The organism is Thermotoga sp. Mc24, assembly GCF_000784835.1.
Lineage (GTDB): Bacteria > Thermotogota > Thermotogae > Thermotogales > Thermotogaceae > Thermotoga.
On record NZ_JSFH01000005.1, the window covers coordinates 1 to 53,474 of the forward strand.

The following is a 53,474-nucleotide window of genomic DNA, read 5'->3' on the forward strand; positions in this document are numbered from 1 at the left end:
AGTACTCACTGATGCTGATGGAAATCAAGTACAGCGCTATGAACAAAAAGATAGACGTTACAACAGGAGTCAGCACCCACCACCAGTATCCCAGTAGAAGGGCCTGGTAGTTTATCGACCACTGAAGCATGGTGCCGAGTGTGGGTATGTCCAGGTTCGACACACCCAGTATCGCGAGTGTGATTTCCATTCCAATAGCCCAGGACATGTTACCTATGAGAGTGGCGAATATGAGCGGTATCAGAAACGGTAAATACTCTTTGAAAACGATCGAAAGGGCTTTTGATCCAGAGAGAAGAGCGGTGTAGGTGAAATCCCTTTCCCTCAAACTCAAAACCTGAGACCTGATCACCCTCGCATCCCATGCCCAGCCAAAGACTCCAAGGAGAAGCCCAAGTGTGGGTAAATTTAAACGTCCTTTTACTATTGTAGCAATAAGAACAATGATGATAAAAAGTGGTATAACCAAGAAGGAGTCGCTGAGAAATGTCAAAACTCTATCTGCGGCTCCTCCTTTGTATCCGGCTATCATACCAACGATCATGGCTATGACTCTCGATACAAGTCCCGCGATCAGTGACATGACAAGTGAGTTTCTCACAGCGAAAGTGAGTTTCCAGAAAATGTCCTGTCCCATCGAGTTGGTTCCAAGTATGTGAGGCCAATGGGGTGGAAGATCCCTCGGGACCTGATTCCACAGGTACGGGTTGTACGGTGAAAAGAAAGACAGGATAGAGAGTGTCAAAAGTACCAGAAGAACTATGAAGCCGAATCTGAAACGTGTATCTCTCAACAGATCTTTCAACACCTGCATTTTTTCCACTCCTTTTTCATCTGTATCTCACCCTTGGATCGAATAGTGGGTAGAGAAGATCTATCAAAAGAATACTGGTTGTGATCAAAAGAATGGAGAGTGTACTCACTCCCATCAAAAGGTTGTAGTCACCTGTAAAAATGGCGTTGTAGAGAAGTGTTCCAATGCCAGGATAGGAGAACACGATCTCCGTGATCAAAGCACCTCCAAAGATCTGTCCCAGAGAGAGAGCAAGACCCGTTATCTGTGGTAACATAGCGTTTCTTATGACATATCTTCGAACGATTCTTCTTTCTTCTATTCCTCCCATCTTTGCGTATTTCACATAGTCCTCTGATTTCACACTCTGAACCACGAGTTTCATGGCTTGGAACCAAACAAATATTCCTATTAAAAGTAAAGAAAGCGCGGGAAGAAAAGCGTGTTTTAGGAGTATCAGCAGGTTTTCCCAGCTGAAGGTGAATTTCATTCCTATTGCAAAACCTCCGCCGATTGGAAAGATGGGAAGTATATACGCAAGGAGGATCAAAAGTCCGAGTGCGAGGATGTAGTACGGCATCGGTCTTATCACCATCGCAATACCATCGAGAATCTTCACCCATTTTCTGTCAGAGAAGTATCCTGCGAGTCCTCCAAGAATGTTTCCTATGATCCAGGAAATGACAGTCGTTACAAACAAGAGCCAGGCAGTCCAGGGCAGTGATTGTCTTATTAATTTCATCACAGGAGTTGGAAACTGAAAGTATGAAGGACCAAAATCGCCTTTTAAAAGTCTTTTCCAGAAGTTGACGTACTGATCCCACAGGCTTCCTTTCAGCCCATAAAGTTCTTTCAAGGTTTCTGTCATCTCTTCTATCGCCTTTGGATCCATGTACGTTCCTTGTGTCACAAGACGACTTATGAACTGTTGAACTGGATCTGTTGGTAGGAATCTCGGAATGAAGAAAATCATAGTAATTCCTACCCAGATGACAAGAAAATAAGTTATCAATCTCGGAAGCAGGTATCTTCTTACAAAACTCAAGGTATCTGCCCTCCTTTTCTCTTTAAAGGACCGGGGGTGTTCCCCCCGGCCCCCTGTTTGAAAGTATTTTACATCATTTTCTACCGGTTGGTTTCAGGAACGGAAGCATGTACTTGAAGTTCGGCCAATGTGTATACGGTTGTGCGTACATGTTCTCCGCTGTTGGATAATTTGTCCAATAATATTCATCGTATACTACCACACCAGGATAGTTAAACGTCGGGATTGTTGGCATTTCTTTGACAAGAAGTTTCAAGCCCTCCACTCCGAGTTCAATGAGTTTCTTTGTGTCTCCCCAGGCCGTCTTCTGTATTTCGTCTATGATCTTGTCCATTTCGGGATTGGTCCATCTTGCGTAGTTACCCCACGGCGCATCTTCACCTAGAGGAACAAGGTATTTGGAATGGAACGGCTCAAGCGTTCTGAACAGATCAGGATGTCCTCCCCATGGCTCTGCTGCTGGCCAATCTGTAGATACTTCAAATTCTCCTTGTGGATGGAGAGTACCACCTAGTTCTGTCGGCTGAACAACTACGTCTATACCAAACTTTTTCCAGGCTTGAGAAGCTGCAAAAGCGTTCCTTTCGGCAGGTCCAGCAGGATTCATACCTGTATTGATAGTGATCTTCCAGAGTTCACCATTTGGTAGATGCCATTTTCCGTCTTTGTCTCTATAGAATCCGTTCTTTTCCAGAAGCTTTTCTGCAACATCGGGGGCATACTTCCACCAACCAGGTCCGAAGATCCTCTTGATCAGCTCGGGATTATCTGGGACAGGGTATCCTCTCTTTCTTGCGTACTCTGCCAGCCTGAATCCAGCCTCGGGATCGTATGGCTTGAACTTTTCGCCGTTTCCAAGATCAAGCTCGAAGTTCTTCAGCCAGTCTTCAAGTTTTGTGAAGTACCAGTTGTAGTATGCGGTTGTGAGAGGAATGTGAATTGGGCTCAACGTTACTGCTCCGTCAAATGCGTTAGCAGCGTATTCAACGATATCAATTGCAAGAACAAGAGCCCATCTCACTTCAGGATTGTTGAAGGGTTCTTTGGCAGTGTTGAAGTGGAGACCTGTCACACACGGGTCTATGTTGACAGTCCACGGAAAGTTTTTCCTCCAGGCTCTGGCTGTCTTAACCCTGTTGAGAACCGCTTTGAGAGCTTCAAGTGACATATCTGAAATGTCAAGCTGATGCTGTGCCATCGCAAGAACTCTCTTTTCTGGAGCACTATGGAAAATCATCAATACATATTTTGGCTGCGGCATTCCGTAAAGCATACCAGTTGGTGTTCTATCCCAGTCTTCTCTTCTCTGCCAGAGCGTCCAGTATCCTCCTGGATCGTAACTGTGAAGAACGTAGGGCCCTGTTCCAACAGGTGGATTGAAATCGAATGTGAGAGGATCTTCCACCTTTTCAAACACGTGCTTTGGAAGCGGTCTCAGAGCGCCCCATCTGTCGAGGAAATAAGTGTGGAACCTGGAGTTTGGTTCTTCGAGTTTTATCAGGACTGTGTAGTCATCAACCTTCACTATTTCTTTTACTTGCTGCATTTGGGCATGGTAACCAAATCCTTCGGTGTTCTTTGCAAGTTCAATAGTGTAGATGAGGTCGTCCGCTGTGAACGGTACACCATCGCTCCAGTAAACACCTTTCCTGAGTTTGATGGTAACTTCTGTGAAGTCAGAGTTGTACTTCGGAGGTTCTGCGGCGAGTGCATTGATAATTTCTCCTGTAGCGTACTCAACACACCACAGAGGTTCAAGGAGCAGGTTTTGAATACCCCTGTCGTTCCAAACCCAAGTGGCCCAGATGTTGAAGTTTCCAGCGTTTGCTGCCCTTCCCGTAAGATATTGAGCTATGAGTGTTTCGTTTCTGGGAATACCTGGTGGCAACTGCTGTGCAAAGAACAGACTGAACATGGAAATGACGAACAAAACTACAAGAAACTTCTTCATGAAAACTCACCTCCCTTGATTGTATGTTATATTTTTTCCTTTCGGGAAATATTTTAATGTAAATCTCCGAGAAAATCAAGGTGCGTTTTTTTGGGATAATGGAGGTTATCTGCACTTGTAAAAGATTATTTCAAAATATTGTCGTTTTTCTTCTTTTTTCTCTTTTTTCCTTTCTGGTATTATATTTTCGTTAAATCATAGAGAAGGAGGTTTCATGTTATGAAAATATTACCTTCTGTGTTGATCCTTTTGTTGGGATGTGTTCCGGTTTTCAGCTCTCAAAATGTATCTCTGAGAGAGCTCGCAGAAAAGCTGAACATCTATATTGGTTTTGCCGCAATCAACAATTTCTGGTCTCTTTCCGACGCAGAAAAGTACATGGAAGTTGCGAGAAGAGAATTCAACATCCTGACCCCTGAGAACCAGATGAAGTGGGATACGATCCATCCAGAAAGAAACAGATACAATTTCACTCCCGCTGAAAAACACGTTGAGTTTGCAGAAGAAAACAACATGATCGTGCATGGACACACTCTTGTCTGGCACAACCAGCTTCCTGGATGGATCACTGGTAGAGAATGGACAAAGGAAGAACTTCTGAGCGTTCTTGAAGACCACATAAAAACGGTGGTGTCTCATTTCAAAGGTAGAGTGAAGATCTGGGATGTGGTGAACGAAGCGGTGAGCGATTCTGGAACCTACAGGGAAAGCGTGTGGTACAAGACGATCGGTCCTGAATACATTGAAAAAGCGTTCAGATGGGCAAAAGAAGCCGATCCAGATGCGATTCTCATCTACAACGACTACAGCATAGAAGAAATAAACGCGAAATCGAACTTCGTCTACAACATGATAAAAGAGTTGAAAGAAAAGGGAGTGCCTGTAGATGGGATAGGATTTCAGATGCACATAGACTACAGAGGGTTCAATTATGACAGTTTCAGAAGGAATTTGGAGAGGTTTGCGGAACTCGGTCTTCAAATATACATCACAGAGATGGATGTGAGAATTCCTCTCAGTGGTTCGGAAGATTATTACTTGAAAAAACAGGCCGAAATTTGTGCGAAGATCTTCGATATATGCTTGGACAACCCTGCGGTTAAAGCGATCCAGTTTTGGGGATTCACAGACAAATACTCCTGGGTTCCCGGCTTTTTCAAAGGGTACGGAAAAGCGTTGCTCTTCGATGAGAATTACAACCCCAAGCCTTGTTATTACGCAATAAAAGAGGTGCTGGAGAAAAAGATAGAAGAAAGAAAATGAGGGGGCGATGCCCCCTTATTTTCAGCAGTATCTCTTTTTCATTTTGTCGATGGCTTCCCAGAGGCCGAGAATGTAGGTTGCACCGAGTGCCCTGTCGTAGAGTCCATAGCCGGGACGTGCCTTTTCACCCCAGATCAGCCTTCCATGATCAGGACGTATGTACCCTTCGTAGTCTATGTCATGAAACGCTTTCATCACTTCAAAGAGATCGTGAGAACCGCAGAAGGAAGGATGTGCAGTTTCGTAGAAACTCTTCTCACCGGTGAACTTCAGGTTTCTCACGTGTGCAAAGTGGATCCTGCCCATCTTTCCGAAATATCTGATCATCTCAGGTATGTTGTTCTCAGGATTTGCTCCGAGTGATCCCATGCAGAACGTTATTCCGTTGTAGGGGCTGTCAACAGCTTTCAACATTCTCTCTATGTTTTCCTTGTTTGTTATAATCCTTGGCAGGCCAAAAATACTCCATGGTGGATCATCCGGGTGTATTGCGAGTTTCACATCGCATTCTTCACAAACGGGGATAACTCTTTCGAGAAAATAAACCAGGTTTTCGAAGAGTTTTTCTTCATCTACGTTCTTGTAGAGTTCGAAGGTTTCTCTCAGTTTCTCCAGTCTGTCCCATTCCCATCCTGGGAGGACGAAACCCTGAGAGCCCTCTTTCACTCGTTTTATGAGTTCGTCTGGTGTTACCCCTTCGATGAGACGGTGATCGTACTCCATCGTTTCAGAACCATCCGGGAGTTTTTTGTGTAGATCCGTTCTCATCCAGTCGAATACGGGCATGAAGTTGTAGCAGACTACCTTCACACCGGCCTTTGCCAGGTTTCTGATCGTTTCCTTGTAGTTCTCTATATACCTGTCCCTTGTGGGAAGACCCAGTTTTATGTCTTCGTGGACGTTCACACTCTCGATAACTTCGAGTTTCAATCCCGCTTTTTCAACGGTTTCTTTCAGCTTCATTATTTCCTCAAGTGGCCAGACTTCTCCCACAGGTATGTCAAACAAAGCCCCTACGACTCCTTCTACTCCTGGGATCTGACGTATTTGTTCCAGTGTCACGGTATCGTGTTTTTCACCATACCATCTGAAGACAAGCTTCATTCATTTTCCCTCCCAACGACTTCTTCGAGTGTTTTCCTCACAGCTCGTGGCCCTGTGATCATTTTCTTGAACAGTTCTTCTATTTTTTCTCCAAGTCCTACTTCGTACAGGTTCACTCTGAAAAGCTGCTGGCTGGAAAGGATTGGTTTCAGATGATCATCCGTGGATTCGGGATCGCCGAATTTTATCTTTGAAACGTAAGACCTCAGGTTCTCAAGAAGGGGATCTGGACTGAGCTGCATTTCTTTTCCTTCATCGTCTATTCCCATGAGGTATCTGCACCATCCCGCTATCACAAGTGGTATGTATTTCAGATTCCTTGGATCCAGATCTGGTCTTTCGTGGTATGCCTTTATAGTTTCGCCGAACCTGATAGGCATCTTTTGAGAGGTATCCGTTGCTATTCTCTGCGGTGTGTCTGGCAGATACGGATTGGGAAGTCTGATGTTTATCACTTCGTTCAAGAATTCTCTTGGATTTATGATACCAGGATCTACCACAACTTTTATTCCCTCTTCTCCCACACCTTCTACAAGTTTTTTCAGGAGGGGGTCTTTCATTTCGTCTGCGATCTTTTTGTATCCCAGAAGGCAACCGAAGATGGCCAGCGCTGTGTGAAGAGGATTGAGACAGGTTGTCACCTTCATTCTTTCTGCCTTCTCAACAGTTTCTCTGTCTGTCAGAAAAACGTTCCTATCTGCTCCTTCGAGTTTTGGCCGGCCGTTCGGAAAGCTGTCTTCTATCACCAGATACTGAGCCCATTCCATGTTTACGAAAGGAGCGATGTGGGTCCTCTTGGATGTCACAAAGATTTCCATTCCCCCTATTCCAAGTTTTTCTAAGTGCTCTTTTATGAATTCTGAAGGACCCGGTACAATCTTGTCTATCATACTCCATGGGAAAGCAACGTCTTTTTCCAGATAATCAATGAAATCTTTTTCCACCAGACCGTTTTTAACCCACTCCTCGGAAATTCTTTTCACAGAGCTGTAGAGTTTTTCGCCATTTCTTGAGAAATTATCGAGGCTGAGAAGAGCGATAGGAAGTCTTCCTGCTTTGAATCTTTCGTAAAGAAGTGCAGCCACTTTTCCCATCGATGTTTGGGGTGAGACAGGACCGTTTTTCATGTCCTCCATCACCTGAGGAAAGAGGTTCCCGGCCTGATCTTCTATGTTGTAGCCTTTTTCTGTGATGGTGAGAGAAGCGAGCTGAAGAGAAGGATTTCTAAAGATTTCTTTTGCTCTTTCCCAGTCTGGATGCGAAGGATCTCCCTTGAGAGCTTCCATCACGCTCGCTATGATTCTCTTTTCAAAATCTCCGTCGGGTTTTATTGTGACCGCTATCGATAAATTGTCGTACGGTTTGTAAACTTTGTCTATGACTTCGTAGTCGAAGAGTTCTATCACATTTATACCAGTGTCTTCCTTACCCTCTTCGAGGAGATTCTGAAGCACTGCCGCAACGAATCCCCTGAATATGTTTCCACCACCGAAATGAACCCATTTCGGTTGTTCTTTTGTATTTTTCTCTACTTCGTCGAGATCGAAATACGGAGGCCTGACACCTATCTTTTCCCAAGCTGCTCTATCTTTTATCGTTTCCCTGTTGAGACGCACGTTTTCACCTCCTTATCTTTCCACTCGACCGGAGGTAGCACCAGATGCGAGTTTCTCTATCTCTTCTACGCTAAGTACCGCGAAATCCCCAGGTATCGTGTGCTTGAGACAGGAAGCGGCTGCTGCGAATTCGGCTTTCTTCTGCGGGTCAAATTCCATCAAACTTCCGTAGATGAGAGCCCCTGCAAAGCTGTCTCCGGCTCCCACTCTGTCCACGATATGTATTTCATATCTGTTCGAGAAATGGGGCTGACCATTTTCAAAAACCATGACAGACCAGTAATTCACAGTTGCGGATATGCTTTCTCTGAGAGTGATACCAACCGTCTTGAAGTTGTACTTCTTATTGACTTCTTCTGCTATCTTCGCGTACGATTCTCTGTTCAGTTTTCCTGTCTTAAGATCGAGACCTTCAACCGAGATACCAAGGACTTTTTCTATGTCTTCTTCGTTTGCAATCAGAACATCCACGTATTCCATGAATGGAATCATCACCTTCTGTGCCTCTTCTTTTGTCCAGAGTCTTGCTCTGTAGTTGAGATCACAGCTCACCGTCACACCTTTTTCTCTGGCGACTTTCAAGGCGTCTTCAAGGATGAAAGGGAGTTCTTTTCCAAGGGAAGGAGTAATTCCTGAGAAGTGGAACCATCTGGCACCATCCAAAATTTTCTCCCAGTCGAAGTCTTCCCTTTTTGCCTCAGAAATGGCAGAGTGTGCTCTGTCGTAGACAACTTTACTCGGTCTCTGAGAAGCCCCTATTTCGAGGAAGTAAATACCTATTCGATTTCCACCTCTTGCTATGTAGTCTGTCTTCACACCGAACTTTCTGAGATGTCCTGCTGCAGCGTCCCCCAGCGGGTTGTTTGGTAGTTTTGTCACAAAGTACGCATCGAGTCCCATCTGAGCAAGAAAAGCCGCTACGTTCGCTTCTGCTCCGCCGTAGGTGACGTCGAAGCTGTCTGTCTGGAAGATCCTCTTATGGTCTGGTGGTGAGAGTCTCAACATGATCTCTCCAAAAGTTACCACCTTCATTCTGTGCACCCCCTGATCTTTTCTACGAGCGCTTTTGCTTTTTCTCTCACCTCGTCTGGTGTTCCTTTCACAAGAGCACTTCCAACACCAACAGCGAGGACTCCGGCTTTGAACCACTCACACACGTTGTCCAGATTCACGCCTCCAGTGGGCACGAATTTCACATTGGGGAACGGTCCTTTCATCGCTTTTACAAACTGAGGTCCCACCACTTCTCCAGGGAAGAGTTTCAAAATCGTGTGACCGAGTTTCATGGCTTTTACAAGTTCGGTGGGTGTCATCACACCGGGCATGTAGAAGACACCTTTTTCTTTGCAGAATTGAGAGATTTCTTCGTCAAGGTGTGGACTGACGATGAACTCTGCTCCACTTTCTACAGCTTTTCTGCACTGTTCGACACTCGTCACTGTACCTGCACCTATTATGGCACCTTTTTCCTTGAGGAACGAGAGTTCTTTGATGACTGTGTCAGCGTCTGGAACAGTGAAGGTGATTTCGATGAGGTGAACTCCTCCTTCAAAAACAGCCAACGCCTTTTCTTTCGCTTCTTCCACACTGTTTGCCCTCAGCACGGCTACAATCTTGTGTTTTTTGAAGAGCTCTTCCATCTTCATCCCTCCTGATATGTGATGTTTAATAATGTTTCGAAAAAACCAAAAATCATAGATCTACGGATTTCAATATCCAAGTTTTCTGGATATTTCTTCTGCCTTTTCTTTGAGTACATCGGAGTATTCTTCTATTTTTTCCTCTGTGAACTTTCGTGCAACCCCGGAAATACTCACTCCAGCCACCGGATATCCGTTGTGATCAAATATAGGAACTCCCACACACATGATACCTATTTCGTTTTCTTCGTTGTCTACGGCGTATCCTCGCTTTCTAATTTTTTCAAGCTCTCTCTTCAGTACTCTGGGATTCGTGATGGTGTTTGGGGTTTTTGGTTTTAGTTCCACAATTTTCAGGTATTCCTTCAATTCTTTTTCGGGAACGAAGGCGAGAATGGATTTACCAGAGGCTGTGGAGTAAAGGTCGACTTTCATACCAAGTCTTGAGACCATAGGAATGCTCTGCTCACCCTCCACCTTGTCTATGTAAACTCCCTCGAAGCCATCTTTCAAAATCAGGTGTACTGTTTCCCCCGTTCTTTTCATGATATCCACGAGATGGTCGTGAGCTATATCCCTAATGTTGAAGCGCCTCAGAACGAATGAACCGTACTCTATCAATTTGTACCCCGGTACGTATCTCTTGTCTTTTTTTCTGAGAACAAACCCTTTCTCTTCGAGAACGATCATGTATTTGTATGCGTTTGAAACGCTCATATTGAACTTTTCGGCTATTTCAGAAACACTTACATCGCCAGGATTCTTTACGATGAAATCCAGTATTTCAAAGGCTTTTTTGAGGGTATTCAAATTATCTGCCTCCCTGATTTTCTTCTTTGTCTACAATCAATTATAATAATACCATGAAGATTTTCTTTTTGAGAAAACCATTTTCAAATGGAGGTGGATGTATGTTTCTTGGAGAGGATTACCTTCTGACAAACAGAGCAGCTGTGCGATTGTTCAATGAGGTCAAGGATCTTCCCATTGTGGATCCACACAACCATCTGGATGCGAAAGACATCGTTGAGAACAAACCCTGGAACGATATCTGGGAAGTAGAGGGGGCAACAGATCATTATGTGTGGGAACTCATGAGACGCTGTGGTGTTTCAGAAGAGTACATAACCGGGTCGAGAAGTAACAAAGAGAAGTGGCTTGCACTCGCAAAGGTGTTTCCAAGATTTGTGGGAAATCCAACCTACGAGTGGATACACCTTGATCTCTGGAGAAGGTTCAACATAAAGAAGGTAATTTCAGAAGAGACGGCAGAAGAGATATGGGAAGAAACGAAAAAGAAGCTTCCTGAGATGACACCTCAGAAACTTCTCAGAGACATGAAGGTGGAGATCCTTTGCACGACAGATGATCCTGTTTCCACTCTGGAACATCACAGGAAGGCAAAAGAAGTGGTGGAAGGTGTTACCATCCTTCCCACCTGGAGGCCGGACAGAGCAATGAACGTGGACAAAGAGGGATGGAAAGAGTACGTGGAGAAGATGGGGGAGCGTTACGGTGAAGATACCTCCACGCTGGAGGGTTTCCTGAGTGCGCTCTGGAAATCCCACGAACATTTCAAGGAGCATGGTTGTGTGGCGAGTGACCATGCTCTCCTGGAGCCATCGGTGTACTATGTGGATGAAAACAGAGCAAGGGCAGTTCATGAAAAAGCCTTCAGTGGGGAGAAACTCACTCAGGATGAAATAAACGATTACAAGGCTTTCATGATGATTCAGTTTGGGAAAATGAACCAGGAAACGAACTGGGTGACACAGCTTCACATCGGTGCTTTGAGAGATTACAGAGACAGTCTTTTCAAAACACTCGGACCGGACTCAGGAGGAGATATTTCGACGAACTTTCTGAGAATTGCAGAAGGGCTGAGGTACTTTCTGAACGAGTTCGACGGAAAGCTCAAGATCGTTCTCTATGTACTCGATCCCACGCATCTTCCAACGATAGCCACCATTGCACGTGCTTTCCCAAATGTTTATGTCGGTGCTCCATGGTGGTTCAACGACAGTCCATTCGGCATGGAGATGCACCTGAAATACCTCGCTTCAGTCGATCTTCTGTACAACCTTGCGGGGATGGTCACAGATTCCAGAAAACTTCTCTCCTTCGGTTCCAGAACGGAGATGTTCAGGAGGGTTCTTTCGAATGTGGTGGGAGAGATGGTTGAAAAAGGGCAGATTCCCATCAAGGAAGCGAAGGAACTCGTGAAGCACGTTAGTTACGATGGCCCGAAGTCTCTCTTCTTTAGATGAGGGGGGAAATTATGAAAAAAATTTTCAATTACGTTTTGGCCTATCTCTTTCTTGCAGTGACAAGTGTTCTTGGATTTTACGTGATATTCATAGAAGGTAGAAGATTCTTCTTCACCTTGCTTGGACTCACAAGTGCTCGTTTACAAACCATAAACGCTGTGGACAAATTCGTTGTGATAGTTTTGGGCATCGCGTTCCTTGGATTTTTCATATTCAGTGAGAGTTACTTCAGGAAAAAAGTGGAAAGTAGTATGAAGGATCTTCTAAGGGCGGTTCTCACAGTTTCAGGAATCCTCATGTTTGTTTGGGCAGGGTTTCAGGCTCCATTTTTCTTCTCGGTCGGTTATAAGTTGGGATTACCGGAAATCATCAGTTACCTTCTGAAACTCATCGGTGGATCTCTTCTTATTTTCGTTTCCTCCAGATATTTGAAAAATGAGTATCTACACAGTGTATGAAGAATAACCCCCCGCACGAGCGGGGGGTTAATCCATCACTTCACCAATCTCAGATTTCCGAACTTTGAAGGATCTTGCCAGCTGTTGTTTGTGGGATCGCTCCAGGAGATGATACCGACCCTCTGGCCCTTCTCGTTCGCATCGTTCACCTGGACGTTGAAACCTATCACCGTGTTCGGTGTTGGCTTGATCGTCTTCCACTTGATCGCTGCCTCAACTATGTATCCTCCTTCGATCAGCTTCACCGCCGTCACAAACCTTGCAGCACTTCCTCCCGTTCCAAACGTCTGCTCGTTCATGTAGTTCACCCTGAACTGCGCATCGTCGTCTTCGTAGTATCCTGTCTTGTGGTTGTTCTCATCCACGAAGATCTCCACGGAATCCTGCTCCCACGGGTTGCTGTTGTCTTTGTTCAGAACGGGGTCTTTCACGATCGCAAGTACGTACAGGTAGTTCTCGTCCCAAAGCATTCTCACTTTTGCTGTCGCATTCTTGTCAAGCGATCCCATAGCCACCGCTTTCGTCTCTATCTCCTCTGTCGTGTTCCAGATCTCATCGATCTCTCCATCGATGACCGGTGTTCCGTATTTTGCTGTCGCTACCATTATTCCTTCGAGCTTCAGTGTTCCGTAGTTCATCGTGTTCGTCTTCTGGCTGTTCGTCGTGTCGCTCCAGCTGTACCACTTGCCGTCGTCTATCACTGAAGCGTCGAATCCTATGTGGCTGTCTTTCTTGAACTCTACATCCGGCAGTGTGATCGACATCTCGAAGCTGTATCTTCTAAAGCCAGGCCCAACGAATTTCTTCACCTGTACGTCTTCTCTGTTGACTTCTGTCTTCCAGTTCGTCCACAGTACTACGTAGGTGTCGTCAGGCTGCAAATAGGGTGTTCTTTCGTTGTTCGGATTGATAAAGATGGCCACTCCATCTTCTGCCGGTTTCTTCGTTTTGTCCTGTACCTCTCCGTAGATGTAGATCGTGCTGTCCTTCCACACCGCCCTGATCGTCGCCTTCACGTTCCCTTCTTCGTCGAGGATTTCTATCGGCTTCGACATCATGTACGAGTCGTCCATCATTCCCACTACCACAGCCTCGCCTTCGGAGATCCTGCTTTCTTTTGGAAGAGATGGCAGCACTTCAGGTGCCACTATCGCCCAGTAGGCGAGTTTCGCCTGGTGATCTTTGTCGAAGATGAGCGGCCAATCGTTTCTCCTTGTTGCTATCCAGGAGTAGTCATCCTTGAGGCCCCAGAACGTGACGTTCGTGATCACGTTGCTGTACTTTTTGAAGATCTCAAAGAGCTGCATCATCTTGTGAGCCTGCTCGATGAGTGCTGTCCTCGGGGCCTCCGGGTAGTTGGAGTTGGAATCTCTGTAGACGCTCATATCGAGTTCCGTGATATGAATTTCGATACCTGGTATGGTGCTGAACTTTTTGATGGCCTCTTCGATCTGCTTGATGTCCGTTGCAAGACTGATGTGACACTGCATCCCTATCCCATCGATGAGCCCCTTCTCTTTGAGATCCTTCACAAGATTGTAGATGATATCTCTCTTTTTGGGTTCGAACGTGTTGTAGTCGTTGTAGAAGAGTTTTGCATCCGGATCTGCTTCTCTTGCGAATTTGAAGGCGAGTTCTATGTAGTCAGGTCCCATGATCTGGTACCACGTGGATCTTCTCATCCCATCCGGTTGATTCGGATCGACCGCTTCGTTCACCACGTCCCATGCGTAGACCTTTCCTTTGAAGTGTCCGACAACGGTGTGGATGTATTCTTTGAGTCTTTCTGTCATGGCCTCTTTTGAGAGGAGGTTTCCGTTTTCGTCTTTGAAGAACCAGTCGGGTGTCTGGTTGTGCCACACCAGTGTGTGACCTCTTATAACCATGCCGTTTTCCTCGACGAACTGAATGTATTTGTCTGCTGTTTCAAACCTGAACTTCAGCTTACCGTTTTCGATGCCCGCGAGCAGGCTCTCTGGTTTCATCTCGTTTTCTGCGGTGATGCTGTTGAAGTGTTTCGTGATGAGTTCTATGTCCTTCGGGTTGAGGAAGACCTTGGACGGCAGTGCAACTCCGACTTTGAAGTAGTCTTTTAGTACTTCTTTCAGAGCAGGTATCTCTTTTTCAGGTTCCATTTCAATCTTTATCTCTGCGGAAGTTGTATCCACTATCTTCACGTCGTCTACGTAGAACTCGAGAGTTGGATTTTGAGATTCGAAGTAAAGCGTGAGATCTTCCACGGTAACTCCGGCCGGGATTGTGTACGTTCCAGAAAGCTGCACCCACTGACCAGATGGTACAGTGGCTGATTTTATCCATTCGTACTGTGTGCTCGCGTCGGATGAGTACTTTCTCTGCATTGTCATGATGATCGTCTGATCTTGACCGGAGTTCTGATAGACCCAGGCTTCAAAAGCGTAGGTTTTTCCTGTTTTCAGGATTCCTTTCAAGTTGATCTGGGCACCCTGCCAGCCCTTCTGCCTGTTGGAGATAAAGAGCGAACTCTTACCTGAATGTGCCACTTCAGATGAAGCTTCGATGTTCACGTCTCCTCTGGGCTGCCAGTCTCCAACACCGTTTTCAAAGGATGTTTCGTAGATGACCTTTGGGCCCGATTCTTTTGGAGCAAGTACCTGAACCTTGTCAAGGTAGAAATTGAAATTCGTGTTTTTAGACGCTACAATGATGAGAGAATATTTTGCGGGTGTGCCTTCGAACGTGGGTGAGAACGGTACTAAGATCTCTTTCCAGTGATCTGATACGACAACCTTGTCGAGTATGACGTCGTACCTCTCTCCCTTCTCATCTTCTGTTCTCGCGACTACGTTGAACAGCTGTGGAGCATCAGAAGATTGATAGACCTGGAAGGAAAGAAGGTAATCTGCTCCGGATTTTACCTTTCCGGTCAGGTCGATTTCTACCCCATCCCATGGGGAGGTTCTGTTCTCGACCTTTAGAGAGTACTCACCATCTGCTGCTACATCCTGAGAAGCTGTGAGAACAACGTCTTTTCCAAATGGGACCACACCTTCTGTTGTTCCTTCAAAACTCAAAGCAAGAACTGTTTCGAGAGAAAAATCTCCCTTAGAGGAGGCTTCTTTCCCGAAACTCAGAACACCCGATGCTGCCAGTACGACACCGAGAAAACCCGCTAAAATCCCCACCAGTACGGCGGTTGAAACATCCAGAAGACCCCGTCTCTTCCTGACTTGCATAGATTCACACACCTCCCTGCATAAAATTAACCAACCTTCTTTTGGGAAATTATATCACCCTAAAGTTATTTTTTGTAAAGAAAAAATTGGGCTTCTTCGATAAGAAATTATACCATTATTGTGAAAGGAACTTTCAAATTAGAAAAACGAAGATATTCTGCAATAATTTCTGCTATTCGAAGTTAATGTGGTGTAATCGCCGTTAATGGTGCTTGATTTCTTTTGATGTGATAGTGTAGAATTCATTCCAAGAAGGAACGATGTAACCCGCGATTGTAACTTCTGATTTCGAAAACAATTTTCGAGGAGGTGTACTGGGTGCTCGCTTATATAGCAAAACGAGTTCTCTACGCCATTCCTTTGTTGTTCGTTATCTCTATTGTTTCTTTCATCATCATCGAACTTCCTCCAGGAGACTATCTCACCACATATGTTATGACGCTCAGGCAAAGTGGAGAGACCATCGATCAGGCGGCTCTGGAAGTTCTGAAGAAAAGGTATGGTCTGGACAAACCAGTGATAGTCCGATACTTTTACTGGATCGGCAACATCATTACGAAAGGTGACTTCGGATACTCTTTCATGTGGGAAAAACCTGTCAGTGATTTGTTGAATCAGAGAGTCTGGTGGACAATACTGATATCCATTCTTTCAACGGTTTTTGCGTGGGTTTTCGGATTTTTGATAGGTGTGTATTCAGGTACGCATCAGTATTCTATTGGTGATTATGTTTTCACTGTTCTTGGTTATATAGGACTCGCCACACCTAATTTCCTCCTCGCTCTGATTCTTTTGTGGTTCATGTTTGTAACGACCGGTGTTAGCTTGGGTGGGCTCTTTTCTCCAGAATATGCCGTTGCTCCCTGGTCGTGGGCCAAATTTGTTGATCTCTTGAGGCACATCTGGATTCCTGTTGTTGTTTTGGGAACGGGAAGCATGGCCGGTCTCATAAGGGTTTTGAGAGCGAATCTCCTTGATGAAATAAACAAGCCTTATGTGGTTGCAGCGAGAGCAAGAGGGGTACCTGAGAGGGAGCTCGTCTGGAAATACCCGTTGAGAGTTGCCGTCATTCCTTTTGCTTCCACTGCTGGATGGGCACTTCCTCAGATAGTCTCGGGAGCAGTTGTAACGGGTATCGTTTTGAACCTTCCCACGGTTGGTACGCTTCTTCTTGACGCACTCACTTCCCAGGATATGTACCTTGCAGGGAGTCTCGTTTTGATACTGAGTGTCTTCACGATCATAGGAACTCTCATATCCGACATCTTACTTGCCTGGCTCGATCCCAGAATAAGATTCGAATGAGGTGATAGGTGTGTGGAAGAGGAAGAAGATGGACAAAACAGAAGAACTGTATCTTGCTTCAGAATGGAAGTTGATGTGGTGGAGGTTCAAGAAAAACAAACTCGCAGTTGTTGGAATGGTGATCCTCGGAATACTCTACATTCTTGGTATTTTCTGCGAATTCTTCTCACCGTACGATCCGAATAAGATCTTTTCAAAGTACGTGTACGCTCCTCCACAGAAGATTCACTTCTTCCACGAAGGAAAATTCATCGGACCCTTCGTCTACGGCTACAAGATAGAAAGAGATCCAGAGACGTTCAGAAGGATCTACAAAGAAGATAAGACGAAGATATACAAAATAAAGTTCTTTGTTCACGGTGACAAATACAAACTCTGGAACACATGGGAATCCGACGTTCATTTTTTTGGAGTAGAAGAAGGTACTATCTTCCTTTTTGGAACTGACAGACTCGGAAGGGATGTCTTTTCCAGAATCCTTTACGGTGCCAGGATCTCCACCACAATAGGACTGGTAGGTGTTTTTCTCAGCATGGTTCTTGGGATCATCATAGGGGGCATATCTGGATACTACGGAGGAAAGATCGATAACTTCATCCAGAGAACTATAGAGTTTCTGATCAGTATTCCAACCATTCCTCTCTGGATGGCACTGGCTGCGGCGCTTCCAAGGTACTGGTCACAGATAAAGGTGTACTTTGCCATCACCGTGATCCTCTCATTGATAGGCTGGACAGGGCTTGCGAGAGTCGTGAGAAGTAAATTTCTCTCGCTCAAAGACGAAGACTTCGTTGTAGCTGCAAGGCTTGCTGGAGCTTCGGAATGGAGGATCATTTTCAAACACATGCTTCCATCTCTGACGAGTCATCTCATAGCGTCCGCTACACTTGCTATTCCCGGGATGATACTCGGTGAGACTGGCCTCAGCTTTCTGGGACTGGGACTCAGACCACCTGCGATCAGCTGGGGTGTTCTTCTACAGGAAGCACAGAACATAAGAACTGTCGCTCTCTATCCATGGCTTCTGATACCTGGTCTCTTTGTGATCGTCACTGTCCTCTGCTTCAACTTCGTCGGTGATGGTCTGAGAGACGCCGCTGACCCATACAAGACATGAAGGGAGGAGAGTCATGGAAAAGGTTCTTGAAATAAGAGATTTAAGAGTTTATTTCGATCTCACTGAAGGAACAGTAAAAGCGGTTGATGGTGTTTCGTTTGATATTCGAAGGGGAGAAATACTGGGTCTTGTCGGTGAAAGTGGTTGTGGTAAGAGTGTAACGGCACAGTCTATCCTGAGAATTCTTCCAGGAAGTGCCCGTATAGTTAGCGGGGAGATCGTGTTTTACAGGAACGGAAAGACTTTGGATCTCGCAAAACTCGATCCCGAAGGTGAAGAAATGAGAGATATAAGAGGGAAGGATATATCGATGATTTTTCAGGAACCGATGGCCTCTTTTTCTCCTGTGTACACAGTTGGTGCGCAGATGATAGAAGCGATATTACTTCACGAGAAAGTTTCCAAGGAAGAAGCACGGAAGCGTGTTGTAGAGATGCTCAAAAAGGTGAAGATTCCGAACGCCGAGAAGGTAGTGGATATGTATCCTTTTGAACTCTCCGGTGGAATGCTTCAAAGATGTATGATCGCAATGGCTATGTCTCTGAATCCCACGTTGCTTTTAGCGGATGAACCCACGACTGCTCTGGATGTGACTATACAGGCACAAATTCTTTATCTAATGAAGGAACTTCAAAAGGAGTACCATTCTTCGATCCTTCTGATCACGCACGATATGGGGGTTGTGGCCCAGATGGCAGACAGAGTGGCTGTGATGTACCTCGGAAACATTGTGGAGACAGCGGAGGTCTTTGAACTTTTCAAGAATCCACTCCATCCTTACACACAGGCTTTGCTCAGGTCCATACCGAAGATTGGAATAAGGAAGACAAGACTCGATACCATAAAGGGCATGGTTCCAGATCCGTACAATCTTCCAAAGGGTTGCAGGTTCCACAACAGATGTGAGAAGTTCATGAAAGGATTGTGTGATGTGAAAGAACCTCCCGAGATTGAGGTAACACCCAGTCACAAAGTAAAGTGTTTTCTTTATGGAGGGGAAAAGAAATGAAATTATTAGAAGTGAAAGGACTGAAGAAGTACTTCCCGCTGACAAAGGGTTTTTTCAAGAAAGTGGTAGGTTACGTCAGAGCAGTGGACGATGTCAGTTTCGATATAAAACAGGGTGAAACTCTTGCACTGGTGGGAGAGAGTGGCTGTGGAAAAACAACCACCGCCAAAAGCATACTCAGAGCGATAGATCCCACAGATGGAGATGTCATTCTTCATGTGGATGGAAAAGACGTGAACATAGCGAAGCTCCCCAGAGATGAGCTGAAACCCTACAGAAGGTATATGCAGATGATCTTTCAGAATCCTTATACCTCTCTCAATCCAAGAATGAAGGTCAAGGAGATCGTTGGTGAACCGCTTTTGGTGAATGGTATAGCGAAAGGAAAAGAACTGGAAGATCGAGTGGCAGAGCTTTTGAAGGCGGTTGGATTGAGACCGGAGTATATGATAAGGTATCCGCACGCTTTCTCTGGCGGACAGAGACAGAGAATCGTTATAGCAAGAGCAATCGCTCTGAGGCCAAAACTGGTGGTGTGTGATGAACCGACATCTGCGCTGGATGTTTCTATAAGAGCACAGATACTGAACCTTCTGATGGATCTTCAGGAAGAGTTTTCTCTCACCTATCTCTTTATCACACACGACCTGAGCGTTGTGGAACACATATCTGATAGAGTTGCGGTGATGTACTTAGGAAAGATCGTGGAGCTTGCCAGCACCGAGGAGATATTCGAAAATCCAAAGCATCCATACACGGAGACGCTTTTGAGGTCCGTTCCAAAGCCTGATCCGGATTTGAGGGAAGAACTCGTTCCAATAGAAGGGGAGGTTCCAAATCCGGCGAATCCTCCATCAGGATGTTACTTCCATCCAAGATGCCCTTATACAAAAAGTATCTGTAAGGAAGAGTATCCCGAGTTCAGAAATCTTAGAACGGAAGACAAACCACATTACGTGGCCTGTCATTTCGCCGAAAGTTTGAAATTGAGAGGCGTGAAAATCACTTTGTGAGGGGGTGTTAGTTGTGAGAAGGTTGTTTGTCTTGTTGTCACTTGTGCTCTTGGTTGTTTTTGTTCTTGCTGCCAACGACACATGGGTCTTTTACGCAACACCGGAGGAGTACTACAAGGTTACAGGAAAAAAGATTACTGAGTACCACGAATCACCGATGCTTGCCAAACTCGTCAAAGAAGGAAAACTTCCACCCGTTGAGCAGAGGCTCCCGGAGGAACCGCTCGTGGTTCAGCCTGTTGAGAAAGTTGGACAGTTCGGTGGTACCTGGAGAAGGGTCTGGAAAGGGCCTTCTGACAGGTGGGGCATTTCCAAGCTCATCGAAGTGAAACTCGCGTTCTGGGACAAAGAGGGTGGAGAGCTCGTTCCGGGGCTCGCAAAGAGCTGGGAAGTTCTGGAAAACGGAAGGGTATACATCTTCCATTTGAGAAAGGGTGTGAAGTGGTCTGATGGAGCACCGTACACGGCCCACGATATTGTGTTCTGGGTTAATGACATCGTAGGAAACGACGATATCACACCTTCGAAACCCGACTGGTACAACATTGGCGTGAAAGTCGAGGCGCTCGACGACTACACGGTGAAGTTTGAATTCAGCAAGCCTTACGGATTGTTCCTTCTGAAAGTTCCATACGGTGGATTTACCGGAGCACCAGCACACTATCTGAAACAGTTCCATCCAAAGTACACACCGATGGAAGAAATAGAGAAGAAGATGGTAAAGGGCGTGCACAACACCTGGGTGGACCTCTTCAACGATAAAAACGACTTCCTTGAAAACACCGAGCTTCCAACACTCTCACCGTGGAAGCCTATCACCGATCCAACGGAGCAGTTCTACATACTCGAGAGGAACCCGTACTTCTGGGCGGTTGATATCGAAGGTAACCAGCTTCCGTACATCGATTATGTGCGGCACGAATACGTCAAGAACGACGAAGTCATACTCCTGAAGGCGATCTCCGGTGAAATCGATATGCAGTGGAGACACATCGGGGGACTGGGAGCGGGAGCAGGAAACTTCACACTGCTCATGGAGAACGCCCAGAGTGGAGGATACAGGGTGCTGAAATGGATCGCTGCGAACGGTTCTGCCAGCAGAATCTCACTGAACTACGCTCACTCCGACGAGGTGATGAGGAAAGTCTTCAACGATGTGAGGTTCAGACAGGCTCTTTCACTCGCTGTCAACAGGGAAGAAATCAACGAGATCCTCTTCAACGGTCTCGCTGAGCCGAGGCAGGCATCTCTCGTGAGTGGATCCCCGTACTTCGATTCCGAATGGGAAAAAGCGTACGCAGAGTACGATCCAGACAGGGCGAACAAACTTCTCGATGAGATGGGATTGAAGTGGGATAACAAGCACGAGTACAGACTCTTACCGGATGGTAGACCGCTCCGATTCACAATCACCGTGACCGGACAGTTCCATGTTGACGTCTGGACGATGGTAAAAGAATACTGGAAGCAAATAGGTGTCTGGGTAGAAATCGAGAACGTTGAAAGGTCTCTCTTCTACGAAAGAGCCGATGCTGGTGACTTCGATGCGATGGTGTGGAACATGGATAGGGCCGCTCAACCACTCTCTTCACCGATGGTTATCTTCCCGGGTTCCGAGGACATAGCAGACTTCTGGTACATAGGATGGAGTGACTGGATCTCGTACTACATCGACAAGAACATAAGAGGCGTGGAACCCGAAGAAGTACCCGAAGGATCTGAACCACCAGAAGTAGTCTACAGACTTGTCGATCTGTACTACCAGATAGCCTCCACGCCGAATCCCGATAAAATCAAAGAGCTCATGGCAGAAGCGACGAAGATCCATAGAGAAAATCTCTGGATGATAGGAACCGTCGGAGAGGACCTTTCGCCTGCCATAGCGAAGAACAACTTCAGAAACGTACCGGAATTCCTCGTAACGGACGATGTGTTGAGAACGCCTCTGAATGCCATGCCGATGCAGTTCTTCATCGAACAGAAATGAATCAGAGCCCCCGGCAAACGCCGGGGGTTTCAAAACTTTCAAGGAGGGAGATGCTGTGGACTACAGGATGTGCTGGCTGGAGTACAGAGGTCTACCAGCTGACGTTGCCAAAAAACTCAAAGACTGGTTTTCAAGTGTTTCCATTCTGGAACCCGGTTCCTCAGTTTTGAAAGATGAGATCAGAAGGTTTTCTGAAAGATCGATTGGTATCACTCCCGGATTTTATTCCAGACCTCTGAAGAAAGAAAAATACATCATGGTGGGGTGTTTGGAATCCCTTCCCATCAAGTTCGATGAGAATCTTGGTGAGGAAGGTTTCATACTGAAAACGATCGAGTGGAACGGTTCGAAAGTCCTGATTGTAACTGGCGAGACGGAGAAGTCGCTTGTTTACGGGATTTTTGATTTGATGAAGAGAATAAGACTCGGCGAGGATATTGAAAAGATGAACGTCCTGGAGAAGCCGAAAGCGAAATTTCGTATGCTTAACCACTGGGACAATCTCGATGGAACGATCGAGAGAGGATACGCAGGGAGCTCCATTTTTTTCAAAGACAACAGAATTATCATAAATCAGAGGACGAAAGACTACGCCAGACTTTTAGCCTCAATAGGTATAAACGGTGTTGTTGTAAACAATGTGAACGTCAAAAAGCGAGAAGTTTATTTGATAGATTCTATCTATCTTGAAAAATTGAAGAAATTGGCCGATATCTTCAGAGAGTATGGAATTAAGATCTATCTAAGTATAAACTTCGCTTCTCCTGTTTATTTAGGGGGACTGGATACAGCCGATCCTCTCGACGAAAGAGTGGCTCGCTGGTGGAGAGAAAAAGCGAAGGAAATATACGATTATATTCCGGATTTTGGAGGATTTCTTGTCAAGGCCGATTCTGAGTTCAATCCTGGACCGTACATGTTTGGAAGAACGCACGCAGAAGGTGCAAACATGCTTGCAAGGGCATTGGCACCGTTCGGAGGAGTAGTAATATGGAGAGCTTTCGTTTACAACTGCCTTCAAGACTGGAGAGATTACAAGACGGACAGAGCAAAGGCGGCCTATGACAACTTCAAACCTCTTGACGGGCAGTTCGATGACAACGTGATCATTCAAATAAAGTATGGTCCTATGGATTTTCAGGTGAGAGAACCTGTCAACCCGCTTTTCGGGGGGATGGAGAAGACAAATCAAATCCTTGAGCTTCAAATCACGCAGGAATACACAGGTCAGCAGATTCATCTGTGCTTTTTAGGAACCCTCTGGAAGGAGATACTGGAATTCGACACGTTTGCTAAGGGTGAGGGTTCTTACGTGAAGAGAATCGTGGATGGAACTCTCTTTGATCGCAAAAACAATGGTTTTGCCGGAGTATCAAATGTTGGCGACAGTGTTAACTGGACGGGTCACGATCTTGCTCAGGCGAATCTCTATGCGTTCGGAAGACTCTCGTGGAATCCCGATGAAGAAATCGAAAGGGTAGTTGAAGAATGGATAAAACTCACTTTCGGTGATGATGAAAAGGTTCTGAAAAATGTTTCATACATGTTGATGAAATCCCACAGAACGTATGAGAAATACACCACTCCGTTCGGGCTTGGATGGATGGTAAATCCCGGTCACCACTACGGTCCAAATCCGGAGGGATACGAATATTCGAAATGGGGCACTTACCACAGAGCCAACTGGGAAGCGATCGGTGTCGATAGAACTTCCAAAGGCACTGGTTACACCCTTCAATACCATTCACCGTGGAAGGAGATATACGATGATATCAACACGTGTCCTGAGGATCTTCTTCTTTTCTTCCACAGGGTGCGATATGATCATCGTTTGAAATCCGGGAAAACACTTCTCCAGACGATGTACGATCTCCACTTTGAAGGAGTTGAGGAAGTAGAAGAATTCATAAAAAAATGGGAGGAACTGAAAGACAGGGTACCATCGGATATTTTTGAGAGAGTGAAAGAGCGTCTTCACATGCAACTCGAGCACGCGAAGGAGTGGTGTGATGTAATCAACACGTACTTTTACAGGAGAACAGGTATCCCTGATGAAAGGGGAAGAAAGATATATCCATGATCAGGTTGCTCCACCTTGTTGATGTATGATTTCCCATCCGAAATTGTCTATGTAGAAATCGAGTGTGGCAGGTTCCGAAGCACATACACCGAGTAGGTATTTTTCGATGTTGTCAAGATCAGGGACGGTCGTGGTACCTTCCACGGTCGTCCATTCATTTTTCTTCAAAAGAGCCGTGGCTATCGGTGTGAGTGAGGTGCTGTCGCTGGTTTCTTCATAGATGTTCATAGTGACAGTCGCCTGGTCTTCTCTGGTTTGAAGTATGTCGATATAAAACTTAACGATGTCTCCTTTGAAAGCTTTTCCTTCAAGGAGCTTCTTTAGATCGAACCACACGCTGATGAAACCGGTGACATCTGTTGAAGCAGGAGAAACGTAGAGAACAGTTCCGTGTTGATCGGCATCGGGTAAACTATTATCTACTACAGTAGTGATCGTTGATTCCGAAGATTCTTCCGGGTCAACAAACGTCATTAGTGTTTCCTCCGAAATCTCTCCGGTACCTGGTGGTGTTTGAAAACTCGTGGTCAACATACATCCAGCAAGGATAAGACTGAACAGAACAGTGGAAACCCAAAGAACTTTCATTACAATCCCCCCTTCTTTGAAATCACCTCGTTTTCCAGTACCCTAAAAAGAATATATGAGAGCCCCTCAAGGATTATGTCTTTCTTTTTGTAAAGATCTTCATGGTCGGCGTCGAAAACGAGCGCATTTCCTCCGTATGAGGCACTTTTGTACGGTACCATTCCATCCGTCTCTTCGAAATCATCTTTCATTGTGGAAATGCTACTTGCGAGAAGTTTCAAACCGATCAATCCCAGTGTGTCCCATGCAGATGTTGTCATGATGTTCAGAAGAATTCCTGGAATACTTTCTACACTGTTGAGGGAAACAGTTCCGACAAGATTCACAAAGGGAATTGTTGAGAAATCCAGTGGTTTTCTCTTCCAGAGAAGGTATTTGTAACCCGGGGCGTACGTTGCACTGAACCCCGCATAGGATATTAGAAGAGCTGCCCTGAGATTTTCTGCAGTCTTTTTGTCTATGAGGAACTCTTCTTCATATCGATCCGGATCAGTGAACAGAACGTTGGCAAGCGGACTTCCTAAATGAGGTGTTCCCGCAAAGATTATCCCTTTCACGTTTTCAGGGTGCTTGGCAGCGATATGTTCCGCTATTATTCCTCCCATGCTGTGTGCAAAGATGATGATGTTTTCCATGTTTTTTGTGAAATCGATGAATCTTTCGGCTGACTTTTCCGGATCTGCAAGAAGAGTTGGGTAGATGAACAGGTAGACGTTTATTCTCAGTCTTTCTCCTATTTCCTCGAACACCTTCTCAATCTCTTTCTTGTACTCGGTCATCTCACCCGTGTATTCCCTTGGATCCATTCCGTGTATCACTACGAGATTGAGAGAAGAACCTTCTTTGTATATTTCGACGAGTTTTTCCTCTGGTTTTTGCCATTTTATCACCTTTCCAATGACCGTGGCGTTGGTTTCGAGAAGGGGAGGGTTGTATGGATCGACGGTTCCGTCGTACACCATCCTGAATATACACCAGTCTCCAGCGTAGTACTCCACCACATCGTAGAGTGTGGGTGTGGATTCCAGAATGATGTTGAAGCCAAACATTGATACACCAAGAAGAACGATCGCAACCAGAAAGAACCTCATTCTGATCTCATCCTTTTCTTGAATATCATGAAAAGTGCCACCAATCCCGTTAGAAAGAGGGTGTAATGTCCCGCTGACAAGGTGATTCTTTCTTCTTCAAGAATGGGTCTCAAAAACCCTGTCAGGTACTCAAGAAAACTCATTCCAGCGAAGAACAAAACGATGATACTTCCAACGAACAGGTGCGCATGGTACTTTTCTTTAGAGATCTCGAATTGTCCAGCAAGAAAAACAAGCGAGACGACTCCCAGGAAGATGCCGAACAGAAGATCGATCTTCATGTAAAGGATACCAGAAATCAGGGTTAATATGAACATCAAAACGTTCATATGAGCATCACCACCAGTTTTCCGGTATAAAGTATGATCAGGGACAATACGTACGCAACTGCAAAGGAGTACCCTATTGAGAAAAGGGTCCACTTCAAACTTCCCGTTTCAGAATATATGGTTGCGATAGTTGCGAAACACGGTATGTACGCCATGACGAAGATGAGAAACGCTATGGCTGACACAGGGTCCATTTCCGCAGACAGAGCTTCCTTTGCACCCAAGAATGTTTCTTCCTCGAATCCATAGAGCATCGACATAGTCGAGACGACCACTTCCTTCGCTACAGCCCCGTAGAAGAGCGATGTCACTATCTTCCAGGAGTATCCGAAGGGCTTGAAGATCCACTCCAAGGATTTTCCTATCATCGCGGAGAAGCTGTTCTCAATGTCTCCGCCTGATGGGAAATAACTCAAAACCCAGATAAGAATGGCAGAAACGAATATGATCGTTCCGGCTTTTTTCAGAAAGTGCTTTCCCCTGTTCCAGGTGTAGATGTACAGATTCTTGAATGTGGGCATTCTGTACCTCGGCAGTTCCAGAATGAGTGGTGAAGTCCTTCCCCTGTAGAACAGCCAGTTTATGACAACCGATGAAAGGAGGGTTATCAGAATACTGAGAGAGTAGATCATAAAGAGCATAGCAGCAGAGGACTCAGGGAAGAAAATTCTCAGAATGAGAAGGTACACTGGAAGTCTTGCGCTACAACTGATAAAGGGAGTGATGAGAACGGTCACGAGCCTTTCTCTCGGATCATCTATGGCACGGGTGGCCATGATAGAAGGCACATTACATCCGAACCCGAGTATGAGGGACATGAACGCTCTACCGCTCAGCTTGAATTTTTCCATGATTCTGTCCATCACGAATGCGGCTCTGGGAAGATACCCGCTCTCTTCCAGAAAACCGAGCGCAAGGAACATAGCAAAGATGTTCGGTGTGAACACCAGAACGCTCCCCACTCCGCCGATGATCCCATCGGATATCAACGATGTGAAAGCGTTCTCTCCGAAAGTGCTGACAACAGCGGATCCCAACTGGGAAAAGAGCAGATCCAGCAAGTCCGAAAAGACCTGCGCGATGTCGAAGGTGAATTTGAAGACGAGATACATGAGGGCAAAGAACAGCGGAAACGAAAGAAACTTGTGGGTCAGAACATGATCTATGGCTTCGGATAGAGAAAGAGATTTCGACCCTGCGTTTGCAAAGGCTTCCTTCACAACGCTTTCAACGTATTCTCTCTTTCTTTTCGCTATGAGAAGGCGATAGCCGATCCTTTCTTCTTCGCTCAGTTCTGGAAGTCCCAGCTTCACACCCTCTGAGTAAAATTCCGGATCCCCTGAGAGGTATTTCAAAGCGAAATACCTCAGGTTGATTCTCACCTTTTTATCTCCGAGGAATCTTTCCACTTTTTTTATCTCAGATTCTACTTTTTCTCCGTAGTTCAGAATCATTTTGTGAAGAATCGTGTTTTTCTGTGCGTACTCAACGATCTTTTCCTTGAGTTCTTTCAGACCCTCTCCAGTAACGGAAGAAGTGAAAACCACCGGGATTCCCAGATGTTTCTGAAGTTCATAACGATCGATTTTTATTCCTATCTTTTTTGCTTCGTCTATGGCTGTCATGGCGAGGATCACTTTTTTCTCCATTTCAAGTATTTCAAGAAGTAGATACAGACTCTGCTCTGGATTGACTGAGTCTGCAACGAGTATCACAAGATCGGCGTCACCTTTCAGTAGATAGTCACGGGCTATCTTCTCATCTATTGAGGAGTATCCAAGCGAGTAGGTTCCAGGGAGGTCTATCAGATTGATGGTGTATCCTTTGTATGTGAAGATACCTTCTTTTTTCTCGACTGTCACACCGGGCCAGTTGGCGACGTATTGCTTTGTGCCGGTCAGAGCATTGAAAAGGCTTGTCTTTCCAACGTTTGGACATCCCGCGAGAGCAACTTTCACGGTTTTTTGAGAAGTTTCACTTCTGCGAGTGGGACTTTTCACCGGCATCACTAACCCTCCTCACCCATATCTTGGCTGCTTCACCGTATCCCAAATCTATTTCTCTTCCTTCTATGTAGTATCTCCCTCCCGAAATCTGGATTTTCTTGCCTGGATCGATTCCAAGATTCTTCATTCTGAGGAGAAATCTCCTGCCAACGTCTAATCTGGTTATCTCATAAGTTCCATCATCTGCGAGGATCAGAGGTAATTCCTCATCTACAACTTCCACTTCTATGAAATCTGCTTCTTTTTTTCTCAATGTGATGTTCCTATTCCCAATCTTGCAAACGAGAGGATCTCCCAGGGGAGCGACTTGAACGATTTCTATTTCTTCACCTGGAATGAATCCTATTCCTACGAGTTTTTCGTGTAGTTCCCCAGGAACTTCAAGTCTTTTTATTCTTGCGCGAACTCCTGGTACGAGTTTTGAAAGTTTCACAGCCTTGCCCCCCTTTTTGAGAATGATTCTCAAAAAAAACCACAGATTAATTTTATCACCATCACGTGAATGGTTTCAATATATACTTTTTCTATATAGCATCTATATGAGTCTTCTGACGAGTCTTATAGCGTCCTGAGGACAGACCTCATGACAGACGTAGCATCTTATGCATTTCTGGTAGTTGATTCTCTGGGAGGAGATATCTATGGCCGAGGCGGGGCATCGCTCCTCACAGAGCCGGCACTTCACACACTTTCTGGTGTCGATCTTTGGATACTTCACGAAGAATCTTGAGAAGGTTCTAGAGAGCCTATCAAGAGTCGAGACGGTGGAAGGAAGTTCTATGGAGGCGTGGAATGTTCCTATGGTTTCATAATTGGGGACTATTCTCTTCTCTCTCGCTTGTTGAACTGTGTAAACAACGTGATCTATTCCTAAAGCTTTGCAAATAGCGTCGTCGAGAGCGAAAGCGTTTTTCGAAGCAGCCACAAGGCCAAAGTGTTTCTTTCTTCCGTTTGTGGGGCCGTTTCCTTCCATGCCTTCCACACCGTCGAGGATCGTGAGAACTGGAGATACGATTCGGTGAATGTCTATCAGCAGATTCGCAAAATCGTCGTAATTCTTTGCTCTCATATGCCAAGAAGATTTTTCAAGTCCCACCACACATCCGAAGGTGTTTTTTACTCCGAGTGTCATAACCATTTGAGAGTGGGTCTTTAACTTTGGAAGATTAACCACCTTGTCTGCTTCGAGAACTTTCCTGGAGATTTTTATCTTTTGAAACACCTCTCCATTGACTTCCACCGGATCGTCTAAAGGAACACATGGGACGCCCAGATTTTCACAAACATCCTCAACACCTGTGACTTTCACCACTCTTTTGAAACTGCTAAAAGCTGGACTGTCCGCCACAAATGGTTTTGTACCGAGATCAAGCAGAAATTCGAGAACAGTTTTCAAAATAATAGGATGAGTTGTAACTGCTTCTTCGGGCTTTCGAGCGGATATGAGGTTGGGTTTGACAAGAACCTTATCGGATGGTGAAAACAGGTAGGAAAAGTGCTGGTCAAGGAGTTCTCTGAGCCTTGCGCTGACTTCTTCATAACTGGAGATGTTCAGGAACCAGACCTTTTCCAGATGATATCCCTCCCGTCTTTTATGGTCTCAATGTCAGATGGGATGTTAAGCTTTTCTTCTTTAAGTATTTCAATTATGAGATCTTTTGGAAGAGCCGTTTCGATCCATATTTCAGAGATATCGACGGTTTTTAACTCACGGACCGCTATCTTCTGAAGTGCTTTTTCTATTCCTTTCACGTATTTTTCCTTGTCCATCTACATCACCCCAAAATAAAAGGGGGCAGATGCCCCCGTTTCTCTCTGAACTTCGTCAGAAATTGATTTCAAAGTTTCCTCCTACGGGGACTGCGATCACGTTGTTTTTCTCGTAGATTCTCATTTCAACACCGGCACCGAGTCCAACTACAAGTCCTTCGAAGTCTCTTGTGTAGCTGGCACCGATACCAAAGACCCAACCGAATCTACCAAAATCGAACTTGTTCATAGGCCAGCTGGGACCTCCGAAACCTCTTATGACAACTCTGGATTCTCTGTCGAGTTCAATGGAATACTTGAAAACAGCAAATAGATCGAGTGCGCTCTGGCTTGGAGTCGCATCAACAGAGAAAAGAGGAGTAGCGTCAGTACCGAGGAGATATGCAAAACCAAGTCCAAGACCCAGCTCCATATTCTCTGCTACTGGATACGTGAGATCGATACCAAAATCCAAGTAATTAGCGGCCGTGGCATCAGAAGTTGTAGATGTCGCAGAAATGACAAAATTATAATTTCCAAAGACACTAACCTTCAATTCTTCCAACGAGAAAGCGAACACTCCCACTGCTACTACCGCGAGAAGAATCACAAGAAACTTTTTCATGAAAACTCCCTCCTTATAATGAAATTTTCCATGTTCAATTATAACACACAGAAGTGGTAAAATATCAAGACAGAGGTGGTGATTTTGAGCCCAGAAAGGTTTCTGCTAAGGTACGCTAAAAAATACTGGTATCTTTTTCTTGTAGGAACTGTGTTCTCTCTGATTCTCACGGTGCTGGAAGTCCTTCCACCCCGTTTGATGAAAACGGCGATAGATAAGTTCCTTATTGGGAACACCGTTTCTTCGGTTGAACGATTGAAAGGGATTGTGTTAACAGCTTTCTTTATTCTGGGAATTAATACCCTTTCCTTTCTGGTGGGGTTTGCGAATTCTTATGTAACAGGTTACGCAGGCTCAAAGATAGTTCTTCTGATGAGAAAAGATGTGTTTTCCCATGTTATTTCTCTTCCGTATTCTTTTTTCACAGGAATACCTTCCGGAGTGGTTACCACCAGGATCGTTAACGACACACAGAATATCCAGGAGTTCTTCTCTTCCGTTGTGACCAGCGTGATTATGGATGTTCTCCTTTTGGGAGCGGTTGTTGTTTCTCTCATCCAGCTCAGCCGAGAACTTTTTGGCCACGTTTATTACCTCTTACCCCTCATCGTCATTTCGATCCTCCTGTTCAGATACTTCGACAGGAGGGCTTATCGTAAGGTCAGAACCAACCTTGCCCGTCTCAATGCCTTTCTGGCGGAACACATAGCGGGTATCGGCGTGATAAAAATTTTGAATCTGGAAAAACACAAAGAAAAGGAATTTTCCACAGTAGCCACAGAGTATTACAGGTCACTGATGGAACAACTCTACGTCTTCGGTGTCTTTCGTCCTCTCATGGATTTTCTTTACTTTCTTGGAGTGAGTCTTGTTCTGTGGTACGGTGCCAGATATATCGCGGATAAAACCCTTGGCTTCGGTTCTCTATACGCTTTTGTGTCTTACCTTGATATGTTCTTCAGACCTCTCAGAGATCTCTCCGAAAAGTACGATATAATCCAGAATTCCATGGCTTCCTCCGAGAAAATTTTGAACCTCTTGAAAGAAAAGCCAGAGGTCACGGGAAATTCAGATGGACCGGATAAGATATCAAAAGGTTATGTTCGTTTTGAGAACGTATGGTTTTCTTACGATGGGAAAAACTGGGTGTTGAAAGACATAAATCTGGATTTTCAACCGGGAAAACTGTACGCAATAGTGGGAGAAACAGGTGGTGGTAAATCCACTCTCATGAGCTTGATAAATGGTCTTTACATACCGCAGAAGGGAAGCATATTCATTGATGAGATTCCGCTTCTGGAATACAATTTAAAGCTTGTGAGAAAACAAATAGCGGCTGTCCCGCAAGATGTACTGCTGTTTAGTGGAACGATTCTCGATAACATCAGGCTTTTCGATGAAAACATACCGGAAGAACGGGTTCTTGAAGCCCTGAAAAAAGTCCATGCTCTGGATATAATAGAGAGGTTACCTGGAGGTGTTTATTACGAAATAGTTGAAAGAGGAACTACTCTCTCAGCGGGTGAGAGACAACTCATAGCGCTCGCGAGGGCTGTTTTGTTTGATGCGAAGATTTTCATTCTCGATGAGGCAACAAGCAACGTAGATGTTATAACAGAGACAAAGATTCAGGAGGCCTTAGAGGAGCTTTCAAAGGATAGAACTGTGATAATGATCGCACACAGACTCTCTACTGTGAAAGACGTCGATGAGATAGTGGTAGTCCACAATGGTAGGATTGTAGAGAAAGGCAATCACTATGAACTGTTAGAGAAGAGAGGATTTTACTACAACCTTTACAAGATACAGTTCGAAAATGCGTAGGGAGGGAAAACAATGGACAGATCAGAAAGATTGATTCAACTCATCTCCGAAAAAGAAGCAGACGCTTTTCTGATAATGAACATAGAAAACTCCGCCAAGGCATCTTCGGTTTATTTTTCCGGGTTCACCGGATCTTTTTCCATCATTCTCATCTCCGAAAACACGAGGCTTCTCATAACCGATTCCAGATACACAGTTCAGGCCAAGCAGGAAACGGATTTCGAGGTGAGGGAAGTAAAAGGTGGAGATTTCATTGATGTTCTCAAAAAAGCGGTGGATGATCTGAGAATAAGAACGATAGCCCTGGAAGAAGAAAGGATTTCTCTTTCACTTTTTCGGAGAATCTCGAGCGCCTTTGGAGATAGAAAGTTTGTAGGAATAGATGACGAAGTCAAACAAATGAGAATGGTGAAAGACGAAGGAGAAATAGAGAAGATAAAACGAGCGATAGATATCTCTGAAAGAGCCTTCCTCGAAACAATTCAACAGATAAAAGCAGGAATGACAGAGAAAGAGATCGCCGCACTTCTCGAGTACACGATGAGAAAAGAAGGAGCGGAGGGTGTGGCTTTCGACACCATAGTGGCCTCAGGATATAGGTCCGCACTTCCACACGGCAAAGCCTCGGACAAGGTAATTGAGAGAGGAGACGTGATTGTAATAGATTTTGGAGCTATATATGAGAATTACTGTGCCGATATTACCCGTGTTGTTTCCATAGGAGAACCCTCCGATGAAGTGAAGGAAGTTCACAGTATAGTTCTCAAAGCACAGGAAAGGGCTCTCAAAGTGGCAAAGGCAGGAGTGACGGGAAAGCTACTCGATTCGGCTGCCAGGGATTTTATACGGGAGAAAGGTTACGGTGAGTTCTTCGGGCACAGTTTGGGACATGGAATAGGCCTCGAAGTACATGAAGGACCGGCCATAAGCTTCAGAAACGATTCTCCACTTCCAGAAAACGCTGTTTTCACCGTGGAACCCGGAATTTATCTGGAGGGAAAGTTCGGTATAAGGATAGAAGAAGATGTGGTCTTGAGAGAGCAGGGCTGTGAAATACTCACCACATTGCCGAGGTCTATCTTCGTTGTCTGAGATCTTCCAGTAGTTCCCTTACTGTCTTTCCAAACACAGGATGGATTAAATCTGGGGCTATCTCACACAATGGTTCTAAAACGAACATTCTGTTGTGCGCGTCGGGATGGGGTATTGTGAGATCTTCCTCGTTAAGAACAAGTTCTTCATAGAATACGATATCAAGATCGATGATTCTGGGTCCCCACCGTATCGTTCTCACCCTTCCCATGCTTTTCTCTATCTGAAGGAGTGTGTTCAGTAGTTCGCGAGGAGAAAGAGAGGTTCGTGCAATGCAGACCGCGTTCAGGAACTTCGGTTGATCTTCGTAGCCGTAGGGATCTGTTTCGATTATGGTGGATACTTTTTCCACCTTTATCTCTCTTTTGTTCATCTCCTCAAGGGCTTTCTCTATGTTTTTCTGTCGGTCACCAAGGTTGCTTCCAAGCGCTATTACAACCTTTGCCAGAGTATCGCCTCCATCATTCTTATCACTCTCTTGTTAGGGAGAACGTCGTGTACTCGAATTATATCTACTCCTTTCAGTGTGCAGTACGCAGTGACCGCAAGAGTACCTTCGAGCCGTTCTTCAGGAGGCACGTTTCCCAAGGTGATTCCTATGAAAGATTTTCTTGAAGCACCTACGAGGATGGGAAGTTTGAACTCTTTGAACTCGTCGATTCTTCGAAGAATTTCGAGGTTGTCTTCGTATCTTTTCCCAAATCCGATACCAGGGTCCAGAATGATCTGGCTCACACCTTTTTCTTTTAAATGCTCTATTTTTTCTGAGAAGTACTCTTTTATCTCCTTCACCACATCCTCATAATGAGGATTTTCCTGCATTGTCTTTGGTGTCCCCTTTATGTGCATGAGAACGTAAGGGGCGTTGTTTTCAGAAACTACCCTGACGATATCTGGTTCGAATTGATAGCCGCTGATATCGTTTACGATGTCTGCCCCGGCTTCGAGAGCTTTCAAAGCTACCCTCCACCTGTACGTATCTACGGAAATTGGAACATCGGTTATCGATCTGATCGCTTTTATCACGGGAATCACTCTGTTCAATTCTTCTTCCTCATCGATGGGATCCGACCCAGGACGGGTGGACATTCCCCCTACGTCTATTATGTCAGCACCATCTTCTATCATCTTCTTTGCGGTTTCCACCGCTTCGAGCACGCTCTGTTTTCTGGAACCGGAGAAGAAAGAGTCTGGTGTGACGTTTATTATTCCCATAAGCATTGTCTTTCCGAATTCGATCTTTCTGTTCCACGGAGTTGTGTAAACCACGTTTCATCCCTCCAGAACGAAATCTCCTTTTTCTACACAAGCGAACGCGTTGTGGTTGTGTATGCTTTCCATACTTTCCACGTAGACTCTGTACCAGGTGATCCTTGGCTCTTTCTCCAGTTCCAGTGCCACGTCTCTTGCCACATCCTCCACGAACCTGGGATTCTCATAAGCCTTTTCCGTGACGAACTTTTCGTCCGGCCTCTTCAGCAGGGTGTAAAGGGGAGAACTTGCGTTTCTCTCCGCTATTTCTACCAGATCTTCGAACCAGATGAACTTTTTGGTTTTCACCGTTATTTCAACGAAAGCCCTCTGGTTGTGAGCACCGTAATCGCTGATCTCTTTTGAACACGGGCAGAGTGTGTGGACAGGTGTTCTGACCCCGATTTTGAATGAAAAATTCTTCTCCTTTTCTGCTTCAACGAAGCAGTCCACTTTCAACGGCGATTTTTTTCTGGAAACAGGAGACTCTTTCCATATGAAGTAGGGGAAGCGGATCTCCAAGTGTGCCCTCTTTGCTTCCATAATTTCTATGAGATCATCCAGGATCTCTTCGAAGATTTGAGGAGTTATCACTTCCAGTTTGTTTAGAACTTCTATGAATCTGCTCATGTGTATTCCCCTTTTCTCACGGTGAAGATCCACTGAACAGCTTATCTGAGCAACGGTGGACTGGTATCCATCTTCCTTGAGAATCACCTTGAGAGGCCAATGCAGATCCTTTATTCCCACCTTTTTTAGAGGGACCATCCTTGGGTCTTTTTCGTTCTGAACATCCTTCAAACTTTCTCACCCCTGTACACAACACCGCTCGTTTCTGTCTCCCACAGTTCTATCTCGTGGAGTCTGACACCGCGTTTTTCCACCTCTTTCGAGAGCTGATCCCATATCCATATCGCTATTCTTTCCGTGGTGGGCTGATCGAACATGTCATTGAGATACGAGTGATCGAGTTTAGAAACAACCAGCTCTTCGACGATTTTTTTCAGCTCGGCAAAATCCATAACCATCTCTTCTTCGTTCAGAGGACCTTCTATCTTAACAACGAGTCTGTAGGTGTGACCGTGGAGTCTCTCACACTTTCCAAGGTACCTGGTCAGGTTATGTGCGGCCTCGAAAGAAAATTTCTTCACCAAGATCATGCTCTCACCTCTAAAGAACGTAATCTCCGAATTTTTCGACTACTCTATCCACAAACGTTCTGATCTCTTTTCTAATCTCTCTTCCCACCTCTATACTGCTGAGATCGAAGTCTTTCAGGGATGATTCAAGTAACTCGAAGGCTTCTTGGGATAATTTCTTTTTCTTCACTTCCTCGTGCACCATGCTCAGGGCTTTTTCCACGGTGTTCGCAGGTCTGTAAGGCCTTTCCTCTAAAAGTGCGCTGAACACGTCGGCAACCTGGATTATTTTATCTTCAAGGGTCATTTCTTCCCCTTTCAGTCTAAAAGGATAGCCATAACCGTCGAGCCTCTCATGGTGCCTTACCGCGGGTAAAAACCAGTTTTCATCTTTGTAGGGGAGAAGGATGAGATAGGAGAAATAGACGTGCTTTTTCATAATAGCGTATTCTTCATCACTGAGTTTTGCTGGTTTTTCGAGAATTTTGTAACTCACGCTGATTTTACCAATGTCGTGGTACAGACCAGCGATGAAGAGATCCTCACTGTTTCTGCCGGCTTTTTCTGCCATTTTTTCTGAGAAGACTGCGACTCTCCAGGTGTGGCTGGTAGTGAATTCACTTTTGGTATCGACGATGAACGACACGACTTTTCCAGCTTGAATCAAGTCTTTTTTACCACAGTCTGGACAGTTTCTTATGTAATCTTGTAGCAGATCTGTAGCACTGGACCCCTCAAGAATGTTCTCAAGCTGCCACTGGACGAATTCCGTGGTCAAGACCTCTTTGCAAGCTTCAAATATCTCCGGGAAGAAAAAGCTTTTCATATCTTCGAGAGCGATAATAATGTCTCTGGGTGAAGCATCCAAATTTACCATTGTGTATCTTGAAACCTGGTCCGAGATGAAGACGATGTTGGAGATCAGATTCTCTTCTGTTTTGTCCAGGTACGAGGCGGGGAAATGATGTTTCAAAACGATGGGGGATATGGGCTTCAGTTTCTCGACGTAATCGGTGATGAAACTCCCAAGGATGCTGTGAAGATGGAGGGGTTTGCCCGGGGTGTCCCGCACGATAACGAAAGTGTCGTCTATTTCATCCAGCAGCGTTTTCCCTTCGTATGGCAGAATCAGTCCCAGATCGTGGATCAATCCAGATAAGAATGAAACGTTGGGATCAAGATTCATTTTTTCTGCGATCTGAGCGGAAAGAAAAGCGACCTGAAATGAGTGTCTTCCCAGTGAAGGGATCGTTTCCAGTAAATTGATAAACATCTGTATCATTGTTTTTCACCTCGATTGAATTTTAAAACAGACAGAATTTCGTTCAACAGAGAGTTACGATTTTTCTCGTTCAGCTCAAAGATGACGACATCATTTCTGTTTTTGATCTTTTCTACGAATGGATCGCTCGATTTTTTGATTGTGGCTATCACATCTTTCTCGCTGTCGAAGATTTTTTCGACTACTTCCCGGAATTTCCTGGATAGGAGTTCCATCTTCCCTATCTCGTCTACGATGATCAGATCTTTCTCCTGAAAGGCTCTTTCGAGCGATCTTACACCGATTTCTTCCAGGTCTTTTAGATTCACGTAGTATTTACCCACTCTGTATGGAGAAGGGAGATCTGTTCTTGCTAGTATTCCTTCCTCACCATCTAAGGTGATGATCTTGAAACCGATTCTTTTTTCGCCCTCTCTCATCTCTTCAGTGTAAAAGCCCCCTGCGTTCTGCAGGAGGCGTGATAGTTTCTTGATTAAAGTGGTTTTCCCAACACCTGGCCTTCCGGTGATAAGGATTTTCATTTTAACTCAACGCTGTTCAAAATCCTTTCAAACAGGCTTTCCAGTCTCTTGAAGTCATCTTCTGGAGCGTAGAAGCTCATGTAGAGGTACTGTCCATCTTTCTCCGGAAATTGAACGACCCAGTAAATGAAGTTCTGTCCCGTCTGGTAATCCGGCATGGATGTTTCTATGAAGTTAACCTCGTAATTCGGGGTTTTGTAAACCTCACCGTTGAGTGGTTCTGTCTCGTAATGTGCTTCTGCGAAGATCAGATTTGCAATGTCCAATATGAAGTAATGCACTCCTTCAGAAAGCTGGTAATAGGTGTAAGCGGGAACGTTCAATTTGAAGGTTTCTGTTTCGATGGTTTTCATCTCTGGTTCCTGAACCAGTTTAAAAGAACTTTCATCGAGTTTCTTTCCGTCCGCGTAAACCACTACTTTCCACTCGCCGAACGCATCTTCTCCGAATCTGTCGGTTGCCATCCAGCCCCACACGCTGTCGTAATAATCGTAACCTGTTTCTATCGTTGTGGCAACGATGTAATAGACGTTTTCTCTAAGATTTCCATCTGGATCGTACCATTCCCATTTGAATATATGGGAGTTTTCGAATGGCTTTGTCGCGCTCCACATGACGATTCGTTTGTCAAAAGGTGTGAACGCAGTGTCTGTAGCGAAAGGCGCGTTTTCGTAGACACTTCTGCAAAGAAGGGATTCTGTGACGAAAACTTCTTCTGCTGCGGAACTTTCGAATTTTCCAGAAACGTTTTCAAAGGTCACAGTGGTTCCTTCCAGTGAGTGAAACGGATCTTCCAAGTTGGAGAACAGCAGTTGCAGTTTCCCTTCTACGAACTTTCCGTTGAAGGCACCATCCCAGAACCAAGACGGTCCCACGCTGCCGGTCGAGTCTGATTTTTTCCACCATCCAAAAATACCGTTTTCGATCACTATTCCTTCCAAGGTTTTCTCTCCAAAAGATCCTTCGAAGTGATTGCCGTTCTGGTACATCTCAAGCGTTCCATCCTGCGAGCTCCATCTGCTGAATCTGAATCGATCGTTCAAGTCGATGCTTGAGAGAATCTTCTCCAGAGTTTTTAAATCCTCGTCTGCGGGTTCTCCAACTACAAAACTCCAGAAAGCGAGATCTCTCATTCCGAGTGTAAAGGTCTGAACATTGAAAGAAAGGTCGTTTCCCTCAAACTTGTAGTATCTTCCCTTGAATCCTTTCCACTCTGTCTCACCCTGATCGACGAGAGAGGCATCTTGGGATAGTCCATAAACGAGTGCTACTTCGACACCTGTGTCGTAGATGAAGAACACACCAACTCCCTGATTGAGCGTCTGGCCATCACCCATTCCCTTGAAAACTCCGGTCGAATTGAAAGCCAGTGGAGGTGTTTCCTGCCAGTCCGACGGTTGCTGCCAGCTGATGGGACCGAAGGATCGTGAAACCCATTCCTGGGGCATTCCAAGGACCGCTAAAAGAACCAAACTGATCAAAGCAAGTTTTCTCACAATAAGACCTCCTCATAAAGTTTGCCACCTCTATTAAACCACTTTTCACTTCAAATCACAAGCCACCTTCACGAGTTCGTATTCTCTTGTTCCAAGACCGATCTCTTCAGCGTATTCGAGCTGTGTCTTCCAGGTTACATCTGGGTGAACCTCAAGGAACGGATCTTTGCCCGTTTTTTGAAGGACAAGATCGATACAGGCCTGGTCCAGGGCGACCGGATCTGTACTGACCGCGATTCCTATATCGGGAGCCACGGGAGGTTTGTTCATGTTCCAGCAGTCGCAGTCTGGAGAGATGTTCATGATGAACGAAATGAAGACCGCTTTCTTGTCTTTGAGAACCGCTTTTGCGTATTCAGCCATCTTTTTACTCAAAGAGTCAGTCGAGCTGTCCCATTTTGGAGACATGGCACCGTAGGAACACATGGCGATACACTGTCCACAGCCGATACATTTCTCGTAGTTGATCTTTGCCACTTTTGTGACGGTGATTGCTCCAACCGGGCAGAACTTCGCGCATGTTCCACAGGCGACACACTTTTCTTCAACCACGTACGGTTTGGATTCGGAATGTTGTTCCATCTTTCCAGCTCTGGATGCACTTCCCATTCCGACGTTTTTTATCGTTCCACCAAAACCTGTTGCTTCGTGCCCTTTGAAATGTGTTACAGCGACTATCGCATCTGCCAGGGCTATCGCTGCACCTATCTTCGCTTCTTTTACGTAGTTTCCATCTATTTTCACCTTTATCTCATCTGAACCCCTGAGACCATCCGCGATGATCACAGGAGCCCCCGTCACCTCGTAGGTGAAACCGTTCAGGTAGGCATTTATCAGATGATCCACAGCGTTCGATCTGTGGCCGGTGTAGAGCGTGTTCGCGTCGGTGAGGAAAGGTTTTCCACCCAGTTTCTTGATCTGGTCCACAATGATTTTCACGTACTGGGGTCTTATGAATGCGAGGTTTCCGTATTCACCGAAATGGAGTTTTACAGCCACGAACTTGTCTTTTTCGATGATCTTTTCCAGTTCCACTTTCTTCAAAAGAAGTTCTAACTTTTGAAGCATGTTCATGTTTGGGTTGGTCGTCATGTCTGTGAAATAAACCTTTGCTGGCATGTGAATCCCTCCTTTTTTGAGAATTAAAAAGAGAGCCCAGCAGGGCTCTCTTGAGGTATATGATTTTTCACTTAAATTCTACCACAACTATCTACTTTGTTCAAACAGCCACTCTACGACTTCCTGACTTTCGTAGGCAGGTATCCACGATCCGTGTGGATCCCACCCGTGTTTCTCCATGAAACCTTTTTCGTACTCGGTGTATCTGACTTTTCCTCCAATCTCTGCGAGCTTTTTCACAAGAACACGCGAATTCTCCACTGGGACAACAGGATCGTCTTCTGCGTGGAAAACCCAGATGGGTATGTCCTTTATTCTCTCGACTTTGCTGACGTCTCCTCCACCGCATATCGGTATTGCAGCTGCGAAGAGTTCCGGAAAGTTCATGATGGCACTCCAGGTGCCGTAACCTCCCATCGAAAGCCCGGTGATGTAGATTCGATTCTCGTCTATGTTGTATTCGTCAAGAAGTTTCCTAATGATCTTTATCACCGCAAGGAGGGGTTTTTCTGGATTGAAAGGATTTTTCCTGTCAGTGAAGAGTGTGGACCAGCTGCTGTTTGGTGGACACTGCGGTGCGAGAACAAAACACGGATGAACCACCTGGTATCTCGGCTGGGCCCAGACAACCGCTCCACGATTCCCAGCGACCTGTAAATAATTGTCCGTTCCCCTCTCTCCCGCTCCGTGTAGGAAGACAACCAGCGGGTATTTTCTGTCAGGATTCACATCTTTTGGAACAAACAACCTGTAAGGTATCTCAACACCTGTTTCTGGGTCTTTGAAAGTGAATGCGAGGAAATCATCGATGATGAGATGTTTCTCATCCGTTTGTTTCGACGTAAAAGGTTCCACTTCGTTCCCGTCTACGTCAAAAATGGGAACAAGCTGTGAAACGATGTAGTCCAGTTTCACGCGGGTGTTGAGAAAATTAGGCCCGAAAACAATGGTGTTTGAGTGTAAATCTTCGGTGGAGAGTTCCAGAACAACATACTTTCCGCGGTTGTTGAAAATGCTAAAAGAGAGATCTCCGCTGTTGTTTGCGTAGACTTTTGTAATCGTTCTTGAAGAGTAGGTATCGCTAGTTTTCACTTTCACCGAGAACCGATCCGGTGAGAGTTTCTGACCATCGATCTCAACGGGATATTCGATGACGACCGCACAGGCTTTTTCACCTTCCGGAAAGACTTTTGTAATAAGAGTTACACCGTTCACAGTAACATCCTCCTGCGCAAAGAGTATAGAAAGAATTCCCATGAAAATAAAAAACAGCGCTCCTCTTCTCGTGATTACACCCCCTTTGATGCAGAATTCACTTCGAGTATGTTGTAATTTTAACATAAAAAATAACGGCAACCGATCATTACATGGAGTCAATAACTTATGGTTTCGACGGATTTTTTGTTACACACATTCTTCTCACTTTGAGAATGTATTGAACTCTTTAGAAAGAGCATCGGGAGTAAAATCAGTTGTAACTCAAAGAAAATATTAGAATTTGAACTATAATTTGAAATAATTCCCATTATTCACTCATAATCATGAAAAAATGAGTATTACTTGTGTTTGTACTTTTTGATTCATATCGTTATAATTTCTTTCTGAGGAAGATAGATAAAAAGCAGGAGGAATATGAAGTGCATAAAAAGCTGAATCCAAAATCCATGAAAACGGAAAACAAAAAGATGGTTCTGAGATATCTGATAGAGAGTGGACCGCACAGCAGGGTGGAAATCGCCAGAAAAACAGGACTCGCTCAGAGCGCAATATGGAGGATCATTGAAGAACTGGTGAATGAGGGATTGGTAGAAGAAAAGGGAACAGCGACTGGTCGTCGCAGAAAAGCCGTAACTTACGGTCCAACAAGATCTTTCATCACATCAATCATATACAACGTGGAGGTACTTGAGACGCTGGTTGCAGTTGGTTTTCTGGATGGTGCATGGAGAATAATTGAGAGGTTCTCTACTCCGAAAGATTTTGGTGAATTCAAACAAAGAGTCACTTCTTCCTATGAAAACATTCTCAAAAGCCATGTTCTGAACAAAAACATATCGAAAGTGGTGTTTTCTCTTCCAGGTATTGTGAACACGGAAAGTAAGTTTTTGATCCACGCACCGAACCTTGGATGGAGAGATATTGATTTTCAGAAGGAGTTTGGGAATCTAGATTTGGAAGTTCTGGTAGAAAACGATTCCAACCTTTCGCTGTTGGCTGAAGAATTCTTTTCTCAGGATGTAAAGGAAAGTGATGTTGCTTTCTTTCTCTATTTCGGTGAAGGAATCGGTGGAGCGATTTCGGTGAACGGCAAAATCGTCAGGGGAGAAAATTTCGCTGCTGGGGAAATAGGTCATGTTGTCCTCGATGTAGAAAGCGGAAAAGAAGTGGAGGAGTTTCTCTCTATATCAAAACTCATAGAAAAGATAGAGAAATTTGTAGAACTTCAGGGAGAAACGCTGGATGAGAAGTTTCGACACATCAAAAGGTTATGGTTTTCAGGGGAAAAGAACGTGAAAGAAACAATGGAAGAATTCCTACAATATGTAGCAGTCGTTTTAAAGAACATCATCTACTTTCTGAATCCTGGTGTGATAGTACTCGGCGGTGTTGTCAACGATCTCTGGGATACATTTGGTTCTTTTATAAAAAGAGAACTTGAAAAGATAATAGACAGAGAAATTGCCGATGTTCTCATAAGAGATACCATTTTCAAGGAAATTTCACCGTCCCTTGTTGGAGGAAATGTTCTGGCGATAGAAGAGTTTCTGAGACAAATAACTTAACCTTTATCCATATACAAAGGAGGTGTGGGTATGAGAAAGTCACTTGTACTGTTACTGGCTCTTTTGGTTCTTTCCAGTTTGATGGCACAGGTGTCCCTGCCACGTGAAGACACAGTCTACATCGGAGGAGCCCTCTGGGGTCCTGCAACCACCTGGAACCTCTATGCACCGCAGTCCACGTGGGGTACTGATCAGTTCATGTACCTTCCGGCGTTCCAGTACGACCTTGGAAGAGACGCTTGGATTCCTGTCATCGCAGAAAGATACGAATTCGTGGACGACAAAACTCTGAGGATCTACATCAGACCTGAAGCAAGATGGAGTGATGGGGTACCGATCACAGCAGAAGATTTCGTCTATGCTCTTGAGCTCACCAAAGAACTTGGAATAGGACCTGGTGGCGGATGGGACACTTACATTGAGTACGTAAAAGCCGTTGACACCAAAGTAGTCGAGTTCAAAGCAAAAGAGGAAAACCTCAACTACTTCCAGTTCCTTTCCTACTCACTTGGGACACAGCCAATGCCCAAGCACGTCTATGAAAGAGTCAGAGCACAGATGAACATAAAAGACTGGGTTAACGACAAGCCTGAAGAACAGGTTGTTTCTGGTCCTTACAAGCTTTACTACTACGACCCGAACATCGTTGTGTACCAGAGAGTTGACAACTGGTGGGGTAAGGACATCTTTGGACTCCCAAGACCCAAGTATCTGGCTCACGTCATTTACAAGGACAACCCAAGTGCCAGTCTCGCGTTCGAAAGAGGAGACATCGATTGGAACGGACTCTTCATTCCGAGTGTCTGGGAACTTTGGGAAAAGAAAGGTATTCCAGTTGGAACGTGGTACAAAAAGGAACCCTACTTCATTCCCGACGGTGTGGGATTCGTGTACGTAAACAACACTAAACCAGGTCTGAATGATCCTGCTGTGAGAAAAGCGATCGCTTACGCCATTCCGTACAATGAAATGCTCAAAAAGGCTTACTTCGGTTATGGAAGTCAGGCTCACCCGTCCATGGTGATCGATCTCTTCGAACCGTACAAACAGTACATCGATTACGACCTCGCAAAGAAAACCTTTGGAACTGAGGATGGAAGAATCCCGTTCGATCTCGGTATAGCAAACAAGATCTTGGACGAGGCAGGGTACAAAAAAGGCCCGGATGGTGTGAGAGTGGGACCGGATGGCACAAAACTTGGCCCGTACACGATTTCTGTTCCGTACGGCTGGACCGACTGGATGATGATGTGCGAAATGATCGCAAAGAACCTGAGGAGTATAGGTATCGATGTGAAAACAGAGTTCCCCGATTTCTCTGTATGGGCAGACAGGATGACGAAGGGAACGTTCGATCTCATCATATCCTGGAGTGTTGGTCCAAGTTTCGATCATCCGTTCAACATTTACAGATTCGTTCTTGATAAGAGACTTTCCAAACCTGTTGGTGAAGTCACATGGGCTGGAGACTGGGAAAGGTACGACAGCGATGAAGTAGTCGAACTCCTCGATAAAGCAGTTTCTACACTCGATCCTGAGGTGAGGAAACAGGCGTATTTCAGAATCCAGCAGATCATCTACAGAGACATGCCAAGCATACCAGCGTTCTACTCGGCTCACTGGTACGAGTACTCTACGAAGTACTGGATTAACTGGCCAAACGAGGACAACCCAGCCTGGTTTAGACCTTCTCCATGGCACGCGGACACCTGGCCAACTCTCTTCATTATCTCCAAGAAGAGCAATCCACAACCTATTCCATCCTGGCTTGGAACGGTCGATGAAGGAGGTATCGAAATACCCACTGCGAAGATCTTCGAAGACCTTCATAAGGCAGCCATGTGATTTTTCCCTGGCCCCTCTTCGGGGCCGGGTTCCATAAAAACAGAGTGGGGAGTGAGAATTGAATGGGAACAAAATCGATGTTCAAGTACCTTTCGAGACGTTTCATCTTCCTGCTTGTTACCTATATAGTGGCAACAACTATTGTGTTCATACTTCCAAGAGCAATTCCAGGAAATCCTTTATCTCAAATCCTCTCAGGGCTTTCCAGAGTCGCTCAGGCCAATCCAGAAGCCATAAGAGCCGCGGAAAGAACTTTGATGGAAGAATTCGGTCTCGGAAAACCCTGGTACGTTCAGTATTTCGAGTTCATCACCAAAGCACTTCGAGGAGATCTTGGAACATCCATTACCTTCTACCCGAGGAAAGTTATTGACCTGATCATTCCAGTTATTCCCTGGACACTGGCGCTTCTTCTTCCAGCAACGATAGTTGCGTGGATCTTGGGTAACAGTCTTGGTGCTTTGGCGGCTTACAGAAGAAACACATGGATAGACAAAGGAGTGCTCACTACATCTCTTATTGTCTCCCAGATTCCGTACTACTGGCTTGGAATGATTTTCATCTTTTTTTTCGGAGTGAAGCTCGGTTGGCTTCCTGTTCAGGGGGCTTATTCTCAGGGAACGATACCGAATCTCAGCTGGTCATTCTTCATTGATGTTTTAAAACACTACATAATGCCCTTTGCGTCTATTGTTGTTTCTGCCATGGGTGGATGGGCAATAGGAATGAGACTCATGGTGATATATGAACTTGGAAGCGATTACGCGATGTTTTCTGAATATCTTGGTATGAAAGACAAGAGGATTTTTAAATACGTTTTCAGGAACTCCCTCCTTCCACAGATTACAGGACTTGCCCTAAGCCTAGGAGGAGTTCTGGGAGGGGCTTTGATCACTGAGATTGTATTCAATTACCCTGGAACGGGATATCTGCTTTTCAGGGCTTTGACCACACTTGATTATCCTCTGATACAGGGAATTTTTGTAATTCTTATTGCCTCTATCTACCTTGCCAACTTCATTGTGGATTTCCTTTACGCTCTGATAGATCCAAGAATAAGATTAGGACAGGAGGCATGAGATATGTTTCGAACGATGATAAGGCCACTTTTCAAAAACAAAAAGTTTATAATAGGTTTTTCGATTTTTCTTTTCTTTCTTTTCCTGGGAATTTTTGGACCTATGTTCTATAAAGTGGATCCCACGGAGATGACCTGGGATTACGAGCAACCTCCTTCCAGCGCGCATCCCTTCGGAACGGACACGTACGGTAGAGACGTTCTTGCACAGCTTTTTCATGGAATTCGTTCTTCACTTTACATCGGTTTTCTGGCCGCCATCATTTCACTTGTAATAGGTACGATCATAGGTAGTTTCTCCGCTGTGAAAAGAGGTATTGTAGATGATGTGCTGATGGCTATAACTAACATCGTTCTCACCACTCCTTCAATACTCATAGCAATTCTTATTGCAAGTTATTTGAAAGTACGAAGCATTGAAATGGTCGCTGTCATTTTGGGTCTTTTCCAGTGGCCTTGGTTTGCAAGGGCTATAAGGGCTCAATTGATGAGTGTGATGTCGAGAGAGTATGTTTACCTCTCCATAATGGCGGGTTATTCTGATTTCAGGCTTGTGATAGAGGACCTCATACCCACCATAGCAACATACGCTTTCATGTCCTTTGTTCTGTTCATAAACGGAGGAATAATGGGAGAAGCTGGGTTGAGCTTGATCGGTCTTGGTCCCACCCAGGGAATTTCTCTTGGAATCATGCTTCAGTGGGCGGTTCTCATGGAGGCAGTGCGGAGGGGACTCTGGTGGTGGTTTGTGCCACCAGGACTTGCCATTGTAGCCGTCACTGCTTCTTTGCTCGTGATCAGTACAGCAATGGATGAAGTTTTCAACCCGCGTTTGAGGGAGGAATGAAAATGAAAGAAATACTCTTGAAGGCAGAAAATGTGAAGGCCTACTATAAACTGGAGAAAGCTTCTGTTAAAGCGGTGGATGGTCTGTCTTTTGAGATACTGGAAGACGAAGTCATAGGTGTTGTTGGTGAATCCGGTTGTGGAAAGACAACTCTCTCGAATGTGATCTTCATGAACATGGTAAAACCTCTGACACTCGTTGATGGAAAGATTTTTCTGAAAGTCAACGGGAAGTTTGTCGAACTATCGTCCATGACAAGAGACGAAGTAAAAAGGAGATTCTGGGGAAAAGAGATCACGATAATCCCCCAGTCCGCCATGAATGCATTGATGCCTACCATTAGAATGGAAAAGTACGTGAGACATCTTGCTGAATCTCACGGTATAGACGAGCAAGAGCTTCTTGAAAAGGCAAAAAGAAGGTTCGAGGAAGTGGGATTGAAACCCATGTGGCTCAAGAGGTATCCATTTGAACTCAGCGGCGGAATGCGGCAAAGAGCCGTGATAGCGATCGCAACTGTACTGAACCCAAGCCTTCTTATAGCGGATGAACCAACTTCTGCTTTGGACGTTGTCAATCAGAAAGTTCTTCTAAAGGTTTTGATGCAGATGAAAAGGCAAGGAATTGTGAAGAGTATTATATTCATTACTCATGACATAGCGACTGTAAGACAAATCGCAGATAGGATGATTATCATGTACGCTGGAAAGATAGTTGAGTTTGCACCTGTGGAGAGCCTCCTGGAGAAGCCTCTTCATCCTTACACCCAGGGGCTTTTCAATTCGGTTCTCACACCAGAGCCAGAGGTGAAGAAAAGAGGAATTACCACCATTCCTGGAGCACCTCCGAACCTTATAAACCCACCTTCTGGATGCAGGTTTCATCCAAGATGTCCGCATGTGATGGATATATGTAAAGAAAAAGAACCGCCACTGATAGAAATAGAACCTTCACGGAGAGTGGCATGCTGGTTGTACACGGAGGAGAGAGCATGAGCAGACTTGTCGTGAAGAACCTCACAAAAATCTTCTCACTTGGATTCTTCTCTAAGCGCCGTATAGAAGCGGTGAAGGACGTCTCTTTCGAGGTGAAAGAAAAAGAAATAGTATCCCTCGTAGGAGAAAGTGGATCTGGAAAGACAACGACCGCAAAGATGATTTTGAGACTCCTTCCTCCCACATCTGGAGAGATACTGTTCGAGGGAAAAGACATCTGGAGGGATCTCAAGGATAAAGAATCGCTCGTTGAATTCAGAAGAAAGGTCCACGCAGTGTTTCAGGATCCGTTCTCAAGTTACAATCCCTTCTATCCAGTCGAGAGAACTCTCTGGCAGGCCATAAGTCTTCTCGAGAACAAGCCTTCAAACAAGAAAGAAGCGCTCGAACTCATAAAGGAGTCGCTTTTCAGAGTGGGGATAGATCCGAAGGATGTGCTTGGGAAGTATCCGCACCAGATTTCCGGTGGTCAGAAACAAAGAATCATGATCGCAAGATGCTGGATCTTGAGGCCTCTTCTGATCGTAGCAGACGAACCCACATCCATGATAGACGCGTCTTCCAGAGGAGGTATCATAAAGCTTTTGGAAGAACTCAGGGAAGAGCAGGGAACATCCATCATCTTCATCACACACGATCTGGGGCTTGCCTATTACGTTTCCGATAACATCTTCGTCATGAAGAACGGTGAAATCGTGGAAAGGGGACATCCAGACAAGGTGGTTCTTGAACCTACCCACGAGTACACAAAACTTCTTGTTGGTAGCATCCCGAAGCTTTACAGGAAGCTGGAGGACCTGTGATGTTTACAAAAGCGGTTCTTTCCATTTTCTCTTGGGCCCTGGTTCTTGAGTTGATAGTTCTGTTTTATTACCTGTGGCGCGGATTGAGGCCAGTGGAGTTCTACCTCAATTTAGGACTTCTTGGACTTACAGTACCTTCCCTTGTGTTTCTTGTCATCAAAGAAAGGAAAAAGAGGAGGGATGAAGATGGAAAAGGTGAATGAAATCCTGTCCCAACTTACCCTAGAGGAAAAAGTGAAACTTGTAGTGGGGATAGGACTTCCCGGATTGTTCGGAAATCCCCATTCTCGCGTAGTGGGTGCGGCTGGAGAAACACACCCTGTTCCAAGAGTTGGAATTCCCGCGTTTGTCCTAGCGGATGGTCCAGCGGGGCTTAGAATAAATCCAACAAGGGAAAACGATGAGAACACCTATTACACAACAGCCTTTCCTGTTGAGATCATGCTTGCTTCCACCTGGAACAAAGATCTCCTCGAAAAAGTAGGGAAAGCAATGGGAGAAGAAGCGAGAGAATATGGTGTGGATGTGCTTCTTGCTCCCGCGATGAATATACACAGAAATCCACTCTGCGGAAGGAATTTCGAGTATTACTCAGAAGATCCTGTCCTTTCCGGTGAAATGGCTTCAGCCTTCGTGAAAGGAGTTCAGTCGCAGGGAATTGGGGCATGTATAAAACACTTTGTGGCGAACAATCAGGAGACAAACAGAATGGTCGTGGACACAATCGTGTCCGAGCGTGCCCTCAGAGAGATATACCTGAAAGGTTTTGAAATCGCTGTTAAGAAAGCGAAACCTTGGAGTGTGATGAGTGCTTACAACAAACTGAATGGAAAATATTGCTCACAGAACGAGTGGATTTTGAAGAAGATTCTCAGGGAAGAATGGGAATTCGGTGGTTTTGTAATGAGCGATTGGTACGCTGGGGACAGTCCAGTAGAACAACTCAAAGCGGGCAATGACCTCATTATGCCGGGAAAGACCTACCAAGTTAACACAGAACGAAGAGACGAGATAGAAGAGATCATGGAAGCTCTAAAGGAAGGAAGATTGAGTGAAGAAGTTATCGATGAGTGTGTGAGAAACATCCTGAAGGTCCTTATGAACGCGCCTTCTTTCAAAGGTTACAAGTATTCCAACAAACCAGATCTTGACGCACACGCAAAAGTTGCCTATGAAGCAGGTTCGGAGGGTGTTGTTCTCTTGAAAAATGAAGAATCTCTTCCTATCCCTGAAAATTCGAAGATAGCACTTTTTGGAACAGGACAGATAGAAACAATAAAGGGAGGAACAGGAAGCGGAGACACCCATCCAAGATACACGGTCTCCATCCTTGAAGGCATAAAAGAAAGAAACATGAAGTTCGATGAAGAACTCGCTTCCACTTATGAGGAGTACATCAAAAAGATGAGAGAAACAGATGAATATAAACCCAGAACCGACTCCTGGGGAACTATCATAAAACCGAAACTTCCAGAGAACTTCCTCTCAGGAAAAGAGATAAAGAAAGCTGCAAAGAAAAACGATGTTGCAGTTGTTGTGATCAGCAGGATCTCCGGTGAAGGATACGACAGAAAGCCGGTGAAAGGTGACTTCTACCTCTCTGATGACGAACTGGAGCTCATAAAAACCGTCTCGAGAGAATTCCATGAACAGAGTAAGAAGGTTATAGTTCTTCTCAACATCGGAGGTCCAATCGAAGTTGCAAGTTGGAGAGACCTTGTAGATGGAATTCTTCTTGTCTGGCAGGCGGGACAGGAGATGGGAAGAATAGTAGCCGATGTTCTTGTGGGAAAGGTCAATCCCTCTGGAAAACTTCCAACGACCTTCCCGAAAGATTACTTGGACGTTCCATCCTGGACGTTCCCAGGAGAACCAAAGGACAATCCGCAAAAGGTGGTGTACGAGGAAGACATCTACGTGGGATACAGGTACTACGACACCTTCGGTGTAGAACCTGCCTATGAGTTCGGCTACGGCCTCTCTTACACAAAGTTTGAATACAAAGATTTAAAAGTCAATCTCGATGGGGAGACGCTCAGAGTATCGTACACGATCACAAACATCGGTGACAAAGCCGGAAAAGAAGTCTCACAGGTTTATATCAAAGCTCCAAAAGGGAAAATAGACAAGCCCTTCCAGGAGCTGAAAGCGTTCCACAAAACAAAACTTTTGAACCCGGGCGAATCCGAAAAGATCTTTCTGGAAATTCCTCTTAGAGATCTTGCGAGTTTCGATGGGAAAGAATGGGTTGTCGAGTCAGGAGAATACGAGGTCAGGGTCGGTGCATCTTCGAGGGATATAAGGTTGAGAGATATTTTTCTGGTTGAGGGAGAGAAGAGATTCAAACCATGAAAAGGGGGTAATATGATGAGCAGGCTGGTTTTCGCTCTGCTTCTCTTTCCTGTTTTCATTCTGGCTCAAAACATCCTTGGCAACGCTTCTTTCGATGAACCAATTCTCATCGCAGGTGTGGATATAGACCCACCCGCAGAGGATGGCTCTATAGACACAGGAGGAAACTGGGTATTCTTCACCAATTCAAACGGTGAGGGAACGGCTCGAGTTGAAAACGGCGTTCTCGTGGTTGAGATAACAAACGGAGGAGATCACACCTGGTCGGTTCAGATCATACAGGCTCCCATACGTGTTGAGAAACTCCACAAGTACAGAGTTTCTTTCCGAGCCAAAGCCTCCTCTCAGAGAAACATCGGGGTGAAGATAGGAGGAACGGCCGGAAGAGGATGGACCGCGTACAACCCCGGTACCGACGAATCCGGCGGCATGGTCTTCGAGCTCGGAACAGATTGGCAGAAGTACGAGTTCGAATTCGTCATGAGACAGGAGACCGATGAAAATGCTCGTTTCGAGTTTCAGCTTGGAAAGTATACCGGCACGGTCTGGATAGACGACGTAGTGATGGAGGACATCGGTGTTCTCGAGGTAAGCGGTGAGGAAAACGAAATCTACACCGAGGAGGATGAAGACAAAGTGGAAGACTGGCAGCTCGTTTGGAGTCAGGAGTTCGATGACGGTGTTATCGATCCGAACATCTGGAACTTCGAGATAGGAAACGGTCATGCAAAAGGTATTCCAGGCTGGGGTAACGGGGAACTCGAGTACTATACAGACGAAAACGCGTTCGTTGAAAACGGCTGTCTTGTGATTGAGGCAAGAAAAGAACAGGTTTCCGATGAGTATGGAACTTACGATTACACCTCAGCCAGGATGACCACAGAAGGTAAATTCGAAATAAAATACGGGAAAATCGAAATAAGGGCAAAACTTCCAAAGGGAAAAGGTATCTGGCCCGCTCTCTGGATGCTCGGAAACAACATAGGAGAGGTCGGATGGCCCACCTGTGGTGAGATCGACATCATGGAGATGCTTGGCCACGACACCAGAACCGTTTATGGAACAGCACACGGTCCGGGATATTCTGGTGGTGCGGGTATAGGTGTTGCCTATCATCTTCCAGAAGGAGTACCGGACTTTTCCGAAGACTTCCACATTTTCTCCATCGAATGGGACGAAGACGAAGTGGAGTGGTACGTGGACGGACAGCTCTACCACGTCCTCAGCAAGGATGAACTGGCCGAACTCGGTCTTGAGTGGGTTTTCGACCATCCGTTCTTCCTCATTCTGAACGTTGCCGTGGGAGGCTACTGGCCAGGTTATCCCGACGAAACCACCCAATTCCCGCAGAGAATGTACATCGACTACATCAGAGTCTATAAAGATATGAATCCGGAAACAATCACCGGGGAAGTGGATGACTGCGAATATGAACAAGCACAGCAGCAGGCAGGTCCCGAGGTGACCTATGAACAGATAAATAACGGCACTTTCGACGAACCTATTGTGAACGATCAGGCCAACAACCCGGACGAATGGTTCATTTGGCAGGCGGGAGATTACGGGATCAGCGGTGCCAGGGTCTCCGATTACGGTGTCAGGGATGGCTACGCTTATATCACGATAGCCGATCCTGGAACTGACACGTGGCATATTCAGTTCAACCAGTGGATAGGTCTTTACAGAGGAAAAACCTACACCATTTCTTTCAAAGCAAAAGCGGATACACCAAGACCTATAAATGTGAAAATTCTGCAGAATCACGATCCCTGGACCAACTATTTTGCTCAAACGGTGAATCTCACAGCGGACTGGCAGACGTTCACGTTCACCTACACGCATCCAGACGATGCGGATGAGGTCGTTCAGATCAGTTTCGAACTCGGAGAAGGAACGGCAACTACGATTTATTTCGATGATGTCACGGTGAGCCCTCAATGAGACACATCCCCGGTGCTTTGCGCCGGGGGTATTTCAGAAACATAAAAGGAGAGATGCGAGATGAACATAAGATTCAGAATCATATTCATAATGGTTGTGGTTCTTGTTTCTTTTGTTCTCAGTGCTTATCTGGTTCAGAGAAGTACCTCGTCTCTTCTCATCAGCAACGCAAAAGATTACATGGAGAAGTCGGTGTCTTCTCTTTCAAAATACATCTCCCAGAAGCTGAACGAGGTTCAAAGAAATCTGAAAACCCTCCTTGGTAGCTCTCTCATAGGAGGGTACACGATTGCTTCGAACCTTCAGTCTGTTCTTCAGGGGGCTACGGATACAGTCTCCGTTGGTATTGTTGTCGATGAGATGAGCGAATCCGCTTATTTGGTTTTACCAGAAAAAATAGAAGAGAAGAACTATTCAGAGTACGAAAAGTACCTCAGCCTTATGAAGGAAAAAAACAAAACTTCGCTTGTCCTTGCCGAATCCATCGATGGAAAGCCTGTTTTGCTTTTCGTGGAGGGAGTTACAACGTTCGGTTCAGAACCATCTGGACTGATAGCATTAGGTATATCCCTCTCTGAGAACACCGATCTCTGGAAAGCGGTTGTAGAAGAAGGGAAAGCGAGCAAGAGCGGCTACGGGCTTCTTGTCACAAGCGACGGAAAGGTACTGATCCACAAAGACATGGGGAACTTCATGAAAGAGGTGAAAGAGCTTGGAGGCTTTGAGAAAGCGTTTGAAGAGGCAAAGAAAGGTGGAGAGAAATACGTAGAGTACGAATACAACGGAGAGAAGAAATACACCGTGTGGGAGAAAGTGCCCGGATACGACTTCTACATCTTCTCGACGGGGGACCTG

At 45.3% G+C, this 53,474-nt stretch carries 47 protein-coding genes; 21 read left to right on the top strand and 26 right to left on the bottom strand.

What is annotated here, in order from left to right:
• From MC24_RS01850 to MC24_RS01860, 3 genes are all read right to left on the bottom strand, one after another.
• Nucleotides 1-814, bottom strand: an 814-nt coding sequence (locus tag MC24_RS01850; protein ID WP_038052031.1) for an ABC transporter permease, incomplete at its 3' end; no start/stop codon positions are given.
• Between the two features lie 16 nt (nucleotides 815-830).
• Nucleotides 831-1,838 carry an ABC transporter permease gene (locus MC24_RS01855; RefSeq protein WP_038052033.1) on the bottom strand — a complete coding sequence of 336 codons (1,008 nt, stop codon included), beginning with the start codon at nucleotides 1,836-1,838 and terminating at the stop codon, nucleotides 831-833.
• Between the two features lie 73 nt (nucleotides 1,839-1,911).
• Nucleotides 1,912-3,789, bottom strand: a complete 1,878-nt coding sequence (locus MC24_RS01860) for an ABC transporter substrate-binding protein (protein ID WP_038052035.1) — start codon at nucleotides 3,787-3,789, stop codon at nucleotides 1,912-1,914.
• Nucleotides 3,790-4,008: 219 nt separating this feature from the next.
• On the opposite strand from MC24_RS01860, the gene MC24_RS01865 reads away from it, so the two are divergent.
• Nucleotides 4,009-5,052: an endo-1,4-beta-xylanase gene (locus MC24_RS01865; protein WP_038052037.1), complete on the top strand. Its 1,044-nt coding sequence runs from the start codon at nucleotides 4,009-4,011 to the stop codon at nucleotides 5,050-5,052.
• A 21-nt stretch (nucleotides 5,053-5,073) separates the two neighbouring features.
• Here the strand turns inward: MC24_RS01865 and uxuA are convergent, their stop codons facing one another.
• From uxuA to MC24_RS01890, 5 genes are all read right to left on the bottom strand, one after another.
• Complete coding sequence (uxuA, locus tag MC24_RS01870) at nucleotides 5,074-6,156, bottom strand: mannonate dehydratase (RefSeq protein ID WP_038052039.1); 1,083 nt, start codon at nucleotides 6,154-6,156, stop codon at nucleotides 5,074-5,076.
• Nucleotides 6,153-7,772, bottom strand: a complete 1,620-nt coding sequence (gene uxuB, locus MC24_RS01875; RefSeq protein ID WP_038052041.1) for a D-mannonate dehydrogenase UxuB — start codon at nucleotides 7,770-7,772, stop codon at nucleotides 6,153-6,155. Before uxuB ends, uxuA begins: the two co-directional genes overlap by 4 nt.
• Nucleotides 7,773-7,784: 12 nt before the next feature.
• Nucleotides 7,785-8,804, bottom strand: a complete 1,020-nt coding sequence (locus MC24_RS01880) for a sugar kinase (RefSeq protein ID WP_038052043.1) — start codon at nucleotides 8,802-8,804, stop codon at nucleotides 7,785-7,787.
• Nucleotides 8,801-9,412 carry a bifunctional 4-hydroxy-2-oxoglutarate aldolase/2-dehydro-3-deoxy-phosphogluconate aldolase gene (locus MC24_RS01885; RefSeq protein ID WP_011943442.1) on the bottom strand — a complete coding sequence of 204 codons (612 nt, stop codon included), beginning with the start codon at nucleotides 9,410-9,412 and terminating at the stop codon, nucleotides 8,801-8,803. Before MC24_RS01885 ends, MC24_RS01880 begins: the two co-directional genes overlap by 4 nt.
• A 69-nt stretch (nucleotides 9,413-9,481) precedes the next feature.
• Nucleotides 9,482-10,222 (bottom strand): IclR family transcriptional regulator, encoded by a 741-nt coding sequence (locus MC24_RS01890; protein WP_011943443.1) that lies wholly within the window; start codon nucleotides 10,220-10,222, stop codon nucleotides 9,482-9,484.
• Nucleotides 10,223-10,323: 101 nt separating this feature from the next.
• Between MC24_RS01890 and uxaC the strand changes: the two genes are divergently transcribed.
• Together uxaC and MC24_RS01900 are read left to right on the top strand one after the other, a co-directional pair.
• Entirely contained in the window at nucleotides 10,324-11,679 is a 1,356-nt protein-coding gene (gene uxaC, locus MC24_RS01895) for a glucuronate isomerase (protein WP_038052045.1), read from the top strand.
• 11 nt (nucleotides 11,680-11,690) lie between these two features.
• Nucleotides 11,691-12,137 carry a hypothetical protein gene (locus MC24_RS01900; RefSeq protein WP_038052048.1) on the top strand — a complete coding sequence of 149 codons (447 nt, stop codon included), beginning with the start codon at nucleotides 11,691-11,693 and terminating at the stop codon, nucleotides 12,135-12,137.
• A 35-nt stretch (nucleotides 12,138-12,172) separates the two neighbouring features.
• On the opposite strand, the gene xynA is transcribed toward MC24_RS01900, so the two are convergent.
• Entirely contained in the window at nucleotides 12,173-15,352 is a 3,180-nt protein-coding gene (gene xynA, locus MC24_RS01905; protein ID WP_038052050.1) for an endo-1,4-beta-xylanase XynA, read from the bottom strand.
• A 318-nt stretch (nucleotides 15,353-15,670) separates the two neighbouring features.
• Here xynA and MC24_RS01910 point away from each other — a divergent pair, with 318 nt between their 5' ends.
• From MC24_RS01910 to aguA, 6 genes are read left to right on the top strand one after another with little or no spacing between them, the layout of a single operon-like run.
• Nucleotides 15,671-16,657, top strand: a complete 987-nt coding sequence (locus tag MC24_RS01910) for an ABC transporter permease (RefSeq protein ID WP_038052052.1) — start codon at nucleotides 15,671-15,673, stop codon at nucleotides 16,655-16,657.
• Between the two features lie 28 nt (nucleotides 16,658-16,685).
• Nucleotides 16,686-17,774, top strand: a complete 1,089-nt coding sequence (locus tag MC24_RS01915) for an ABC transporter permease (RefSeq protein ID WP_052125263.1) — start codon at nucleotides 16,686-16,688, stop codon at nucleotides 17,772-17,774.
• Nucleotides 17,775-17,787: 13 nt separating this feature from the next.
• On the top strand, nucleotides 17,788-18,783 hold the full coding sequence (locus MC24_RS01920; RefSeq protein ID WP_011943449.1) for an ABC transporter ATP-binding protein: 996 nt from the start codon (nucleotides 17,788-17,790) through the stop codon (nucleotides 18,781-18,783).
• Complete coding sequence (locus MC24_RS01925) at nucleotides 18,780-19,796, top strand: ABC transporter ATP-binding protein (protein WP_038052056.1); 1,017 nt, start codon at nucleotides 18,780-18,782, stop codon at nucleotides 19,794-19,796. Before MC24_RS01920 ends, MC24_RS01925 begins: the two co-directional genes overlap by 4 nt.
• A 13-nt stretch (nucleotides 19,797-19,809) precedes the next feature.
• Nucleotides 19,810-21,783 (top strand): ABC transporter substrate-binding protein, encoded by a 1,974-nt coding sequence (locus tag MC24_RS01930; protein ID WP_038052058.1) that lies wholly within the window; start codon nucleotides 19,810-19,812, stop codon nucleotides 21,781-21,783.
• Nucleotides 21,784-21,838: 55 nt separating this feature from the next.
• Nucleotides 21,839-23,863 carry a xylan alpha-(1->2)-glucuronosidase gene (gene aguA, locus MC24_RS01935; protein WP_038052060.1) on the top strand — a complete coding sequence of 675 codons (2,025 nt, stop codon included), beginning with the start codon at nucleotides 21,839-21,841 and terminating at the stop codon, nucleotides 23,861-23,863.
• Here aguA and MC24_RS01940 read toward each other — a convergent pair whose 3' ends face one another.
• The 8 genes from MC24_RS01940 to MC24_RS01975 form a co-directional block, all read right to left on the bottom strand.
• Nucleotides 23,864-24,451 carry a hypothetical protein gene (locus MC24_RS01940; protein ID WP_038052062.1) on the bottom strand — a complete coding sequence of 196 codons (588 nt, stop codon included), beginning with the start codon at nucleotides 24,449-24,451 and terminating at the stop codon, nucleotides 23,864-23,866.
• Nucleotides 24,451-25,542, bottom strand: a complete 1,092-nt coding sequence (locus MC24_RS01945) for a lipase family alpha/beta hydrolase (RefSeq protein ID WP_038052064.1) — start codon at nucleotides 25,540-25,542, stop codon at nucleotides 24,451-24,453. The genes MC24_RS01940 and MC24_RS01945 overlap by 1 nt, the downstream gene beginning before the upstream one ends.
• Nucleotides 25,539-25,871 carry a hypothetical protein gene (locus tag MC24_RS01950; protein WP_008194164.1) on the bottom strand — a complete coding sequence of 111 codons (333 nt, stop codon included), beginning with the start codon at nucleotides 25,869-25,871 and terminating at the stop codon, nucleotides 25,539-25,541. Before MC24_RS01950 ends, MC24_RS01945 begins: the two co-directional genes overlap by 4 nt.
• Nucleotides 25,868-27,877 (bottom strand): ferrous iron transport protein B, encoded by a 2,010-nt coding sequence (gene feoB / locus MC24_RS01955; RefSeq protein WP_038052066.1) that lies wholly within the window; start codon nucleotides 27,875-27,877, stop codon nucleotides 25,868-25,870. Before feoB ends, MC24_RS01950 begins: the two co-directional genes overlap by 4 nt.
• The gene (locus tag MC24_RS01960) at nucleotides 27,846-28,310 is read right to left on the bottom strand and encodes a FeoA family protein (RefSeq protein ID WP_038052068.1); all 465 of its coding nucleotides are present in this window, start codon (nucleotides 28,308-28,310) and stop codon (nucleotides 27,846-27,848) included. The genes feoB and MC24_RS01960 overlap by 32 nt, the downstream gene beginning before the upstream one ends.
• A gap of 102 nt (nucleotides 28,311-28,412) precedes the next feature.
• Entirely contained in the window at nucleotides 28,413-29,450 is a 1,038-nt protein-coding gene (locus MC24_RS01965) for a DUF362 domain-containing protein (RefSeq protein WP_327146157.1), read from the bottom strand.
• Entirely contained in the window at nucleotides 29,429-29,647 is a 219-nt protein-coding gene (locus MC24_RS01970; RefSeq protein ID WP_038052070.1) for a hypothetical protein, read from the bottom strand. The genes MC24_RS01965 and MC24_RS01970 overlap by 22 nt, the downstream gene beginning before the upstream one ends.
• Before the next feature lie 55 nt (nucleotides 29,648-29,702).
• Complete coding sequence (locus MC24_RS01975; protein WP_038052072.1) at nucleotides 29,703-30,251, bottom strand: outer membrane beta-barrel protein; 549 nt, start codon at nucleotides 30,249-30,251, stop codon at nucleotides 29,703-29,705.
• 84 nt (nucleotides 30,252-30,335) lie between these two features.
• Between MC24_RS01975 and MC24_RS01980 the strand changes: the two genes are divergently transcribed.
• On the top strand, nucleotides 30,336-32,075 hold the full coding sequence (locus MC24_RS01980) for an ABC transporter ATP-binding protein (RefSeq protein WP_038052075.1): 1,740 nt from the start codon (nucleotides 30,336-30,338) through the stop codon (nucleotides 32,073-32,075).
• Nucleotides 32,076-32,087: 12 nt separating this feature from the next.
• Entirely contained in the window at nucleotides 32,088-33,167 is a 1,080-nt protein-coding gene (locus MC24_RS01985) for a M24 family metallopeptidase (RefSeq protein ID WP_038052077.1), read from the top strand.
• Here the strand turns inward: MC24_RS01985 and folK are convergent.
• The 9 genes from folK to MC24_RS02030 form a co-directional block, all read right to left on the bottom strand.
• A complete protein-coding gene (folK, locus tag MC24_RS01990) occupies nucleotides 33,151-33,615 on the bottom strand; it encodes a 2-amino-4-hydroxy-6-hydroxymethyldihydropteridine diphosphokinase (RefSeq protein ID WP_038052079.1) in 465 nt (154 codons plus the stop codon). The two genes, MC24_RS01985 and folK, sit on opposite strands and share 17 nt — an antisense overlap.
• Nucleotides 33,600-34,436, bottom strand: coding sequence for a dihydropteroate synthase (gene folP / locus MC24_RS01995; RefSeq protein ID WP_038052081.1), 837 nt, complete (start codon nucleotides 34,434-34,436; stop codon nucleotides 33,600-33,602). The genes folK and folP overlap by 16 nt, the downstream gene beginning before the upstream one ends.
• A 3-nt stretch (nucleotides 34,437-34,439) precedes the next feature.
• Nucleotides 34,440-35,219, bottom strand: coding sequence for a GTP cyclohydrolase FolE2 (gene folE2, locus MC24_RS02000; RefSeq protein WP_038052083.1), 780 nt, complete (start codon nucleotides 35,217-35,219; stop codon nucleotides 34,440-34,442).
• The gene (queD, locus tag MC24_RS02005; RefSeq protein ID WP_038052086.1) at nucleotides 35,216-35,578 is read right to left on the bottom strand and encodes a 6-carboxytetrahydropterin synthase QueD; all 363 of its coding nucleotides are present in this window, start codon (nucleotides 35,576-35,578) and stop codon (nucleotides 35,216-35,218) included. Before queD ends, folE2 begins: the two co-directional genes overlap by 4 nt.
• Before the next feature lie 10 nt (nucleotides 35,579-35,588).
• The gene (locus MC24_RS02010) at nucleotides 35,589-36,839 is read right to left on the bottom strand and encodes an HD domain-containing protein (protein ID WP_038052091.1); all 1,251 of its coding nucleotides are present in this window, start codon (nucleotides 36,837-36,839) and stop codon (nucleotides 35,589-35,591) included.
• The gene (locus MC24_RS02015) at nucleotides 36,836-37,360 is read right to left on the bottom strand and encodes an NTPase (protein ID WP_004082498.1); all 525 of its coding nucleotides are present in this window, start codon (nucleotides 37,358-37,360) and stop codon (nucleotides 36,836-36,838) included. Before MC24_RS02015 ends, MC24_RS02010 begins: the two co-directional genes overlap by 4 nt.
• Nucleotides 37,357-38,856: a hypothetical protein gene (locus MC24_RS02020; protein ID WP_038052093.1), complete on the bottom strand. Its 1,500-nt coding sequence runs from the start codon at nucleotides 38,854-38,856 to the stop codon at nucleotides 37,357-37,359. The genes MC24_RS02015 and MC24_RS02020 overlap by 4 nt, the downstream gene beginning before the upstream one ends.
• Before the next feature lie 45 nt (nucleotides 38,857-38,901).
• A complete protein-coding gene (locus MC24_RS02025) occupies nucleotides 38,902-39,975 on the bottom strand; it encodes a DUF362 domain-containing protein (protein ID WP_038052094.1) in 1,074 nt (357 codons plus the stop codon).
• A gap of 87 nt (nucleotides 39,976-40,062) precedes the next feature.
• Nucleotides 40,063-41,232, bottom strand: coding sequence for a prolyl oligopeptidase family serine peptidase (locus tag MC24_RS02030; protein ID WP_156105012.1), 1,170 nt, complete (start codon nucleotides 41,230-41,232; stop codon nucleotides 40,063-40,065).
• A 380-nt stretch (nucleotides 41,233-41,612) separates the two neighbouring features.
• Between MC24_RS02030 and MC24_RS02035 the strand changes: the two genes are divergently transcribed.
• The 10 genes from MC24_RS02035 to MC24_RS02080 all read left to right on the top strand — a co-directional run.
• The gene (locus MC24_RS02035; protein ID WP_012310817.1) at nucleotides 41,613-42,758 is read left to right on the top strand and encodes an ROK family transcriptional regulator; all 1,146 of its coding nucleotides are present in this window, start codon (nucleotides 41,613-41,615) and stop codon (nucleotides 42,756-42,758) included.
• A 30-nt stretch (nucleotides 42,759-42,788) separates the two neighbouring features.
• Nucleotides 42,789-44,603 carry an ABC transporter substrate-binding protein gene (locus tag MC24_RS02040; protein WP_038052096.1) on the top strand — a complete coding sequence of 605 codons (1,815 nt, stop codon included), beginning with the start codon at nucleotides 42,789-42,791 and terminating at the stop codon, nucleotides 44,601-44,603.
• 62 nt (nucleotides 44,604-44,665) lie between these two features.
• On the top strand, nucleotides 44,666-45,682 hold the full coding sequence (locus MC24_RS02045) for an ABC transporter permease (protein ID WP_038052098.1): 1,017 nt from the start codon (nucleotides 44,666-44,668) through the stop codon (nucleotides 45,680-45,682).
• Nucleotides 45,683-45,685: 3 nt separating this feature from the next.
• Nucleotides 45,686-46,528 carry an ABC transporter permease gene (locus MC24_RS02050; protein WP_038052100.1) on the top strand — a complete coding sequence of 281 codons (843 nt, stop codon included), beginning with the start codon at nucleotides 45,686-45,688 and terminating at the stop codon, nucleotides 46,526-46,528.
• Nucleotides 46,529-46,530: 2 nt separating this feature from the next.
• Nucleotides 46,531-47,523 (top strand): ABC transporter ATP-binding protein, encoded by a 993-nt coding sequence (locus MC24_RS02055; protein WP_038052102.1) that lies wholly within the window; start codon nucleotides 46,531-46,533, stop codon nucleotides 47,521-47,523.
• Nucleotides 47,520-48,326, top strand: coding sequence for an ABC transporter ATP-binding protein (locus MC24_RS02060; RefSeq protein ID WP_038052104.1), 807 nt, complete (start codon nucleotides 47,520-47,522; stop codon nucleotides 48,324-48,326). Before MC24_RS02055 ends, MC24_RS02060 begins: the two co-directional genes overlap by 4 nt.
• Nucleotides 48,326-48,529, top strand: a complete 204-nt coding sequence (locus MC24_RS02065) for a TM0026 family membrane protein (RefSeq protein ID WP_038052106.1) — start codon at nucleotides 48,326-48,328, stop codon at nucleotides 48,527-48,529. Before MC24_RS02060 ends, MC24_RS02065 begins: the two co-directional genes overlap by 1 nt.
• On the top strand, nucleotides 48,513-50,678 hold the full coding sequence (locus MC24_RS02070) for a beta-glucosidase (RefSeq protein ID WP_038052109.1): 2,166 nt from the start codon (nucleotides 48,513-48,515) through the stop codon (nucleotides 50,676-50,678). The genes MC24_RS02065 and MC24_RS02070 overlap by 17 nt, the downstream gene beginning before the upstream one ends.
• Nucleotides 50,679-50,690: 12 nt before the next feature.
• Nucleotides 50,691-52,619: a carbohydrate binding domain-containing protein gene (locus tag MC24_RS02075; protein WP_038052111.1), complete on the top strand. Its 1,929-nt coding sequence runs from the start codon at nucleotides 50,691-50,693 to the stop codon at nucleotides 52,617-52,619.
• Nucleotides 52,620-52,679: 60 nt separating this feature from the next.
• Nucleotides 52,680-53,474, top strand: a 795-nt coding sequence (locus tag MC24_RS02080) for a PDC sensor domain-containing protein (protein WP_038052114.1), incomplete at its 3' end; no start/stop codon positions are given.

Coding starts and splice junctions, on each gene's coding strand:
- MC24_RS01885 (WP_011943442.1), bottom strand. CDS start 9,412: ATGGAAGAGCTCTTCAAAAAACACAAGATTGTAGCCGTGCTGAGGGCA.
- MC24_RS02010 (WP_038052091.1), bottom strand. CDS start 36,839: ATGATACAGATGTTTATCAATTTACTGGAAACGATCCCTTCACTGGGA.
- MC24_RS01860 (WP_038052035.1), bottom strand. CDS start 3,789: ATGAAGAAGTTTCTTGTAGTTTTGTTCGTCATTTCCATGTTCAGTCTG.
- MC24_RS02040 (WP_038052096.1), top strand. CDS start 42,789: ATGAGAAAGTCACTTGTACTGTTACTGGCTCTTTTGGTTCTTTCCAGT.
- MC24_RS01950 (WP_008194164.1), bottom strand. CDS start 25,871: ATGAACGTTTTGATGTTCATATTAACCCTGATTTCTGGTATCCTTTAC.
- MC24_RS01945 (WP_038052064.1), bottom strand. CDS start 25,542: ATGAGGTTCTTTCTGGTTGCGATCGTTCTTCTTGGTGTATCAATGTTT.
- MC24_RS02025 (WP_038052094.1), bottom strand. CDS start 39,975: ATGCCAGCAAAGGTTTATTTCACAGACATGACGACCAACCCAAACATG.
- feoB (WP_038052066.1), bottom strand. CDS start 27,877: ATGCCGGTGAAAAGTCCCACTCGCAGAAGTGAAACTTCTCAAAAAACC.
- MC24_RS02060 (WP_038052104.1), top strand. CDS start 47,520: ATGAGCAGACTTGTCGTGAAGAACCTCACAAAAATCTTCTCACTTGGA.
- uxaC (WP_038052045.1), top strand. CDS start 10,324: ATGTTTCTTGGAGAGGATTACCTTCTGACAAACAGAGCAGCTGTGCGA.
- MC24_RS02065 (WP_038052106.1), top strand. CDS start 48,326: ATGTTTACAAAAGCGGTTCTTTCCATTTTCTCTTGGGCCCTGGTTCTT.
- MC24_RS01920 (WP_011943449.1), top strand. CDS start 17,788: ATGGAAAAGGTTCTTGAAATAAGAGATTTAAGAGTTTATTTCGATCTC.
- MC24_RS02030 (WP_156105012.1), bottom strand. CDS start 41,232: ATGGGAATTCTTTCTATACTCTTTGCGCAGGAGGATGTTACTGTGAAC.
- MC24_RS01915 (WP_052125263.1), top strand. CDS start 16,686: ATGGACAAAACAGAAGAACTGTATCTTGCTTCAGAATGGAAGTTGATG.
- MC24_RS02050 (WP_038052100.1), top strand. CDS start 45,686: ATGTTTCGAACGATGATAAGGCCACTTTTCAAAAACAAAAAGTTTATA.
- MC24_RS02075 (WP_038052111.1), top strand. CDS start 50,691: ATGATGAGCAGGCTGGTTTTCGCTCTGCTTCTCTTTCCTGTTTTCATT.
- MC24_RS01880 (WP_038052043.1), bottom strand. CDS start 8,804: ATGAAGGTGGTAACTTTTGGAGAGATCATGTTGAGACTCTCACCACCA.
- MC24_RS01970 (WP_038052070.1), bottom strand. CDS start 29,647: ATGGACAAGGAAAAATACGTGAAAGGAATAGAAAAAGCACTTCAGAAG.
- MC24_RS01975 (WP_038052072.1), bottom strand. CDS start 30,251: ATGAAAAAGTTTCTTGTGATTCTTCTCGCGGTAGTAGCAGTGGGAGTG.
- MC24_RS01900 (WP_038052048.1), top strand. CDS start 11,691: ATGAAAAAAATTTTCAATTACGTTTTGGCCTATCTCTTTCTTGCAGTG.
- MC24_RS02015 (WP_004082498.1), bottom strand. CDS start 37,360: ATGAAAATCCTTATCACCGGAAGGCCAGGTGTTGGGAAAACCACTTTA.
- MC24_RS02070 (WP_038052109.1), top strand. CDS start 48,513: ATGGAAAAGGTGAATGAAATCCTGTCCCAACTTACCCTAGAGGAAAAA.
- xynA (WP_038052050.1), bottom strand. CDS start 15,352: ATGCAAGTCAGGAAGAGACGGGGTCTTCTGGATGTTTCAACCGCCGTA.
- MC24_RS01985 (WP_038052077.1), top strand. CDS start 32,088: ATGGACAGATCAGAAAGATTGATTCAACTCATCTCCGAAAAAGAAGCA.
- MC24_RS02045 (WP_038052098.1), top strand. CDS start 44,666: ATGGGAACAAAATCGATGTTCAAGTACCTTTCGAGACGTTTCATCTTC.
- queD (WP_038052086.1), bottom strand. CDS start 35,578: ATGATCTTGGTGAAGAAATTTTCTTTCGAGGCCGCACATAACCTGACC.
- uxuA (WP_038052039.1), bottom strand. CDS start 6,156: ATGAAGCTTGTCTTCAGATGGTATGGTGAAAAACACGATACCGTGACA.
- MC24_RS01865 (WP_038052037.1), top strand. CDS start 4,009: ATGAAAATATTACCTTCTGTGTTGATCCTTTTGTTGGGATGTGTTCCG.
- MC24_RS02055 (WP_038052102.1), top strand. CDS start 46,531: ATGAAAGAAATACTCTTGAAGGCAGAAAATGTGAAGGCCTACTATAAA.
- MC24_RS01940 (WP_038052062.1), bottom strand. CDS start 24,451: ATGAAAGTTCTTTGGGTTTCCACTGTTCTGTTCAGTCTTATCCTTGCT.
- MC24_RS01925 (WP_038052056.1), top strand. CDS start 18,780: ATGAAATTATTAGAAGTGAAAGGACTGAAGAAGTACTTCCCGCTGACA.